Below are 57,671 nucleotides of genomic sequence, written 5' to 3'. Positions count from 1 at the left end.
GGAGTCTGTGGTGTTTATCCTTGAGGATGATGCCCAAAATGGCCCTGACCATGTGGATGCGCACCGCTCACCAGCTTATGTGGTGGGACCTTATGTGAAGCGAAATACAGCTATCCATACCATGTATTCAACTTCAGGTTTCCTGCGTACCATGGAACTCATTTTAGGGCTGCCACCAATGAGCCAATACGATGCAGCAGCGATGCCCCTTTACGAATGTTTTACCAGCCAACCGGATCTAACACCTTATACTGTGATTCAACCTTTAATTAACCTGGATACCCGGAACGTGGCCAACAATGAAAGTAGCAGGCGCTCTGAGCTCTTTAATTTTGCCAAAGAAGATTCTGCACCAGATTTAGATCTGAACGAGGTGGTCTGGAAGTCGGTAAAAGGAGAAAATTCCATCATGCCTGCCCCAAAAAGGAGCGCTTTTGTAATCTTGGAAAAGAAAAAGAAGGATGATGACGACTATTGACCGAATTATAGGAGTTAAAGAAATGGATTTGTGATGATTTTCAGCTTCGATCAATGGCTGGTCGACCCCCTTACAACAAGTGTAGAAGGAATAATAAAATCTTCCTTTATTAAACTAAAGTTTCTATTTTCCAAAGCTCTAAATAAGAGCGTAGCAGCCGTTTTTCCCATTTCGAAAGCAGGCTGTGTAATCGTAGTGAGTGATGGATTAAGAATAGCCGCTGTTTCCAGGTTAGAGAAACAAACAATTTTTACATCTTTGGGTACTTTCAGTTTTAATGCTTCACAGGCCATGTAGACAGGCGTTGTTAGTTTTTCAACCGACGCGATGATGCCGTTTGGCTTATTTTTTTGTTGCAGTAACTTTTTAATTAACAGGTAATTTTGTTCTGCATCATTACTGCAATGAATGATATATTTTTGATCTACTTTTATTTGATAATCGCTCAATGCCTGTAGGTATCCCTCCAATCTTTTATTACTAATGGATAAACTTTTTGAAATACTTAAAAAAGCAATTTGATCACAATTTTGTTGGATCAGATGTGCGGTGGCTTTATAGGCACTTTCAAAATCGTCGGTAGTAATCTTTGCTGTTTCTACATTGTCGCAAGCGCGATCAAAAAAAACTAGAGGTAGACCATTTGCAATTAAATCGCTGATATGATTGCATTGTGTGGTTTCCCTCGAAACTGATAATAGCACGCCATCTACTCTTCCCCCTTGAAATTCTTTTAGAATAGTTCTTTCATTTTCAAAACTTTCATGCGTTAAACAGATCAATACATGATAACCTTTTTCTTTGGCTACGGATTCGATGCCATTAATGGCCAAAGAAAAAAAACTATCGGCTACTTCGGGTATCACCACGCCAATATTTTTACTTTTCCTGCCCCGTAAGCTGCTGGCATAAGGATTGGGGACATAGTTGAGTCTTGCTGCTGTTTCCAGTACGCGCCGCTTGGTTTCTTCACTTATCTCATAGCTGTCATTTAAAGCCTTTGAAACAGTAGAAACTGAAAGGTTTAGCTCAAGCGCAAGTTCTCTAATATTGATATTCTTCATTGAATGGACATTGTGAATACAACCTACAAAATTTCTTTGATAATTGATGATTTATAGCGAATACGGTTTCGTAAATAAAGCTAATCCGTTATGCAATAAGTGAGTTAAAAAAACTCCAAATTAGAATAACCAAATATGATGTAGTGATGGGAACAAATCAAAACAACCTCAGCTCAAAGGAAGCTAATCCTTTAGCCAATCTCGATGAATGGGAAGACGATTTATTGAGACGGTATCCTGAACCGGATAGTATCGCCACTGCGAAAACAACAGAGGAGTATCGTAATTACGATGAGCCTGCCAGAGATACGGTTAAAGAATTTTATAGGATAAACCATACCTATCAAACCTATGAGTTTGTAAAGGGAAAACGAGACAACTATTTAAAATTTGATAAAAAGGAAATGCCCATTTGGGATGCTTTCCAATTTTTAAATCAATTGGTAGATGATTCAGATCCCGATACGGACTTAGATCAGTTTCAGCATTTACTGCAAACATCTGAAGCCATTCGTCGCGATGGCCATCCCGACTGGATGGTGCTGGTAGGGCTAATGCACGACATGGGGAAAGTACTTTGTTTATTTGACGAACCACAATGGGCTGTAGTTGGTGATACGTTCCCAGTAGGCTGCGCCTTTTCAGATAAAATTGTATATCCCGAATTTTTCAAAAACAATCCTGACTATTCCAATCCCGAATACCAAACCCAATATGGGATCTATAAAAAAGGCTGTGGTTTGCGTAATGTAACCATGTCATGGGGGCATGATGAATACGTTTACCAGATGCTTAAAGATTATATCCCCGAAGGTGGCCTTTACATGCTCCGTTATCACTCCTTTTATTCATGGCATCGTGAGGGCCAATATGAATACTTACTTGATGATAAGGATAGAGAGATGTTAAAATGGGTGCAACTGTTTAACCCTTATGACCTGTATTCAAAAAATCCTGTACCACCAGACTGGAACCAGCTAAAACCCTATTACGAAGACCTTGTTGCAAAATACTTACCTGCAACTTTAAAATTTTAGAATATATCTTCCTTTAACAAATTGGTGTGATTCTAATAACAGAGAGTTAACCTGTTTGCTCTAACTTGTCAATAAGTAATTTCAAAACAATCTAAATTATTTCATATGAGGAAAATTTACTTTTATTATTTACCGCGGTGTCTAAAATTATTTTCTGCTGCGCTAATTATCTGTTTTTGTGTTTTCACACCAGGAAATACTTTCGCAAAAATAGATATTTTAAGTGTTATGAGGCAAAAAACGGTTTCTGGAAAAATCGTAGATGCTGAGGACGGGAAAGCCCTGCCAGGAGCAAGTATCGCAGTTAAAGGGGGGACCCAGGTTACAAGCGCCGATGCAAATGGAGCTTTTACCATTACTGTTCCCGATGACAATTCAATTCTGATCATTAAGTATATTGGCTATGCTACCCAAGAAATTATCGTTGGCAACAGAACCCGAATACAAGTATCCCTAAAAGCTAGTACATCCGATTTATCTCAGGTAGTGGTTGTAGGGTATGGCTCCCAAAACAAAAAAGATGTAACGGGAGCTATAAAATCATTAAAGAGTGACGAATTTAATAAGGGTATCATTAATTCTCCACAGCAATTGCTACAGGGCAAAGTATCAGGTGTAAATGTAACTTCTGCCAGTGGCGAACCTGGCGGTCCTACCGGGATTAGTGTTAGGGGACCGGGTGGAATAAGATCGGGTAATTCACCTCTTTTTGTAGTAGATGGTTTGCCTTTGGACAATTCAAATACGGGCAGTGGTGATCCGCTGAGCTTTATTAATCCGCAGGATATAGAATCGATCGACGTGCTAAAGGATGCATCTGCAACCGCTATTTATGGTTCTCGTGGGGCAAATGGGGTAATCATCATTACCACTAAAAAGGGCAAAGGAGGTGCCTCAACGCTTGCAGCTTCTGCGAGTCTGGGAATTTCAACATTGGCAAGAGCTTTACCAGTTTTAACGGCAGACGAATTCCGTATTGAAGTACCAAAAGCAGGGGGTGTTCTTGATGACAAAGGCGGTTCTACCGACTGGCAAAAAGAAATAACCAGAGTTGCCAAAACTCAGAACTATAATATTACCATGAGTGGAGGAGGAGATAAACTGGCCTATTTTTCTTCGGTAGGGGTACAAAAACAAGAAGGTATTATTAAGAAAAATGACCTTAATCGGTATTCAGGAAGGTTTAATGCGACTCAGAAATTTTTAGAAGACAGATTAGTGGTAGATATCAATCTGAATGCTAGCAATACCAAACAGCAACGCCCGCCTATTACGAACATATTAGGCGATGCGCTCATTAATAACCCAACTTACCCAGCTAAGGATGCGAACGGAATGCCTATTCTCTATCAGAATATCAACAATCCATCCTTATTTTTTGACTTAGATAAAGAAACCACCACCACAAACCGGGTAATTGGTAACATTTCTCCTTCTATGAAAATTATTAAGGGGCTTGTTTATAAAGTGAATTTAGGTGTTGATAATTCTACTGCAACACGCGATGTGTTGAACTTACCAAATGCAGTTCCCTTACGTGATGGAAGATTAGAGACTTTTTATAACACCAACACAAATACGTTAATTGAAAATTACCTTACTTATAATTGGAGTAACACCAAGCATAATTTATCAGCACTAGGGGGACATTCCTACCAAAGAATCTTTGTACAGCAAAGAAATAATAGCATCAACAAATTTCTAGTGGGTGGGGTAGATCCAATTTATAACCCCGGTGTAGGACAGGAATTAACCTTAGGTAGCAATAGGCCCGGAGGATTTGCATTAATCAATGAGCTGCAATCATTTTTTGGAAGAGTCACTTACCAGTACAACGAAAAGTATTTGTTTACCGCTAATTTTAGAGCAGATGGTTCTACTAAATTTGGAGCCAACAATAAATACGGATATTTCCCATCTTTCTCTTTAGGATGGAAGATTTCGGAAGAGGATTTTATGAAGAATTCGATTTTTAGTAATTTGAAATTAAGAGCTGGTTATGGTATAACGGGTAATCAGGAAATTCCACCTAAAATTACACAGGCCTTATTTGTATCTAATGCAACTGGAAGCTATCCGCTTTATCCAACTGGGGCTTATCCGGCCGGAACAACTTATGCTCGATTTGCAAACCCAGATATCCAATGGGAAACTTCAAAACAGACAGATATAGGCTTAGACTTTGGTTTGTTTAAAGGAGCGCTAACAGGAACAATAGATGTGTTTAACAAAGTTTCGAAGAATATTTTGCTACTGGTAATTCCAGCAGATCCAGTTCAGCCGGCACAAGAAGTATGGTCTAATGTAAAAGATATGACCATCACCAATAAGGGTATAGAATTTGAATTGGATTATCGACATAAATCGGAGTATGGCATAACTTATAATATTGGTGGTAACATTACTTACATCAAAAACAAGGTGCAACATTCTCCATATTCTGTGATTCCTGCCGGGTCTGTTTCTGGTGCTGGTATTACCTCATCAACCATCAATGGATATGTAAATGATCAGCCTTTGGGAACGTTCTTTTTAAAGGAATTTACAGGCTTTGATGCTGCGGGCTTAAGTACTTACCGCGATACAGACGGGGATGGTCTTGTTACTGATAAAGACAGGATTTCGGCTGGTACAGCTTTACCTAACACGATGTATAATTTTTATGCCAGTGCTGCATTCAAAGGATTCGATCTCAGTATCAATTTTAATGGTGTGTCTGGAAATAAAATCTATGATTATACACAGAATGTAAGTTTTTCTAAATTAAGGCTCGCAAAAAATGCGAATGCGACCAGAGAAGCTATTGCTAATCCGACAGAGTCGTTAAACAATCCAACTCCTGTATCTACGAGATACCTTAAAAATGGCGCCTACCTAAGACTGAACAATGTTTCGCTGGGCTATAGTTTCAATACCAAAGATTTAGGGGTAAATAAATGGTTTTCTAACATCCATCTATCTGTAACAGGTCAAAATCTTTTTGTAATCACTGATTATACTGGTTATGACCCTGAGGTAAACAGCGACAGAGCAATCGATGGCGTTTCTTCTTATGGAATTGACTTTTTAAGTTACCCGAAAGCTAGATCCATTGTTTTTGGTTTAAACTTCTCATTTTAATAATTATACAGATGAAAAAGAAAATATTAATGCTGTTACTTGCTTTTATAAGTATGACAGTAATTTACAGCTGTTCCAAGCTAGATGAAAATGTACTCGACGAAAAATCTGTTGCCGGACTTACTAATAAACAACAGGCTGAAGGCATAATAGCACCCGTATATGCAAAATTGGAAGATATCTTTATCCATACCAATTATTTTGCGCTTCAGGAAATTTCAACAGATGAGGCCATTTTACCATTCCGTGGTGGAACCGATTGGGGTGATAATGGTATTTATCTTCAATTACATCAACACCAAAACATAAGTTCAGATGCGAATGTGAGAAATACCTGGAATCATATACTCATAGGGTTATCTAGAAGTGTAACCGCCATTATTGCGCTTTCGACCAATCCAGATCCGAGTGCCAAGCTGTTTTTGGCTGAAGCAAGGGGGATGAGAGCTTATTATTCATTACTTACACTTGATCTTTTTGGATTGGTATTCGTTAAAAATGATGTCAATGAAACCTCGAAAATTTTAAGGGGCGAAGCCGCGATTGAATACATCAAATCAGAATTACTAGCGATAGAGCCTATAGTGGAGAATACCACGGGGCCTGGTAGGATCACAAAAGGAGCGGTGTGGGGCTTGCTCGCCCGTCTATATTTAAATGCAGCAGTTTATAGAGATGTTTATGCGCCAAGCTTTACCTTTAAAACCGAAGATATGGACAAAGCGATAGAGTATTGCACTAAGATTATTGGTTCGGGTCAATACAATTTAGCCGCCGATTATTTTTCGCTTTTCAATGACAATAACCACACGAATAAAGAATTGATTTTCGCAGTAGATCAGCGTGCCGATTTGAACGGGCATAATCGAATGGCCTATTTCTCTATATCTGGAGATCAATTTCCATTGCCTGCTTATCCGGGTGCTAACGGAACTGATGGTCCGGGTATTACGTCTGATTTTTATCGTACTTGGGTAAATGCGTATGCTCCTGTAGATCCTGCAGTTGCAGATCCTCGCTTTTATAAGCAGAATTTGCCTCCGGCTGCAGCCTGCATTGATGCGGCTAGTTTCAACATCAATCGGGGCATATTGCGTGGACAACAATATGGCTTAATTAGAACAAATGGAGTGTTTGAAAAATGTCAGGATGGAAAAATGAGGGTAGATAAACTTTTTTATAACACGCGTAGTAAGCCTACTTTAGCTGTGGATTTTACTGAAAATATTGACTATACTATTGCTGGAAGTAATTACAATACTGGTTTCAGAGTGGAAAAATATGAGTTCAGTAAAACTTCGGTAAGTGGAAGGAATTTTGGAGAACATGACATTATAATCCTGCGTCTTGCAGATATTTATTTAATGCGTGCAGAAGCAAAACTTAGAAAAAACGATGCAACTGCCTTGGCTGATGTAAACATCGTTAGAGCTTCCAGAACAGCTACCACTCCGGCTGCACCACTTCCTGCTATCACGCTTGATCTTTTGTTTCGTGAAAGAGGGTTTGAATTTTATTGGGAAATGGTTAGACGTACGGATATGATCCGTTTTGGAAAATATGAAGGTACATGGACTGAAAAAACGAATACTGACGTGCGAAAAAGAATTTTCCCTATTCCTCAAACGGCAATAGATGGAGCTTCTAATTTTCCTGGATATTTAATACAGAATTTAGGGTATTAAAGAAATGGTTGTGTTAATGGCTGAATAATTTAATTTGCGATGCAGATAATTATTCAGCCATTTTTTTTGCAACAATGATTATCTTAACTATTCTATTGCTACCTTTTAATTAAGCCAAATACACCAAAATAAAAAACCAAATAATGAACCAATTACAAACCGCAGACTATATCGTCTTTTTTATTTATTTTATCGCCGTATCCTCATATGGCTATTATATCTATCATAAAAAGAAGTCGAAAAATATAAGTTCTAAAGATTTTTTCTTAGCAGAAGGATCGCTTACCTGGTGGGCAATTGGCGCTTCATTAATTGCTTCTAACATTTCTGCTGAGCACTTTATTGGCATGTCTGGCTCGGGTTTCGCCCTAGGCTTAGCCATTGCTTCATATGAATGGATGGCAGCTGCTACGCTCATTATTGTGGCTATTTTCATTATCCCGGTATATCTTAAAAATAAGATTTTTACCATGCCGCAGTTCCTTGCCAAGCGATATAATGATAAGGTTAGTACAATTATGGCGGTTTTTTGGCTATTGGTGTATGTATTTGTAAACCTTACCTCTATCATTTATCTCGGTGCATTAGCCATCTCATCCATCTCTAACATTAGTTTCGAGTGGAGTATTGTTGGCCTAAGCATTTTTTCGATGATTGTAACCTTAGGCGGGATGAAAGTAATTGGTTATACTGATGTTATTCAAGTTTTGGTATTGATTATTGGCGGTCTAATTACTACTTATTTAGCACTTTCGTTGCTTTCTAATGAATATGGTTTTGGAAATGATATTTTTAAAGGTCTTTCTGTGCTACGTAAAGAAGCACCGAGCCACTTCCACATGATTTTTAATTCGTCTGATAAATATTATAAAGAATTACCAGGCCTATCCGTACTTTTTGGTGGTATGTTAATTAACAACCTGGCCTATTGGGGATGTAACCAGTATATCGTACAACGTGCTTTGGGGGCCGATCTAAATACGGCGCGTAAAGGGATTTTATTCGCCGCATTTTTAAAGTTACTCGTACCTGTTATTGCCGTGCTTCCGGGTATTGTAATGTATGTATTGCACCGCAAAGGTTTGTTCCAGGCAGAAATGGTAGACAATGGGGTACTTAAACCAGATCATGCTTACCCCACTTTAATGAATTTATTGCCTCCAGGATTAAAAGGAATTGCCTTCGCTGCACTTACTGCAGCCATTGTGGCGTCTTTAGCGGGTAAGGCAAATAGTATCGCAACTATTTTTTCATTGGATATTTATAGGAAAATTTTCAACAAAGAAGCCTCAGACCGTAAAATGGTTATGGTCGGTCGTTGGGCAGTAGCCATTTCATTGACCATTGCGGCTATTGTAACTCCTGCATTAAAATCATTAGATCAGGCTTATCAATTTATTCAAGAATATGTGGGCTTTATTTCCCCCGGGGTACTTGCTATTTTCTTGCTAGGTTTTTATTGGAAACGTACAACCGCGGCCGCTGCAATGACAGGTGCATTGATTACCATTCCGCTCTCCACCGTGTTAAAATTTTTACCCGTGTGGACAAATGGTGCATTCCCAGATTATCCTTTCTTAGATCGAATGGCAATTGATTTTGTAGTAATTGTGCTGTTAATGATTGGTATTAGTTTAAGCAAACCGCAAACCTTGGCGAATGAACAGGCGATAGAGGTTGATACGTCGATGTTTAAGATCAGCACCAGTTTTGCTATCGGCTCTCTTTTAATTATGGGTATCCTTACCGCTTTGTATACTATTTTTTGGTAAATTGCAATAAACCTTTCAACCAAATGCTCAAAAAAGCCATTCCTGTACTAGTAATCTTATTAGGTATCCTATTTCAATGTTATGCTCAGGAACATACCAAGAAATTCAAACTGCTTGTGCCTGAACAAAAAGCATTACAGAGCTATTATAGCAGCATCAGGTTTATAGATTCCAGATCAGATACGTCGGCAATGGGCTTTGTACAAACAGGGATGTTCAATGCAAGGGCTGCAGTTGTTGCCGAACCTGCATTTTCTACCCAGTTGAAAGATGTTTTTATTACTTTAACGGATTCTAATGCGGTCAAAAAGGAATTGCTTTTTCAATTGAGGGAACTACGGTTTTCTGAATTAACCCAGTCCATGAGTGAGAAAGGTACCTTTTCATTTAGGGCTTCGCTCTATGCTGTTGAAAATAATAATTATAGGTGTATTGCCACGATTGATACAATCTGTATTTTGAAATCTGGTATTGATGTGACCAATCGGTTGTTAAAAAAGTCTAGCAATGTCATAATTGATTTTTTATCAGCTAACCTCTCTGTTAAGCCTTTAGATTCTTTGCTATATACAATGTCTGATATAGTTAAGATAGATAGTATAGAGAAACAAAGTCTAAAGCTGTATAATGCTTCTGATTTTGTGCCAGGCTTGTATACTACCTATCAATTTTTTGTTAAACAATCTCCGGATGCCCAAATCTCTGTAAAAGAGAAAGATGGAGGTGTTAATGAAGTTCATTCTTTAAACTCAGATGGTAAGCAGCAGAAGATCAAATTAAAAAATGTTTATGCTATTGTTCATAATGGAAAGCCATATGTAGCTACAGAGTACGGCTATTACCCATTAAATAAAAGAAATGATGATTTCTTTTATACCGGAAAAATAAAAGTAACTGCTAGCTTCGGAGATATATTAGCAGCGAGTATGTTTGGTGTTTTAGGGACAATTTTAGCTGGTGATGCCAATTCCGTGTACGAAATTAAAATGGATCATGTTAATGGTAATTTAATTCCTGTTAAACTCATTGAAAAGTAGAATTTAGAAATCCATCACAGTATTCTCAATCTACCCGCAGTGGATGGCAGGATCAAAAGAAATAAAATCTTTTCTCACCGTAATAAGGCAATTAATCTATAAGTTCGCTTATAATTCATACCGATCCGGTAAACATTGATGAAAGTGGACTATAAATTATTTACAGATGTGCAACTCGCTGATATGCTTAATCAGGGGGACAATATCGCATTTGAAGAAATTTATAGACGCTATTGGGTAGTCCTATATAATTTTGCCCGAAAAATGCTTCAGGATAATGAGCAGGCAAAAGACATAGTTCAGGATACATTCACAAAGTTGTATGCTCAAATCGGTGTGCTGGATTTTAAACAGGTCAAACTGGCCCCTTATTTATATGCGCTGGTTAGAAATGCTGTAATTACATTGATTAACCGTAATAAATTGAAGCTAAACTATATTGTAAGCTTCCAGGATTACGTAAATGCAGGGGAGTATGTTACGGATAACCAGGTGCTGGAAAATGAAATGCAGCGACAAATAGACAAGGAAATAGCAAGCCTGCCACCTAAGATGCGTGAGATATTTGAGCTAAGTCGTAAAGCAAATCTTAGTCGTAAAGAAATCGCCGAAACTACCCAATTGTCAGAAGAGACTGTAAAAAAGCAAATTTATAACGCGCTCAAAATACTACGCAGTAAGCTTAGGGCATATTTTTTTTAAAAAAAATAATTTTCTTCTACCCCTTTTTGTGAAGCTATTAGTTATACCATTATAACGAATGTTATTTTTTAATAACCAATGCATCATGACTAAACAGGAAGCTGAAGTATTATTGATTAAATATGAGAAAAATGAATGTACCCCAGCCGAAAGGACTTTGGTAGAGGGATGGTATATGCATACACTTGATGTTAAAGAGTTGCCTGCGGGGAAAGTAGATTTTGATACTGTAGAAACTGAGATGTGGCGTAATATTGATGTCGTGGGCTTAGGTACAAGTACAACGCATAAAACAATTAAATTATGGCCTCGGCTTTCAATCGCAGCAGCAGTAGCCATTTTGGTGCTGGGGGTAACTGCTTATTTCTTCAATGCGCGTAATTCAAATCATCAATTTAAAATTGCCAGTGGAAATGATATAGCTCCAGGAAGAAATAAAGCAACACTTACACTTGATGATGGTAAAACGATTCTTTTAAGTGAAGTTCAAAAAAGTGTAATTATTGATGCAAACAAACTTGCCTATAACGACGGTACAGAAATTACCTCGATACTTCGTACCGATGCCGTAGTCAGTACGCCCCGTGGCGGCACTTATCAGGTTACTTTATCTGATGGCACCAAAGTATGGCTGAATGCCGAAAGCACGCTTAAATTCCCATCTAGCTTTGATGGTAAAGAGCAACGTAAAGTTACATTGAAGGGCGAAGCTTATTTTGAAGTGGCTAAGAATAAAAAGCAACCTTTTGTAGTGACTACAGATAAACAGGAAGTGCAGGTATTGGGTACTCATTTCAATATCAATTCTTATCCTGATGAGGTAAGTACTAAAACTACCTTGCTGGAAGGATCTGTGCGGGTAAATCAAACGATTTTAACACCCGGTCATGAATCTGTCCTTACAAATGGAATAATTAAAGTAAACAAAGTAAATCCAAATGAAGCCATAGATTGGAAAAATGGGGAGTTTGTTTGCAACAATGAACCTTTAAATAGCATCATGAAGAAAATCTCCCGCTGGTATGATGTTGAGGTCGTTTACGGTCATCCTGAACTTAAAAACAAAACCTTTAGTGGATCACTTTCTCGTTATGATCATGTTTCTGGTGTTTTAAATGCGCTGGAACAGGCGGGAACAATAAAGTTTAAACTGGAAGGCCGACAAATTCAAGTATTATAAATTAAAACCTAAACCAAGCCAAATGATGATAAATTTACCATAACCGACAATAGGTTGGCTTAAAAAAAAGCCGGAAAGTGGTGGAACACAATCCGGCGGAAGCTTGAGCAAACCTTTCCCTACGGGTGAGTACCCATAGGAGATAAAAAATAGACCAACTATTCACGATCAACTCAAACCATTCAAAAGTATGAATAAAAATGCTTTTAATTCGGGTATGCCTAAATTTGGGCTACTTGCTAAACTATTCTTAATTATGAGGCTGACCACTGTCATAATAATTCTGACCCTCACGCAAGCCAGTGCGTCCAGTTTTGCGCAGCGACTCAATTACAGCCGTAAATCCGCCACTTTAAAGGAGGTTTTTACCGAAATCAAAAAACAAACCGGATATCATGTGTTTTATGCAGATGAAAAAGTAGATGTAAACCGTAAACTCGATGTTGACTTCAAAAATGTAGTCTTAAAAACGGTACTGGATCAGCTAGTGAAAGGACAGGCGTTGGAATATGCTATTGATGCCCGGAACATCATCATTAAGCCTAAAGAAGCTTCATTGATAGATAAGGTTGTGGAGATTTTTAAAAAAATCGACGTAAGGGGGCAGGTTATAGATGAAGAAGGGAAGCCGCTTTCGGGAGCAACAATTTTAATTTTGGAGGAGGGACAAGGCCTCAATATTGTTCAAGTTGAGGGACCTAATCTGGTAGCCAAAAAAATTAAATCGGCTGCGGTTACGAATGCCAGCGGAGAGTTTCTGATAAGAAACGTAGACGAAGATGCTTTTATTCTGGTCACTTATATTGGTTATATGCCACAACGTATCAAAGTGGCTAAAGATATGGGGCTGATAAAAATGAGCCTTCAGTCGGGGAAACTGATCGAGGTAAATGTAACTGTAAACACAGGGTATCAGACCATTTCAAAAGAAAGAAGCGCGGGAGCATTTGCTAAACCTGATATGAAAATTGTTGAAAGTCGTACGGGGAGTATGAATGTTTTACAACGGCTGGATGGACTTGTTGCGGGATTAACTGTTAACAATGCCCCAAGCGCTGGTCAAAGTCCTTTTCTGGTACGTGGCTTATCTACAATAGGTATTCCTGCACCCCAATCCGCAGGTATCGAAGCTTATGGAACCTTTGTTGGTACCAATAGAAACCCATTATTTGTGGTGGATGGGATTCCTATCGATGATGTTTCATCCATCAATCCACAGGATGTAGCAGATATAACGGTACTGAAGGATGCTACTGCCGCTTCTATATGGGGAGCGAGGGCATCTAATGGGGTAATTGTTATTGCTACCAAAAAGGGGAATCAAGGAGAAAAGTTAAAAGTAAATTATGATGCCTTTATAAATTTTCAGGGCAAGCCTGATTTGGATTATATGCCTACTTTAAATAGCAAACAGTTTATACAGGCGGCAACAGAACTTTTTGATCCGGCATTAAATCCATGGGCTAGTGCTTCAGGGTTTACAGGCTTGGCATCTACTGGTGTAGCACCTCACGAAAGAATACTTTATGATCAGTCCCGTGGGTTGTTAACCGACGCTCAGGCTAAGACCAGTCTGGATAGTTTGGCTAACCTAAATAACAGGCAGCAAATTAAAGATCTTTGGTATCGGAATGCCTCTTTGATGAATCATACCGTATCCTTATCTGGAGGTGGTAATAAGTATGCGTTTTATGGGTCAGGAGCTTATACCAATACGGTTAGTAATCGCCCTGGAGAAAATAGCAAGGATTATAAAATTAATTTAAGACAAGACTTTTCATTAGGAGCGCGTGTTCAGTTAAATTTGATTACTGACGTAACCAATAGCACGAACAACAAGAAGCGGAATATAGCTATCGATAATAACTTTTATCCTTATCAGCTATTCAAAGATGCAGCAGGTAACAGTCTTTCTATACCTTATATGCAATACCTGAGCGATGAAAATAGAATTGATTATCAAAATCTGAGTCGCATTAATTTGGATTATAATCCCCTTGATGAAGTGAATTATGGCTACACTAAAAACAATAATTTTATCAGTCGCAATATTTTAGGGCTTAACGTTAAACTCTTGAAGGGCTTGAAATTTGAGGGGACTTATGGGTTTATTAAGAGGAGTGGTAAGACAGACATTTACGACGACACAAAGAGTTATAAAGTAAGAAGTGAATTGGTTCAGTTTACGATTGCACCAAATTTAACGTCAACTCCTGTTTACCGTTTGCCAAAAACAGGTGGAACATATACTTTGGCTAACGTTAGTCAGCAAAACTGGACCATAAGGAATCAGTTTAGCTATAATAATGGATGGAAGGATGATTTGCATCAATTGAGTATGCTGGTTGGCCAGGAGGTGCAGGAACAGCTTGAAATGACAAACCGTAGCACTGTAAGAGGATATAATGAAATGTTACAGACTTTTGCTTCGGTAGATTATGCAACTCTTGGTGTAACCGGGGCATTAGCACCTGTGATGCCGAATAACTTTGGACGAAGTTTGTTGTCCGACGATAGCTTTAATCAGTTCGAACGTCAAACCAGATTTACTTCTTATTATTCCAACCTTGCTTACACCTACGATAAAAAATATTCAGTAAATGGTAGTTTTCGTATAGACAAGAGTAATTTGTTTGGATTGGATAAATCTGCCCAAAACAAACCGGTATGGAGTGTGGGCGGGAAATGGCTATTAAGTTCAGAAGCCTTTATGAATAAGGCAGATTGGCTAAACAGTTTAGCCTTAAGAGCTACTTATGGTTTGATGGGTAATTCGCCTGATCCCGGAACTGCTGCTTCGTACGACATTCTACAGACTCAGCGTAGTAACTTTCTACCAGGTGGATCTGGATTAAGAATTGCTACACCATCCAATCCTAAGTTGACTTGGGAGAGTACCAAATCAATCAATTTAGGGTTAGACTTTGCCTTGTTTAATTACCGTTTAAGCGGGGGGATCGATATATATCAAAAGAAAACAAGTAATTTATTAGGCAATTTACCTACCAACGGTTTTACGGGATACTCGAGTATAGTAGGTAACCTCGGAGATCTGGAAAATAAAGGGATAGAGCTGAGCTTAAATACTTTGAATATTAGCAAAGGTAGTTTTAGGTGGAACACAACTTTTAATATCGCTTATAATAAAAACACCATTACAAAGCTAAATCTAGGAACACCTGTTACGTTGGCTTCTGATCGTGTTAGGGAACGGTATGTAGCTAATTATCCGGCTTTTGCTGTATTTGCCTATCAATATGCTGGGTTGGATCAGATTGGTGATCCACAAATTAAACTGGCAGATGGCACCGTAACCAAAGTACCTAATATAGCTAAACCTGAGGACGTCAAGTTTATGGGGACTTATCAACCAGTTTGGAACGGGGGGGTATCAAACATGTTTAATTATGCTGGTTTTGGCTTAAGTGCAAACGTGATATTTAACCTGGGGCATGTGATGCGGAAAGACGTAAATGGTGCTTACTCCGGGCGACTTGATCATGAAAACGCTCAACTTTATAATGGCTTTCGTACTGGAAACCTGCATGCTGATTTTGCCAACCGATGGAAGCAGTCAGGAGATGAGTTGATCACCAATATCCCAGCATTTGTGACGGATAGATCTTTAAGTGATACCCGTAGGGATTTTGAACATTATACGCTCGCAGATATCAATGTGGTAAGCGCATCCTACATAAAACTGCGTGATATTACTTTGTCTTATAGCTTGTCCTCATTATTGGTTAAAAAACTAAAAGCTGATCAGGTTACCTTACGTGCACAAATTTCTAATCTGATGTTATGGAAGGCCAATAAAGATGGAATTGATCCAGAATTTCAGGAGGCAACGAATGCTTACAGAAGCATGTTAGTTAATCAAGGATCAGTATCGTTCGGTTTGAATGTGAAATTTTAATTAAAGCTTTGGAATGAAACAGATATATAAAAATATAAGGGTTGTAATGGTCCTTGCTTTACTGGTTACCGGGATGGTATCTTGTAAAAAAGAATTTCTAGAAGTTAGCCCTAAGGGAAAACTGATTGCTCAAAAGGTGTCAGACTATAACTTATTACTCAGTAATCTTGATTTGGTTAATATAGGTGGAGATGCTCAGGTGCCTATGGGTGATGAGGTTGCTGCAGTTGAGCCTTATTTTAGTGGAACATCTTTAAAAGCGGGACGTCTTTTCCGTTGGAATGATGTCACCTACGAACCTGATGAGGATGCTTCGGAATTGGTTGTCCCATTGCAAAATATTTATTTGTTCAATAAAATCATTAATGAGGTGCCGGATGCTACAGATGGGACTGAGCAGGAAAAGCTTTCTATCAAAGCTGAAGCTATGGCGGGAAGGGCTTGGACTTATTTCTTATTGATCAATTATTTTGGTAAACCCTATAATGAAACTAGCTCTGCTACAGATTTAGGCTTTCCTATCGTTGTAAAGGCTGATGTAACGGAAACAAAGTTTACAAGGGCTACAGTTAAGGAAGTATATGATTTTATTGTCACTGATCTGGTTGCTGCTATTCCTCACTTACCAAAACAAACAACGCATCGCTTAAGAATGTCTAAAGCAGCAGGGGAAGGCATTCTAGGGAAAGTGTATATGTTCATGGGAAAGTTTAATGAAGCCTTACCTCATTTAAATGCGGCCTTGACAGACATTACAAATGCTGCAATACCAGTTCGTCTTTATGATTATAACCAAACTTTTGCACCTGGTGGAGCCTTTATGCCAATTGGTCTTTTTGGCCCTTCGTACCCAAGTGTTCCTAATAATGAGGAGAATGTGCTTGGAAAGCAGGTGTTTAATTACTGGACATTTTCAGATAATGAATTTGTGATTAATGAAAAAACGGTTGATTTGTATGACCCTTTTGATTTACGTTTAAATTTTTACTCGCCAACTGCTTTTTTTGGTCCGGCTTACCAACCTGGCCTGTTAAGGAAAATTGGACCAGGCAGCATTCAATATGGCGTGGTTGTGCCAGACTTATACTTGCTTCGCGCAGAATGTAAAGCAAGAACAAATGATCTTAGTGGGGCTAAAGAAGATGTGGAAACTTTACGTAAAAATAGATTGCCAGAAAATAACTGGAATGTTCCATCGGTAATTGTTGGGCAAAAAGTACCATTAGTCAAATTTATAATTGAAGAGCGTATCCGCGAATTTGCAGTTTGTGGTTACCGTTGGTTTGATATGCGGAGGCTTTCTGTTGACCCACTATTTGTAGGGACTACTTATACCCATACTTTGTATTCGGAAACGGGTATCACCACTACATTTACCTTGAAGCCAGAAAGATTTGTATTGCGTTTTCCTCAAAAACTCATCAATGACAATCCTGGTATGCAAAACAATCCTTAATCAAGGAAACCATAAATATTATTCATAAATAATTGTAAAGAGATATGTTAAAGACACTAGTTATTACAGCAATTGGTCTGTTGGCCTTTTCTGCAAATGCACAACAAGGTTTTACTATAAAAGGTAAGCTTACTGGAGTGAAAAACGGACAAAAAGTAATGCTTAGTTATCGTACTGGCGAGAAAGAGGTGAATGATTCTGCTATTGTTAGGAATGGAAGTTTTCTGTTAAAAGGTAAGGTGAAAGATGTGACAAAAGCTAAAATTACCTTAAAAGATCCGAAAGCGGATAAAGAGCCTATGACCATGGAAAAAATGATGGCTATGGATGAACAGGACTTTTTTCTGGAAAATAAAGCATTTAGCGTTGCCGGTTCAAATATGAAAACTGCGTTAATTAAAGGTGGAGCAGCACAAGCCGATTATTTAGTGTTGAAGTCACAATTGAAACCACTTGAGGATAAGATGAAGCCACTTAGTGAAAAAATGGGGCAGTATTTTAAAGAGAACAATGAAAAGGCAAAAGATGAGCTCTTTCCTAAATTGCGTGCTATACGAGTAGATATGACTAAAGTAGAAGATGGATTTATCTATCAGCATCCTGATTCGTATGTAAGTCTTGATTTGGTTGAGAGCAAAAGTGGAGTTATTGATCCGAAAAGATTCGAGCCTTTCTTTAAAGCACTTAGTCCGCGCATACAAAATTCCGTAAAAGGAAAGGACTTGGCTGCACGATTAAAGACTGCGAAAAAGATAGATATAGGTCAGCCAGCAATGGATTTTGTGCAGAACAATACCAAGGGTGTTCCGGTATCCTTGTCTTCCTTAAAAGGTAAATACGTCCTGATCGATTTCTGGGCAAGTTGGTGTGGTCCTTGCAGGCAGGAAAATCCGAATGTGCTAAAAGTCTATCAAAAGTTTAAAGATAAAAACTTCGAGATCATTGCAGTTTCTTTAGATAATAAAAAAGAGGCTTGGTTAAAAGCCATTGCAGCTGATGGTTTACCGTGGATTCATGTGAGTGATTTAAAAGGTTGGAAAAATGCTGTAGCGGCAGACTATGATGTGAAAGCCGTCCCTCAGAACTTTCTTGTTGGTCCGGATGGAAAGATTCTTGCTAAAAACCTTATCGGTAAAGAGTTAGAGGAAGAGCTTGGTAGGCTAATTAAATAAACACAATCACATTTTTAAATCAATCAAAAAGTAATGAAACGATATTTTCTAATACTGTGCTTCGTATTTGGCCTGCTAAGTAGTTATGCCCAGGATGGATACACGCTAAAAGTTAAAATAAGCAATTTTAAAAATTACACCCCATACCTCGCTTACGCTGCTGGTGGTAAATATGTGATAGATACCAACTATACTAAGGAGAACGGTTGGATGCTGTTTAAAGGTAAGGTTCCCGAACCTGCGCTGGCTAGTTTTGGCCTACGTCGGAACCCCGCCACAGTTATTATGAGCAATCAGGGAATTATACCGGGGCCATCTCTTAATCTCTTTCTAACCAATGAGGAGATAGTGGTAAATGGAGATGCAAATATGCTGTATATGGCGAAAGTAGAGGGTGGAACCGCAAATAAGGAGTGGGATGCTATTAAGCCTAAGCTTAATGAACTGACTCATCAAAGCTGGATAACCTTAAAAAAAGCATTTGATAATTTTAAGCCAGGGGATGATTCGGTAGTTTTTAAACAGGCTTACAAACTAAGTGAGGACAATGCTGCTCAGTCAGAAAAACTGGAACTTGATTTTATTAATCAATATCCCAACTCTTTAGTCAGTATGTATTTTCTTTCAGGAATGCAGAATTCCTTAAGCTTTGAAGCATTGAAAGCAGCTTACACCAAGTTGGGAAATGGACCTAAAAATAGCTCCTTTGCTAAGGAAATAGCTGGGAAGATTGGAAGTATGGAAGCCACTGCAATAGGAAAGCAGGCCATTCCACTTCAGAAAAAAGACATCAATGGAAACGATGTTAATCTAGAAACCTTAAAAGGTAAGTATGTATTGCTTGATTTCTGGGGAACATGGTGTGGACCTTGCCGGGCATCGCATCCGCATTTGAAAAAATTATATGATAAATACAAAGCTGATGGGTTTGAAATCTTAGGTATTGCGCATGAACAAGGAGAGAAGCTTGAACAGAATCGTAAAGTTTGGAAAGACGCAATTCAACAGGATGGAATTTCCTGGATACAGGTATTGAACAATGAAGGGATAGCAACCTTTGATGCCGTTAAGGCTTATGGAGTAACCGCTTTTCCTACCAAGATTTTATTGGACAAAGAAGGTAAAGTCATTGCCCGTTACGTAGGGGATGGTGAGGAGATTGATGAAAAGCTGAAAACGCTTCTTGGTAAATAATTTTGCACAAATTTTTAAAGAAACACAATGAAAAGATATTTTTTATTAAGCTACCTGTTGTTGTTAACGGGTGCTTTATTTGCTCAGGGAATTAATTTTGATCATGGTACATGGAAGGAAGTATTGGCAAAAGCCAAAGCTGAGGATAAACTGGTATTTGTTGACGTTTATACCAGTTGGTGTGGTCCATGTAAAAAAATGGTAGCCGAAGTTTTTCCACTTAAGGAAGTTGGTGATGTTTTTAATCCAAACTTCGTCAATTATAAAATAGATGCAGAAAAAGGAGAAGGAATAGCTATTGCAAAGCAATTCGGCGTAAAATCCTTTCCTACCTATTTGTTTGTAAATGGTGATGGTGTATTGATTTATCGTTCTAGCGGATATAACCCTGCGAAAATATTCTTAAATGAAGCAGGCATAGCCATTAAAGAAAAACATGATCCAAAGCCTTTAGCAGCCTGGGAGGATGAGTATAGCGCCGGCAAAAGAGATAAAGACTTTTTGATCGGATACTTGAAAAAGAGAGCAGTTGTTAAAATGCCTAATGGTGATATATTGGAACAGGTATTTCCGTTGTTGGCTAAGGAGGATCTTCTGAATAAGGACTTTTTGACTTCAGTATTGGATTTTGATCCAAACATGACTTTTGTGCCTGGAGGTAAGTTTTATAATTATGTGGTTGGAAATCATAAAGAAATCGATGGGATTATAGAGAAAAAGGATGATTATGCTTTGAGCTTAATGGATGCAGGTATGCATCAGTATTTTAATACCGAAATCATTAAAAACCATAAGGAACAAATGTTGCCTGTGATGCTAGCATCTAAAAAGAAGGTAATGGAATTGATGAAGCAAGATGAAATAGAAGCAACCTTAAAAGGGCTTAGCATGAATTATTATAAAGGGACTAAAAATGCAGAGAAGCTAGTTCCTGCTGCACTGGATTATGTAAATAATGGACTGTTGAAATTGGATATTCCCGCTAAAATAACCGCTGATAAAGAAGCTTATCTGAAATGGAGGGCTCCTTTTGTTAGCGGAAAAGAAGACTCTACAAAAGTGGAAAGTTGGGCTTCGATGCAAAGAATCATGGCAAATTCAAATATGGTCGATTTTTCTTATAAGCTACGTGATGCTGCGCAAGCTATTTATTCAACAGTAGACGATCCTAAAATGTTGGAGCAAGCTATTGTATGGGCGAAGTTGTCAGAAGGATATTTCCCTCATTTTTCTACTGAAGCAGTATATGCAGGTTTGCTTTTTAAAATCGGTCGGAAACAGGAAGCCATAGAGATGATGAAGAAAGCTAGTGAAGATAGTTTTATAAAAGGGGGAGACAAACAAAAAATGTTGTTAACTAATGCCGCACAAATTCAAAAGGGTGAAGCCCCAGAACAGCTGTGGTAAATTGTTGATAATAGTCAATATACCTTATTTAATTCTTGCCATAGTTTTGTTTTTTCTAATTATATGCGCAAAGGCATTGATTATCAGTCTAGCTGTCCTAGTGCTGTGTTTTCTTTAGGATAACTTAATTCACGGACTATTAACGGATATTACCCGGACACTACTCGGCTCAACCCGAGTAACGTCCGGGTAACGTCCGGGTATATGCAGGTTGCAAACCGCTTTCATATAGTTAACTGAAAGGAAAATTATAGGAGGGAATCAGGACCTTTTCAGGTAAAGGAGTAGCGTGTTGAAGAAAAGGATTGTAACTTTTTTTATTTTGTTAGCTCTAATCTTAAATCAGATAAAAAAATATACGATATGGGATTATTTTCAGCCTTAATGGGCAATGCAGGTGCGGTAAGTCAAGATGATTTAAGGAAAAGCTACGGGACACTACTTGTTGATAATGAAGAGATTGAATTGGGGTTTAAATTGATTAGAGATACTTTTATTTTCACTAACAAGCGGCTGATCATTGTTGATGTTCAGGGATTGACAGGCAGTAAGACTGAGTATGTTTCTATTGCTTATAAGGCGATTTCCAGATTTAGTGTAGAAACAGCAGGCACTTTTGATTTGGATGCGGAATTAAAGATCTGGGTCTCTAGTGAAACTATTCCAAGTATTCGGAAAAAGTTCAATAAATCGGTAAATGTATTTGAGGTGCAGAAAGTCCTTGCACACCATGTGCTTGGATAGTATATATTAAAGTAGAAAGGCCGACCATTTGGTCGGCTTAAATATCGTTTTATTACTTATTGCGAAGTTTAAATCTTCGGTAGGAGATGAAGGCTAATACAAAAATCAGTCCTACTGTTGCATACACCCATGATGGGATGGGAACAGGATCACCCTGTGCATAAGAATGCAATCCGGTTAAGTAATAATTCACTCCAAAATACGTCATAATAATCGTTGAGAAACTCAACAGGGACAGTAAGTTAAATAGGTATTTAGTTCTTAAACCTGGGATCAAACGAACGTGTAAAACGAAGGCATAAACGATCACAGAAATAAATGCCCAGGTTTCTTTAGGGTCCCAGCTCCAGTAGCGTCCCCAGCTTTCATTGGCCCAGATCCCACCTAAGAAAGTACCTACGGTTAGTAAGAACAGTCCCACAGTTAAGGACATTTCATTCACAATCGTTAATTCTGTGATAGAAGACTTTACTTTAGCACTGATCTTATTGTTGTCAATAATGTATAAAATTAAAACTACAGTTCCCAGCAAGGCACTTAGTCCGAAGAAACCATAACTAGAAGTGATAATAGCTACGTGAATCATCAGCCAGTAAGATTTAAGTACAGGAACCAATGGCGTAATCTGCGGGTTCATCTGAGATCCACCATGTGCAAATCCCATTAAAATCACAGCGATTAAACAACCAGCGGCAGGGATAAAAGCATTACTGTTTCTATACATACCAAGGCCAGATAATACCCCGATCCAGCTGATAAACAATACGGCCTCATAACCATTACTCCATGGCTCATGACCAGAAATGTACCATCTTGTCGCTAAACCAAAACCTTGAAGGAAGGCGGCAATGCTGATTAAAATCAAGACAAAAGTCACCAGTTTATCCAACATTTTGGAATTTTTAAACAATTTAAAGAATGCCAATCCAAGAATTACTGCTCCTAACAATGCATAAGTAATCATCAGATTTAGGAAAATATTCCATGAGTTATAACTCACTTCCCAGAACACTTTTGTGTCTGAAGGCATCACGTCTTTACCAAATTTTAACTGAATATCTTTGATCTTATCTAAAGCGGCATTCGCTGCATCCCAATTTCCAGACTGCTGGCCATCTTTAATGCTTTTCGCATAGCGATCAATTGGATTTAACTCTCCAACTAAAGCCGATCCCGGAACAGCAGAAGGCATAGCGATCCAGGTATTGTTTGCATCACCAGCAACTGGAAATATGCGCAAATATTGCCCGTTGATCAAAGCCTGCATCGCCTGCAACTTGTCATTCAGGTCGATGATTTCTTTATCGTAGTTGTTTTGTTCAGCTGGTTTTTTAGCAAAAGCTTTTGAGTAATCGTCTTTTAAGATAAATTGCAGGGTTCCATCATCACCTACTTTTAACAGATTGATCATGGAAGTATAACCTCCTTCATTTGCTTTAACCACTTTTAATAAATCCGGACCACCTTTAGCTCCAATTTTTATCAAGGGAACATTTACCCAAAGGAAAGGAGTTGTGGAAACAGAAAGGAAAAACTGGTTGGCGTTTAAACCATGGAAGCGATCTTTACGGTGCAATTTTCTTAGAATTTCCAAGGCCATTGTATTGATTGGCTCTACTCTTCCGTCGATATTTTGCACAGGCAAATGACCGAATTTATCTGCATGTGCCAGGTCGATTTTTATAGTGGAAGCAAACTGTACAGGATCTACCGATTTTGCAGAAAGCAACATTTGCATTTCTGCCTTTGTCGGTTGGGCATGATTGTGTGCCTGAGTGGTTGCAGCATTTTGATCTCCGGAATGATCGTGACCATCGCCAGGAGCATGGTTATGCCCATCATCAGCTGAGTGATCATGTCCATCGCCCGGCGCATGATTATGACCATCATCTACAGGCATCGATGCCTGAGGTTTGACAAGTCCCGGGATCGCAGTCGAGCCATTTTTACCGTGCATGTCGATCTTTTGACTAAATGCAGCTCCTAAAGGCAGGAATAGCAGGGCTAGCAAAAGAGATTTTGATTTTGCAGATTTAGAAATGGTTCTCAATTGTTCGTTTAGTTTAGAGAAATGTGTGCCTTTCCAGAATAAAGTAACAAACATGCCCAGGAATAATAAAGTATAACCGATATAAGTCACGTTTGTACCTAGCTCATCATGATTTACAGAAAGGACTGTTCCTTTTTCATCGTCATCAAAACTGGCCTGGAATAAACGGTAACCTGCTTTATCCAACACGTGGTTCATGTATATTTTGTATGGGGTATCTTGTCCACCGTCCTGAATTAACACGTCAGAGGAGTAAGATGCAGGGCTGTTACTACCAGGATATTTCTCCATTTTGAAGTCTGTCAGTTTAATTGAGAATGGAGTTTTGTAAATTTTAGAGCCGTAGGCCATAGAAATTCTAAGTCCACCAATTTCACTTTGATGTTGGAAATTAGTGATTCCTTTTCCTCCATAGAAAGAAACGGTATCCACTGAATTTGCCGTAGTTACTTGTACTTTAACCAGGTCAAGATCGTGTTCATTCTTAGTTTTATCGCCTTCGAAATACATGATATCACCAGGAATAGCTGGCTCAGGAATTACAAAAGCTAAGTTTCCAAAGGTATATAAGCTTCTTAAATTAAAAGGTTGTGCCGGACTGTCAGCTAGTACTGGTTTCTTTTCCTGAGTAGCCATAATCATATAATCACCAGTAAATGGAGTGGCAATTTGTAAAGCATCATTCGCTGCATCTGAGATATTAATCGCTCCAGGTGTTTCCTTATTATAGCTGACCAACATATTTGACATCAACTCCACTTTGCCGGACGGTACATACTTATTTACTCGCTTTCCATTTTCTAAAACCACCAAATGTAAGGTCGGTTTACCCGTTGGGGTACGCACTAGAGAGTCCTGAGCTCTGGCATAAAAGTCGATTACTTTTACCTTCACTCTTTGTCCCTGGTAGTCATACTCACCTTTAAAAGTCTTTTTGAAAGGCTTTAAATAGCTTGGAATGCGGTTAGAGATTAAAATTGCCGGTTGATCATCATAAGCTAATGCCTGATCATCTTTCCCAATCTGCATTTTAAAGAATGTAGCATCAGAAATAATTTCATCGCTAGATTCCCCTTCTCTAATGTGCATAGAACCTTCGAAGCTTACATATCTGGTAATGTAACCACCAATAAAGATGATCACAAAGGCAAGGTGAAACACCAATAGTGGCCATTTTTTACGTTGTGTAAGCTGGTACCTACCAATATTACCAATAAAGTTGAGCACCAGGATCACCATCACTAGTTCAAACCACCAGCAGTTGTATATCAATGCTTTCGCAACTGCAGTTCCATAGTCATTTTCAACAAAGGTGGCCATGGCCATGGAGAAAGCGTATAATAGTAACATAGCACCCATCGTTCGGGTGGAAAAGAGGATTTTGCCTAACCTTGTAATCATTCGTGTGTTGTTCTTTTTCTTTTGTACCAGTTTATTCACCGGCATAAGTACCTTTCTTATCAATCGTGGCAAAGATGACCCGAGAAAATCAGAAAACTGACACTTAATAATTTTATGGCAGAAAAAAGACGAAAGGAGATAGGACCTGAATGTCTTTAGATTCATTGCACTTTAAGGTAATATAATTCACCATTTATTAACGAGTGTTACGCGGATGTTAAGCGGACACTACTCGGCTCCACCCGGGTAATGTCCGGGTAAATAGAGGTTGCAGACTAGCTTTATGTGGTTAACTGAAACGAAAATTTGGTAATAGGTAAAGTATCAATCATCTCAGTTATATTTGCAAATTATGCGCATACAATCATATGATATTATCCCTGTTTTGCAGCCGTATGTAAAACTGATATGCACCATGGAGTGTGACGATGGTGCCGACACCAGTTATATTCGGGTGCTGCCTGATGCTTGTGTAGAATTGTTTTTTAACTATACAAGTACACCCCTTGCTATCATTAGTGATGAATTACATAAACGCAGTATCGCCACTTTTCGGATGAGCCGACCAATGGATGTCCAAATGCGGAAAGGGGCAGGGGTTGTTGCCATTTGTTTCCACCCCGGTATGGCGCATAAGTTTATTCAAGTCCCAATGCATGCGTTATCCGACAGAAGTATCGCCCTTACTGATGTATGGGGCTGTACGGCGACAGAGATAGAAGATGAAATGGCAGGATGTAGCAATAACGAAGATCGTGTAAGGCTGGTACAAAAGTACCTGTTAAAGGAACTGGGCCATAGTAAAGATGATTTGCAGATAGCATATTGTCTAAAGCAGGCACAGTTGTCAGGGGGACTGATTCCTGTTGGAAGACTAGTCAGTAATACTGGGCTCAGCCAACGTCATCTTTCCAGAAAGTTTCAGGATTATGTAGGTTTGTCTCCTAAAGAATATCTGCGTGTTTCCAGATTCATATTTTCATTGGACCATCTAAAAAGATATCCTGTATTTTCCCTTACTGAAGTTGCCTACAAAAGTGGTTATTACGACCAAGCTCACTTTATCCGGGATTACAAGGATTATACGGGCTGCACTCCGCGTGAGGTAGTACGGGCCAGGCATATTTTATATTGATGTCCGTTTTGTACAATTAATCGTAATTGAGCCTAGGTATTTTTACAATATAAATATGAACAGTATGCGAAAACTAATATTGGGATTGGCTATCACATTGGATGGATACATTGAAGGGCCTAATGGTGAGTACGACTGGTGTTTTACAGACCAGGACTACGGATTAAACGAATTTTTTGAGCGGATTGATGCGATCTTTATTGGCCGTAAGAGTTACGAAATGATGCAAAAGCAGAGCGACAGTAGTAACGGAGAGGCTATACCAGGGATGCCTGCGTTGACAGAATACGTGTTTTCTAAAACGTTGACATCGGTCAAAGAAGGTGCTGTACTGATATCGGGAGATAGTATGGCTGAAGCACGAAGAATAAAAAATCTGCCTGGCAAAGATATCTGGCTATTTGGCGGTGCTTCACTATATGATGCCCTGATGAAGGAAGGGTTAGTGGATGAATTGTGGATGTCGGTGCACCCGATACTTTTAGGTACTGGTAAACGGTTATTTCAGGAGCAAAGCAGTCGCAGGCAGCTTACCCTTCTGGATAGTAAAATTTATGAAACAGGTTTGGTGTCGGTCCGTTACACCATAGTTTAACTGTGGTATCTTCTTGATATAAATTCATATTCAATGCCATTGTCGTCCAAATCTGCAATTTTAAAGAAGTTCAGGCGCTCAAGAACCTTTATTGCACCCTCATTGTCTTGAGTTGTTTCGGCCCAAATACGCTTTAGTCCGATATTATTTATTCCAAATTCTATCGCTAAGGCGATTGCGGTCGTCATAAAACCTTGTCCACGATATTGCTGTAATAAAACGAAGCCAAGTTCTCCAGCTCCTTTATCTAATCCACGATAGTAACCGCAAGTCCCAACAATTTTATCCGTTAGATTATCTATAATGCCCCAATGAATTGAATTACCATCTGTATAATCCTTGTTAATCTTACCTTGCATTTCTATAGCCTGTTCCACTGCCGTTGCCTGAATAGCATTATAATATGATATTTCAACAATGCCATTGACCTCAGTAGGTTGAATTTGTCGCAAAGAGACTTTGTCGCCAATAATATTTGGAAAAATGCTGTAGGGCGGTAAATTCATTTTTGTTATCCTGTTGTGTGCCATTAAATAAAACAATGATACTATTTAAATTTTAAGTTATGTGCTCTCTGCGACAGCCTAGTTCTAATAGGGCTTAATGATCTGCCCTGTGTTGGCGCCAAAAACGCTTTTTCGAAAGCCATATTCCAGCTGCAGCATGGTAACTGGGATGTCGCCCTGAAAGTAGGGGAAGTACTGTGGAGAATTCTCTATCACCGTTGGGCTGACCGCATTGATACGGATTCCATGCTCAAGTTCGATAGCAGCTGCCCTAACAAATCCTTCTATAGCGCCGTTCGCAGCCGATGCATTGGCGAACATAGGCACGGGTTCATTGCTAAGTGCCCCGGTAATAAGGGTAAAAGATCCTTTAGGATTGATGTAATGCTGACCGATGAGTACCAGGTTTACCTGTCCCATAAGTTTGCCTTCCAGTCCGGTACGGAAATCATTTGGTGTCATTTTGTTCCAAGGTCCCACATGGGTAGGCCCCGCGGTGCAGATCAATGCATCAAATGGCCCTGCCTTTTTGAACATTGCCTCAACTGATTCCACGGAAGTGATGTCTACCTGAAGGTCACCGCCTTTGGAACCTGTGGCTCTGATGATTTCATTCTCTTTTTCAAATGCGTTTGACAGGTGTTTGCCCATGGTGCCGCTAGCACCGACTATGATGATTTTCATTATATGTGTGTGTTAATGTGTCTATAAGTGTTTTAATTGTCTATTAGCTTTCTCTTTGTTTTTCCTTCTCTAAAACTATTTTGATCAGCGCATCCACAAAAGGGACACCGATGAACACCATCCAGGGTACCAGAACCAGCGTGAGTAAAAACGTTTTGAGGTAGAGCGGAATTTCCATACTCGATTTGCTGAGCAGGTGAAGGGCAAAGGTAATTGAGGGATAGATGACCACCCATATTTTTAGGGATGCGATCAGTTTCATTTTGGTTTTCATGCCATTTTTCTTTTTTGAATAATCATTCATCAAAGATAATTTCGTTTTAAGCCAGAGGATAGGACACAAATGAAATTGAATGGGACTTATTTGAAGTTCTGTCTGAAACTATCAGGTGTATGGCCAGTGTGCTTTTTGAAAAACCGAATAAAATAGGAAACATCCTCATATCCGAGACGATAGGCGGTCTGGTTGATCTGGATCGATGTGGCCAGTATGCATCGTTTTGCCTCCAGGATAATTTGTTCGTTTATAACCGCAGAACAAGTCTTACCAAGGGCTGCCTTCACTATGGAGTTGAGCTGGTAAACGGATAGGTTCAGCATGTCGGCATATTGGGATACCTGTTTGTGCTTGAAGATGTTTTTTTCCAGCAGTCCCATGAAAACTTCAAGTTTTTCCTGGGTATGTAGATTGACTTTTTCTGGCGCTGATGTCTGATTCCTTATTAGTTCGATTAACAGTAAGTCCATATTGGACTTGATGACCACGTTGTAGGCCTCTTTTTTTGAGGAAAACTCCTGTTGTATGCTTTCCAATGTCGATGTGATTTTTCCAAAGCTTTCCTTGTTGAGCTGATAATGGTTGATCGTGCTTGCTTTGCGCAAAAGACTTAATCCCCCTTTGTCCTGCGGGAAATAGAATTCAGTGCTGAACTGCATCAGGTAACCGGTACTTTTCGATTTGAGCTGCAGTTCGTGTACTTGCCCAGGACGCATGAAGAAAACACTATATCTGCCTACGTGGTGTGGGATAAAATCAATAGCGTGATGCCCATTTCCTCTTTCCAATGCCAGGAGATAAAAAAAATCGTGGCGGTGGAGATCCTGTACCATATCTTTTCCTGCAAGTAGATTTTGGAGGTCACGGATGCTGAAATTGCCTAGCAGGTCAGGTTCCTTCTGTGTTGAGGCAATATGTCTAATGGTTATCTTTTCCAATCGATAGATCCCTTTTTCGTGCAATGTTGTTGTTGGGTTCAAATGTATACAATTGCTGATAGAAATAGTATTTTTACGATGATGGCTTATTGGTTTTCCTGAAATTGGCGGGTGAAGTACCGACTTTTTTGCCGAACAACCTGATGAAGTATTTATAATCTTCATACCCCAGCTCAAAGGCTATTTCTTTGATACTTTTATCGGTATAAAACAATAGCCTTTGAGCTTCTGTGAATAGCTCATTTTGTATGAACCAGGTAGAGGAAAATCCTGTAACTAACTTTAGCGTATCGTTCAGGTAACTTACAGTGATGCTCATCATTGAAGCATAATCAGCGGGTTTCTTAAGCAACAGAAAGTGTGCTTTTACCAACTGGCGAAATTGCTTTGTAATCTCAATGCCCCGTAAAGAATATGCTTTGATGCGTTCATTTTCCTGTGCTTGAAAAAGGATTGCAGCTTTGTAAAAAAAGGCGTTAATTAAAGTTTTTATGATTTCAGTATGCAGGTTGGAAGGCTGTTTTTCACTTGCTGCAGCATACATCAATTCAATGAGACCAACGATCCATTTTTTTTCATCCTCATCTAACCGTAACAATACTAAATTTGAAAGTGATTGTTCAATGAGCATACGGGCATTTTGATCTATAATGCTTGTATCGAAGGCCAGAAACCATCCTTTGATATCTTTGGTAAAGCCTAATTGATGTACTTGTCCCGGACGGGATATCACAAGCGAAGAACGCTGTATGTCAAAATTCTGGAAATCGAAATTGAAGTTAACATGTCCGCTTTCTAAAAAGAAACAGGTATAGTGATCGTGACGATGCGGAGAGAACACTTTTTCTCTCCTATCTCCTAATGTGGTATGATCAGATGTAGGAATAATTTCAATCCCGATCTGATTTTTCGTCAATTGAACGATTTCTATATCTGTCTTCTTCATACAATAATTTTAGGACCAAAAACCATGGGTATAAATTTTAGCTTGTATCCCGGAATGAACTTTAAGCTTTTTCCGCAAAGCTGTAACCATGGGGATGTTTCCCGCAATATAAATAGAAGTATAGATACTTAGATCTTTTGTACTGCACCATTCCGCTAGTGTAGCGAAGCGATCTGCACCAGATTTCATGGTAAATGTGTATTCTGAATGGTTTTCAGTGAGGATAGAGGGTAACTGATAATGATCATGTAATAGAATGGCGGCATCCATTGGATAGCTGCCATTTTTCGTGAGTTGCTTAAGGGCTAAAAAATGTCCCAATGCGCTACCGTCCCCCATACACAATATCCTGCCTTCTTTAGCTGGTAATTGTGCGACATGTGCATCTCCGAAAAGGACTTCATCGCCAACTTTCAGTTGTCTTGCCCAGCGGCTTCCTGCTCCGTCATGTCCGGCTTCTATATAAATTGTGCAGACTCTTTTTTCTGCATCCCAGAGTGCCGGGGTATAATCCCTGTATTCAAGTTCCCCCACTTTGCATTTTAGACGTTTTATAGTATTCCATTTTTCCATATTTACATTTGGTAGATGTAAATCTATCTCATACATACTAGAAGACGGGGATGATCTTAGGCACAAAACTTTCGACGGATTTAGGACCTGGTCTAACAATCCACCTATTGCTTTTTTTAAAATATTTGACATTTTTCAGCTTTATTTCTTATCACAAAGGTAGATAGGAAGAAGCTGCTGTTTGTCCTACAAATGGCAGGGATGAGTGGACAAATCACATATGTTTTAACTAGAGTCCTGCTTTAATTTTTCCGATAACTTCTGCGTATTCAGCATCAGAAAGCGAAACTTTTTGCGGGTTCATTTCAAAAACACTACCAAATCCATATCCATCTTCATATTTAGGAACAATGTGCATATGTAAATGAGATAAGGTATCGGCATATGCTCCATAGTTGATTTTATCCGGATTAAAAGCAGCAGCAATAGCTTTTCCTACTTTAGCCACATCTCTCATAAATGCATTACGTTGCTCCTCGCTCAATTCATGAAACTCAATTCCATGGTCTTTATAAACAACATTGCAGCGACCTGGATGTGACTGTTCTTTAAATAAAAACAGTTGAGAGACTTCTAAATCTCCGATTTTAATCATTAAACGATGTAAGGTCTCATTGTTTTGGCAATACAAGCATTCTGAAATAGGTGTAGGCATAATATGATTTTAAATAAATAACTAATTTTAGTTTAGGTGATTACCAAATTTAGAAATACTAAGGATAGTTAGCGTAGATAAAAATATATTTCTTCTCAATGCAGTATCATTAAAATGTACTCCTTCTGATCAGATTAAATTCACAGTGGATTTGCTTGAAGTTTTTATCCAATATCATTTGCGCTGCTAAATGCCCCATTTGCTTGAAATTAGTAGAAAAAACGGTCAACCCATTCAATATAATTTCATTTATTGGAGATTCATTGTAAGAAATAACTCCGATATCGGTTCCGATTTTGTAATTTTTCTCTTTTGCAATGCCAGCCAACTCAATCAGTTCTAAATCAAGCTGGCTATTTAAAATTAAAAAGACTTCGCCCGATTTTATTTTGGCTCTGTCAATCGTATGGTGTATTTCATAATTTACACCATTTTCAATACAAAATGTTTCTATACCTTTTTTTATCAAGGGAGCATACAAACTGCCTGGCATTGAAATAACATTAAGTTTTTTAAAACTACTTAGAATGTCAATTCCCGATGAAAGACCATTATAAATATCCTTTTCAAAGTCCTGATAGACAGCCCCAAATTTACCATTTAAACCCTCGATATTTCTATCAACCAGCAAAAGCTTTCTGTTTGGTATTTTGCTGAGAATTTTTACAACTTTCTTTTGAATGGTTTGCTGCAAAGGGAAGTGGGGCGCTACGATATAATAATCGTAATTATCCAGATTCCCCTCAACAAAATGTTGAAAAAGCGCTATGTCTTGATTATGCAGCAGGATGGTGATTTCTGATAAATCACCCAAGGCAGATACAAACGAGTTGTATAAAACCTGCTTATAGGTACTGAGCTTGTCAAAGATCAACAGGATTTTTATTTTGTGCGCTGTATTGGTTTTTACATAGAATCCTTTTCCGTGTGACGAATCTATAAGTCCTTTTTCCCGGAGGATGGAATAAGTTTTTTTTACTGTTTCTTTTGAGATTTGTAATTCGTCTGACAACCCATTCATAGAAGGCAAAAATGCTCCTTCAGCCAACTCACCGGATGCAATCAAATTTTGAATCGCTGCGATAAGCTGTTTGTAAACAGGTGTTTTGGAGGAAGAATCAACCTTTATTTTCGATTCCATAGAGCTTATTTGGCTGCCATATATTTTTGCACTGAGTTGTAGTGTGGTGCAAAAGTAATACATTTTTAGGTATAGTCCATTATATATGAATATAGTCTTGAATTTATTTGGATAATTCATTTTAATAGTTAGATTTGCACCACACTACACCACACCACTATTCGTTAAAGTGTTGTGATATTGAACAGTATCAATACTTTATTAACCAGATAAAACCAAATATGAACATGAAAAAAGTAACTCTTAAGCATTTAGTATGCTCGTTTATGCTACTTGGAAGCATCAGTGCAAGTGCACAGCATATCACAGAAGGCGCAAAATTAACAGGCGAATTCCCTAGTAGTAATCCCGTTGAAAATGTTTCAAAGCTGGTTGATAATAATTTATCCACTAAATTCTGCATACGTAATGTTTCGGCGATGTGGTTTAAATATGAACTCGCAGCTCCTGTTATGGTGACAAAGTATACAATTTCTTCGGCCAATGACATCCCAGACAGGGATCCAAAAGCCTGGGTATTGCAGGGCTCTAATGATGAATTGAAGTGGAAAGATCTTGATGTTAAAAAAGAAGAGAAATTTAGTAGCAGGAGAGTTACCAATACTTATGAGTTTCCGAATACTGTAGCTTATAAATTTTACAGATTAAATGTAACTGAATCTAATGGCGCTTCCTTTCTCCAGTTCTCTGAGTGGAACTTAATCAAATAGCTAACCTCCTTAACCAATTATTGTGATGACTTCAATAAACAGATCGCTTACAATACTAAAATATGCACTACTTGTGCTGTTGATTAATATTTTAACCTCACTTTGTTTAAAAGCGCAAAATGAAATGGCTTTTGCAGCCGGAAAAACATACGAAGCGCCTAAGGATGAGAAGGTAAAGAAAAAGATTGCAGAATGGCAGGACCTTAAGTTTGGTTTGTTTATGCACTGGGGTACTTATAGTATCTGGGGAATAGTAGAATCATGGTCTCTGTGTCCTGAAGACCGTAGTTTTACGCAACGTACCGGTCCTTATGCCGATAGCTACTATGGTTATAAGAATGCATACGAAAATTTGCAAACCCAGTTTAATCCAACCTTGTTTAATCCCGAAAAATGGGCGCTGGCAGCAAAGAATGCTGGTATGAAATATATGGTGTTTACAACTAAACATCATGATGGATTTTGCATGTTTGATACAAAATATACCGACTACAAAGTCACTAGCGCTAAAACTCCATTTTCATCCAATCCTAGAAGTAACATTACGAAAGAGGTCTTTGATTCCTTTCGTAAGCAGGATTTCATGCTGGGGGCCTATTTCTCTAAACCGGATTGGCATAGTGAAGATTTTTGGTGGTCTTATTTCCCTGTAAAAGACAGGGGCGTAAATTATGACATTACAAAATACCCAGACCGCTGGAAAAGATTTAACGATTATACTTATAATCAGGTTGAAGAGTTGATGATTGGTTATGGAAAACTAGATGTGCTTTGGTTTGATGGTCAACCAAAAATGGAAATGTCGTCAATCGTTGAAATGGCCCGTAAAGATCAGCCAGGGATTATTGTGGTAAACAGATATGGAAAACCGGAATACATAAATTACCTGACGCCTGAACAAACTATACCTGAGAAATACATCCCTTATCCATGGGAAACCTGCATGACTATGGGGCGTGCCTGGTCTTATAATAGGCAAGAAAAATTTAAGCCGACACGAAAACTCATACAAATGCTGGTTGACATCGTTGCAAAAAACGGCAATCTGCTACTTAATATAGGACCAGGACCTGATGGCGAATGGCACAAAGAGGCATATGAAAGACTAGAGGAAATCGGTAAGTGGATAAAAGTGAATGGCGAATCTATATATGGTACTAAGCCTGTATTGCCATATAGGCAAGATAAATGGGCCTTTACCGGTAAAGATAAAGCACAATATGTATCCTATCTGCCTGATGAAGACGAACGTGACTTATCGGCAAAAATGACGATCCCCATGTCTTCAATAAACAAAAACGCAAAAATCAGCTTGCTAGGGTCTGATAAATTGCTGAAATGGACAAAATCAGACAATCAAATACTTGTCGATGTGCCAAAAGAAACGATAACCCGACTTTCAGGGCAGCCTGTGTGGGTATTCAAAATTATTTAAAAATGCTTTATCCAATACAATAGGAATAACCAGCCTGGAAAAACAAAAGCTAATCGAATAACCAAATATTAACCTAATATTCTAATGTGTAAGATTTCTACTGTATGTATATACCGGTCTTATTTCTGCATTCCGGCTAAATTTCTGCTCTCAGCGAAATTGATCTTCATGATTTGGATAGTGGCTTTCATTCAAGTCGCTGCTTCTGATCATGCACAAGCTATGAAACGAACTGCCGATGTCGTAATTATAGGAAAAGTAACTGATGAGAAGAACGTACCGTTAAGGGATGTTAATGTCAAAGTTAAAAATACAAATGTATCGACCAGGACTAATGATGAAGGGCAATATAAAATTTCAGTAGCTGAGGATAACGCCATTTTGGTATTCTCATCTATTGGCTACGGAACCAGGGAAATTACCGTTACAAAACGAACGGTAATCAATATGGTTTTAAAACAACAGAACACCGGACTAAATGAAATTGTAGTGATTGGCTACGGTAGCATAAACCGAAAAGATATTACCGGATCGATTGGCTCTGTAAATTTAAATGAGGTGCAAAAAGCTCCGGTTACAAACATTATTGATGCCCTTGCCGGACGTGTTGCAGGTGTTCAGGTAAATAGTTCAGACGGGCAACCTGGTATTGTGGCTAATATTGTTATCCGCGGCGCCAATTCCCTAAGCCAAAGCAATGCCCCCTTATATGTGGTGGATGGTTTTCCACTGGAAGACGCTTCAGTAAACTCCATTAATCCAGCCGATATTGAATCAATGGATATCTTAAAGGATGCCTCAGCAACGGCTATTTACGGCGCAAGGGGCTCAAATGGTGTAATTGTGATTACAACAAAAAAAGGTAAAATTGGGCCGCCTGTTGTTTCATTTAATGCCTATTATGGTCTGCAGAAGAATACAAAACGCATGGCGATGCTCGACGCTTACAATTTTGTTAAGCTTCAACTGGAAACAAATCCGGGTACCACTACACCGATTTTTATTTACCCAGGACATCCTGATCTGGAATCTTACAGGAATGAACCAACTGTGGATTTACAAAACAGACTTTATCAAAATGGACGCATTGGAAACTATGATCTGGCAGTAAGAGGGGGGACCGACAAAACCCGTTATTCTATTTCAGGAAACTATATAGATCAAAAAGGAATTATCATCACTTCAGCTTTCAAACGTTATCAAGTGCGTATTACCCTCGATCAGACGATAACCGATAAAATTAAAGTAGGTATTACTGCGAATTACGCGTATTCCAATGCTTCTGGATCGCCGATAGCGAAGCAGGGGGTAGCGACGGGCCTGACCAGTTCAAATGGTTCTGCGGGAATATTATATGGTGTATGGTCTTGGCCTGCAACACCCGGAAACTATATTGGATTGCAGGATCAGGGTGATGACGGTTACGATCAGCAATTACCGAATGATACGAGGCTGAATCCTATTATTGATCTTCAAAATCAATTGAGGCAAAGTCCTACTACTAATTTATTCGCAAATGCCTATCTCGAATATAAAATTGCGAAAAAATTGACTTTTAAGACTACCGGTGGCTATACCACCAATAACACCGAGGCAGATGCATTTTATAACTCTAAAACTTATTATGGCCGGGACACGATACCAGGCAGGGCTACTGTGGGTAATGGTGTTAGTGGTTCGATTAATTATGGAAATTCAACTGTCCTCTCAAATGAGAATACACTGGTTTATGATACCAGGATTAACACCAACCACCGTCTAACCATTTTGGGTGGTGCCACGTTTTTGCAGACAAAAACTAGTATTCGTGGTTTTGCGACAACGCACATTCCTACAGACTATGAGGGACTGGGTTTAAACTCGTTGAATCTGGCCCCAACTTTATGGTCCAGCACAGGAGCGAGTTATAGTGTTACGGCAGCCAGTTCTTCCATCTCTACCCAGGCCTCTTTTTTGAGTAGAGTAAATTATGCTTATCAGGACAGATATCTTTTAACGGGGTCTTTTCGTGCGGACGGTTCTTCTAAATTCTCTCCCGGCAACAAATGGGGATATTTCTCATCAGGGGCATTTGCCTGGCGGATCATAAATGAGAATTTTATGAAAAATATCAAGACCATTTCAGATGCTAAAATCAGAATTGGTTATGGTGAGACGGGAAATAACCGGGTTGGCGATTTCGATTATCTGCCGCGTTTGGGCTTCGCCTCAGCAACTAGTTTTACAGGTTATACCTACAACAATCAGGCTGGCGGATCGGGCGCAACGATTGCGAACATCGGTAATCCGGATTTAAAATGGGAAACTACTGCTATGTCGAATGTTGGGATAGACTTAGGCCTATTTGAACAGCGCATTCAGGTTACTGCAGATTGGTATAAAAAAACAACGAGTAATTTATTATTGAACGCTAACGTACCGCTTACACTTGGTGTTTCCAATGCCATTCAAAATGTTGGAAAAATGCAGAATACCGGCGTAGAGTTTACCGTTACCACTGCAAATATTAACGGGCCTAAATTCTCCTGGTCTAGTTCGTTCAACATTAGCTTTAACCGTAATAAATTATTAGCGCTTACCCAGGGAGCTTCTTATTTAACGCTTCCATCCCAAACCATTGTAGGTTTGGGCCAGCTCAATACTTACAATAGTTTGTCGCCATATATTTCTGTAGTGGGGCAGCCTGTTGGACAAATGTATGGTGTAGTATTCGATGGTTTATATCAGTATGCTGATTTTGATAAAATGCCAAATGGAACTTATAAGCTAAAGCCTGGAATACCTTACTATACATCGGCAGCAACACCACAACCTGGTTGGGGGAAGTATAAAGATTTGAATAATGATGGGGTGATTGACCCTAAGGATTATACGATTATCGGGCGTGGACTACCTATTCATACAGGCGGTTTTACGAACAATTTCAAATATCAAAATTTTGATTTAAATGTGTTCCTGCAATGGTCATATGGTAATGATCTGATCAATGCGAACCGGATCGTTTTTGAAGCGCCAGCAGATGGTACTTATAAGTTGATTAATCTAATGGCCTCCATGGCGAACCGCTGGTCGCCGACAAATCAGCATACCGATATCCCTGTAGGGATAGGCACTAACTATGCCGGCTACAATTCAAGAGTAATTGAAGATGGTTCGTATTTACGACTAAAAACAGTATCGATGGGCTATAATCTGTCTGCTAATTGGTTGAAAAGTATAAAAATATCGGCGTTCAGGTTATATGTTACCGCTCAAAACTTATATACATGGACAAAATACAGCGGTGCTGATCCTGATGTATCAGTAAGAAATACTGTTCAATCGCCTGGGTTTGACTATATGGCTTACCCAATGCCAAAAACTGTTGTATTTGGATTTAACGCGACCTTTTAACTACTAAAATTGATTATTATGAAACTAAAATATGTAATTCTCATTCTGGTTATGGCGGGGTTAACATCTTGCAAGGATTTTTTAGATACCAAACCAACCAGCTTTATTACTCCTGGAAATTATTATTCAACAGGTACCCAATTACAAACGGCCCTTAACAGCGTTTATGATGTGATTACAAATGGCGGAGCACTGTATGGTTTTAATGCTGATATGCTTTTTAGGTGGGCATATACTTGCGATGAAAGTACAGCCCGCCTTTATCCTGAAAATACATTTTCCTATGACGCTGGCTCCAATAGTGCCAGATTGGCCTGGCAGGCATTGTACGCCGGAATTGAAAGGGCCAATTTGTTGCTTGCAAATTTAGATAATGCTAGTGTAGACCAAGGGCAAAAGAACATCATAAAAGGGCAAGCCCTGTTTTTACGTGGTTACTTTTATTATTTGTTGGTGGTTTGTTATGGCGATGTGCCCTTAATTATCGATCCAACACAGTCTGTAACAGGTGATGTAAGCGTGGCCAGAACTCCTGTTAAGGCAGTTTATGCACAAATATTAAGTGACATGGCTAAAGCAGAGGACTTACTTGGCAAGGCGAATTTTACAGCCAAATCATTGGGATATGCTGAAAAAGTTACTGTAGATGCTGTACAGGGATTTTTAGCAAAAGTTTGTTTGACTATGGCAAGTCCTGGTGCATCAGGAATATCTGTAGATGTTTCAAAATATGAAGACGCGATAACCTGGGCCGACAAACTCATCACATCACCTGATCATACACTTATTACGGATTACAAACAGGTATTTATCAATTTAATGCAGGATAAATACGATGTAAGAGAATCGATCTGGGAGGCCGGTTTATATGGTACAAGCAGTACTGAAGGAAGTAACTATACCATGCTTATTGGCATAACGAATAGTCCTGGTGGCGGACAAGCAGCCTACGTCACAAAAAAACTTGTAGACTCCTATGCGGTATGGGATTCTGTTAGGTCAAATTGGAATTGCCCGAAGTTCTTTTACAAAGCCGTTCCGGTCAATTTTTCACCAGTAACTACCCCTGTAACTAGTCCTTGGTACATTCAAGCTGGAAAGTTCCGCAGAATGTACGAAAGCACTTTTGTGGGATTAGGTGGAAGTGGTCAAAGTGCTTACAATTCTACTAATATCCCGTTATTAAGACTCGCAGATGTTTACTTAATGAAAGCGGAAGCCGAAAATCAGGTAAACGGAGCAACGAAAGCTGCTTATGATGCGATCAATGCCGTAAGAAGAAGGGCATTTAAAGTACCTATAAATCTACCGAATGCGGTCTGTGATCTGAGCCCCAACTTAGATAAAAATGCATTTATGGACTCCTTAAAAGTAGAAAGAATGAGGGAACTCTGTTTTGAAGGCATCAGAAAATGGGACCAGGTACGCTGGGGCAGCTTTGTAACGGATATGCAAAATCTATTGGTGCAGGCAAACGCAACCTTTCCTTCTGGTACACCGAAATCCAAATATGATCAGGACTATACTTCCTGCAGTAAGTCAAAAACACTTTTTACTACCGATACCCAGTCTTGAATTGCAGTTAAATAATAAACTAATACAGAATCCCGGTTGGTAAGCAACACATTTAATAAATAAAAGAGATGAAATATATTTTTTATGCACTCCTGTGCTGCTTGCTTTTGAATGCCTGCAGCAAAAAGATAGAAGTAGATAATCCTGAAAGTTTGACCATTTCCGTAGATCCTGCGTATTTAAAGAACGATACGCTTTATTATAAGGTTGGTGATACGGCTAAGTTCTTCATGAGCGGAAACTCCGGACATATTTTATTTTACAGTGGTGAGATTGGACGTAATTATCTGTATGCTAATCGCACAGTTGCTCAAGGCGTTCCACAACTCGTATTTACGTCAAATGCGCAGACTGGTACACAAGCAAACACCCTCCAGGTTTTGGCGACAAATAAATTGGCCAAGCTTGACGCTGAAAATATTGTTGCTGCCAACTGGACGAATATTACGAGCCGGGCCACACTTTCAATTGGCAGTGGGGCAGTTGCGAGCGGAACCATCAATATGGCCGATTTAATTACCGGTACATCCGATTCACTATTTATTGCTTTTAAATATACTGGGCTTACGGGAACCGCTCAAAGAACATGGACCATCACTAATTTAACGGTGAATAATGTTTTGCCTGATGGCAATATTGTACCACAAGTTACGCTTGCTGCAGATTTAAACTACTGGACAAAACTTAAAATAGGTAGCTCTACGGCAAATTGGGTGTCCACAGCAACACAATTGCAAGTTGTTGGTGGTACTGCCACTGCACCTAATAATATATCCTGGGTAGTCAGCAAGCCTATATATGTAAGCAGAATTAATCCCGATGTGCCGGTAGTTGTAAAACCATTGGCTGGTGAAATTCCTGTATACACCATCGCCGGTAAAACTTATAGTGGCTATAATTATCAATACAATACCAAAGGGACATATACCGCTACGATAGTTGTGTACAACAATTCTATTGATGAACAAAAGACGATGATCAAACAGTTTATCATTAAAGTGCTTTAGGGCCTGTTTTTTAAGAATTTAATTACTCAACTCATGAAGTACATATTTTATACCTTATTTATGCTGTTCTCCTTACTAGGATCTGCAGTTGCCCAGTCGGGTAAAATCCCTTCAAAGGCGGCACCTTTCGGGATCAATCTGGCAGGTGCTGAATTTGGAAAATCTAATGGGGTCTATAATAATGATTATGCCTATCCTACAACAAAAAGCATGGACCAGGTAAAGTCTCAAGGGTTCAAATTGATCCGGATTCCGTTTGTATGGGAGAGAATACAGCCTGTTTTAGCTGGAGATCTAGATCTTCAGGAAGTAGAGAAAATCAAGAAAGTTATAGTTGAAGCACAGGAAAGAGGTTTACTTGTGATCCTGGATATGCACAACTATTGTCGCAGAAATATAAAAGGAGAATTGAAACTGATCAATTCTCCGGGATTCCCCATTGAAAATATTGCAGATGCCTGGATGAAAATCGCTGAAAAATTTAAACAACAGCGAAATATATGGGGGTATGGAATCATGAATGAACCTCATGATATGCTTTCAAAAACAGATTGGTTTGATATCGCCCAAGCTGTGATCACTAAGATTAGGAAGGTGGATGTTAAAACGCCTATTTTAATCGGTGGTGATAGCTGGAGCTCGGCCGAGCGATGGGTTCAATACAGTGATAACTTAAAGAAATTAATAGATCCTGCTCAACGTATTATTTATGAGGCGCATGTGTATTTTGACCGGGATGCATCAGGTAAATATAAAGGTACTTATGATGAGGAAAAGGCTAGCCCGGAGACTGGTGTTTTACGTGTTGCTCCATTTGTAAAATGGTTAAAGGAAAATAAGCTCAGGGGTTTTTTAGGTGAATATGGTGTGCCGGATGACGATCCAAGATGGTTGGTGACGCTGGATAATTTTTTAGGCTACCTGAAACAAAATCGTATCAACGGCACCTATTGGGCCGCCGGTGCAAGATGGGGGACCTATAGATTATCCGTAGCACCCCGGAATGGTATAGAAAGGCCTCAGATGAAGGTTTTGTCGAAGTACTTGTTTGCTGATAAATAGAATATACTTATGAAGATGATTAGGTTAACGTTTTTTAATATCATTGCTTTTGTATGGATTTTGACAACAGGTCAGGTTCAAGCGGCCATCGTATTGCCCCAGCTGGTGGGCGATAATATGATCATTCAAAGAGACATTAAAATACCCATTTGGGGTTGGGCTGCTGCAGGCGAGAAGATCTCCGTAAATTTTAAAAATGAAAGTTACAGTGCTGTAGCGGGAGCCGATGGTAAATGGGCTGTAACGTTAAAGGAGAGCCTACATGGAGGACCTTATCTGATGACTATTGAAGGTGCTGCCGAGGTACTTAAGATCAAGAATATCTTGATTGGGGATGTTTGGATCTGCTCGGGACAATCCAATATGGCTTTCAACTTTAACGCCCTTAAATCGTTGTACCCTGATGATGCAGCGATTAGAAATAGTTATGATCAGGAAATAGCAGCGTCTGCAAATGACAATATTCGCCAGATTATAGTGAATCGCAACTATAGTGCTGCGCCCCAAAGTACAGTAAAAATGACAGGATGGAAGATTGCAGGGCCAAATACTATCATGTCATTTAGTTCCGTAGCTTATTTCTTTGCAAAGCATTTGTATGAAAAATATAATGTCCCAATCGGATTGATCAACGCTAGTTATGGTGGAACTCCTGCAGAAGCGTGGATGAGTGCAGATGCATTGAAAAAGTTTCCTCAATTTTCGAAAACAATCCGTTTTTTGAAGGATACGGCTGCCCTAACAAGTAAAGTGATTTTATATAAGGAGCGGATGGCGGCCTGGGACAGTAAAACAGACAAAAAAGAGAATGAGGTAAGACCCAGAGCATATGAGGCAGCTGTGTTACCGACCGTATTGTTCAATGCGATGATCAATCCGATTATCTCTTATGGAATTAAGGGTGTTGTATGGTACCAGGGCGAAAATAATCAACTTCGGGGGTATGAATATCGCGATCTTTTTCCTGCATTAATCAACGATTGGCGATCGAGATGGGGACAAGGTAACTTCCCTTTTGTTTATCAACAACTGGTTAATTTTAAAGAGGTATCAAAAGTACCAGCGGAGGCTTATTGGGCTGAGTTAAGGGAAGCCCAATTGATGAGTTTGTCGAAACAGGCTAATACTGCCATGGCTGTAGGTATCGACCTGGGGATTGCCAATAATATTCATCCGCCAAATAAAAAGGATGTAGGCGAACGTTTGGCGCTTGCTGCAATGAAAATTGCCTATAAAGAAACCGATTTGGTGACTTCTGGTCCTTTGTATCGATCGATGCGCGTCGATAACGATAAAATCATCATTAGTTTCAGCAATATTGGTCAGGGCTTAGCTGCCAAGGGGGGAGGTGCTTTAAAGTACTTTTCGATAGCCGGTGCGGATAAGAAATTTGTTTGGGCTTCAGCAGTAATCAAGGGTAACCAGGTGATTGTATCCAGCGAGCAGATACCTGATCCGGTAGCGGTAAGATATGCCTGGGCAAACAATCCTGAGGGCTGTAACCTGACTAATATAGAAGGTTTACCGGCATCGCCATTTCGTACAGATAACTGGCCAGGACTTTCGGCCAAAACAGTATATGTAAATAATGATATTCCATAATTTTTCAATTGAAAACACACATAAAATTACCAGAATAGAGCATGTCAAAGCAAAATATTAAATATAAAGGTTGGGATGTTATTGCCTTGAAAAACAAATGGATGACTGTTTGTGTGGCGCCTAATTTGGGCGGAAGGATTATCCAATTGGGATTGATGGAAGAGGAATTGCTTTTCAATAATGTAAATCTTCATGGAGTCGATATTGCTTCGGCTGGGTTTAAAGAAAAAACCAATTGGCTAAACTTTGGCGGAGAAAAAATATGGCCGGCTCCCCAGGGATGGGATTCCGAGCAACAGTGGCCAGGGCCACCTGATGTTATTTTGGATGGCGGTTTTTATAGTGTTTCTACAGATAGTTCCGATTCTACAGCAGGAGATCAAGTGAGTTTAAAGAGTGACGTTGACCCTTATACCGGTTTGCAAATCCTTAAAGATATTACGCTTTCCGAGGATTCTTCCAAAATTTTGGTTAAAGCAACTTTTATTAATAAAAGCAATAAAGCTAAAGTATGGTCTATATGGCCGGTTATTCAATTGGATACTCCTGATATCACTACCATAGATAGATATAAGATCATCTGCCCGTTAAATCCAAAAAGTAAGTTCAAAGATGGATTTCAGGTCATGCATGGATTGGTGAACAACCCACAATACAAGGTTAACAGTTCGGGTAATTTTCAAGTAACTAATCAGTATTTGGTTGGGAAAGTAGGTTTGGACACTGATGCAAACTGGGTTGCATTTTGTGATAAGAAAAGGGGCAATGTGTTGATTGCAACATTTGAATATGATAAGAAAGCTATTTATCCTGAGGATACTTCTGTTCAGATATGGGTACAGGGTAAAGGACTGGTGTACTCCAGAAATAGGGTTAATGAATATTTCGAAGATCCCAGTAAGAATTTTCCATATATGGAAATAGAATTATTGTCTCCACTATTTGAAATGCAACCTGATAGTCAGATGACGTTCGAATATCAAATGCTCTTGTGCAAGATTCCGGAAGAAACTGAGGTCGTCACAAAGAACGATGTCGGAGTAATCAGCTCATTTATGACGATCGATGTAAGTGGCAGTTGCATTCAGATTAAAGGTAAATATGGAGTTTTTAAGGAAGGTGTTTTGAAATTGTTTTTAAATAATGATAATGCAGATACCATGTTGGGGAGGGAACCATTGATAGAACTAAAGGTGTCTCCAGCAAACGGTATCCACTTAGCTGTCGAACTTTCTGAAGCGCTTGGTTTTGATGGAAATGAAGCGAGTTTGTCATTGCAGTTTTTTGATTTAAATAACACCTATTGTGGCGATTTAGATCAATGTACGCTGTTGAGCAGGAATAAAGAAATCAAAAACAATAAGGAAAAGACATATGAAAAGTAACACAAATTTTTATAAATGGGAATTGCTGATCTGGTTGTGGCTGGCTTTTTTCTTTAATCAGGCAGATCGGCAGATCTTTAATATCTTATTGCCATTGATTAAAATTGATCTACAGTTAACTGACGTTCAATTAGGGCTGATCAGTTCACTCTTCATACTGGTGATTGGTATTTTTATTCCAATAGCAGGCGTAGTGGGGGATATGTTTAGTAAGAAAAGGATTATCTGGATCAGTGTGCTATTCTGGAGTATCGCCACCTTATTGACCGGGGCAAGTACTGGTTTGATTCATTTGATCTTATTCAGGAGCATTGCAGTAGGCGGGGGTGAAGCTTTTTATGCGCCCTCAGCAAATGCATTAATTGGGGAATATCATAAAAAAACAAGGGCATTGGCCATGTCCGTTCATCAGACTTCATTGTATGCTGGTGTTATTTTGAGCGGTACCCTGGGTGGTTTGATTGCGCAATGGTATGGTTGGAAATTTGCATTTTATATTTTTGGTGGGACGGGAATTGTATTGGCTGCCTTACTGGCCTGGAGAATAAAATCAGTCCAGCTTATCAACACCGTTTCCACAAATCATGTCGGTGCTGGTTTTATAAAAGAAGCGGTTTTAGCATTGTTCAAAAAACCGACAGCTATATTATTGGGGATCGCATTCGCTTGTCTTGTATTTGTAAATGTTGCTTACTTAACCTGGATGCCTACCTTTTTACACGAGAAATTTAAGCTATCTATTGTGGAAGCCGGTTTTTCCTCCATGTTTTACCATCATATATTTGCCTTTGCAGGTGTTATTTTTGGCGGATGGTGCTCTGATAAATTCGCACTAAAATCAAGTGGTAACCGGTTAATTATTCAATCAGTTGGTCTGCTACTGGGAGCGCCTTTTATATTCGCAATGGGGCAAGCCCAAAGTGCATCTTATACCTACGTCATGCTTGCTGCTTTTGGCTTTTGCAGAGGTATTTATGAAGCCAATACTTACACCACCTTATTTTCAGTAATTGAGCCTCAATATAGATCAACATCTGTTGGCATCATATCTATGTTCGCTTTTATTACTGGCGCAATTGCCCCGGTACTTTTAGGTTATTTAAAACCGGGCATGGGACTCTCCAATGGGTTGTCTTCTTTATCTACTGCCTATTTAATTGGTGGAGTACTGATTTTAGTTGCCTTGATTAAGTTTTATAAACGAGATGTAATCTCAACTAATCCTCAGGAATTATGAAAGTAATATATAATGAAATTTATAAACAAGAAAATAACAATATGAATATGTTTAAGATTAAAATAATTGCACTTGTATTAATGAGCTTTTCCTTCGTTTTTGAGGGGTACACGCAAGACAATAAACCATTTAAAGGCACTGGCGAAGGTGAAAGCCAACTTCCTTCAGGTAAAAACTGGAAACTGGTCTGGAGTGATGAGTTTGATGGAAAAAAACTGGATCGGAGTAAATGGGATTTCCGTTTACATATTATGCAAACGCGACATGAAACCTGGACCGATGATGCGGTGGAGCTTGACGGAAAAGGACATTTGATGATGAAATTGTATGAAAAGAATGGTCAGTACTTTTCATCTCAGATACAAACTGGACGCAACTTTATGGATGTGCCGGGTAATCAATATGGAAAAACGAAACTGGCCTGGCCCATTGCTGAGCTGGAACCTGCTAAGTTTTTACACAAATACGGATACTATGAAGTCCGTTGTAAGTTGCCTACTCAGGAAGGTTGGTGGGCAGCCTTTTGGTTACAATCACCCGTTATAGGCAGTACATTGGATCCTGCTGATTCTGGAGTTGAAGTTGACATTATGGAGAACTTTACGCGGGATGGAATTATTAGTCAAAACGTTCATTGGAATGGCTACGGTAAAAACCATAAGCACAAGGGAACCGGCAAATTGAAAATGAAACCTAGTGATAACGAGTTTCATACATTTGGGGTCCACTGGAGTCCAGAAGGTTATATATTTTATATGGATGGTAAAGAATCATGGAGAGTTTCAGATCCAGTTTCACACCGTGAACAGTTTATTTTGCTATCAACAGAATGTAATGGATACCGTGAAGGTGCACCTGCTGATATACTTAAAAAGGCGCTGCTTCCAGATTATTTTATTGTGGATTATGTTAGGGTTTATGACGAAGTAAAATAAAGAAATGGATGCTATGTATTGGCACTGAATTAATAGCTAATGGTGTTTGGTGAGTTTTATTTGATTATTGATACAGTATTCCCAAAGGTGAAAATTCGTAACTTTAATTATGATGAAACCACTGATCACCTCGTTATTTTTTCTTTTGATCTTTATCACTTGTTCTGCTAATGCCCAGCACTTAAAAATACCTCAACGCCCTGTAAATGCTTTAAGGGGTTCTGCATTTGTCGCTACAATCCGTGACTCCATGCTTTCTCCTGTCGAGCGCGAAAGGTTGATGCTAAAAGAGGTGGGACAGGGAAATGTGCCAGATTTTTACCGTAACTTTTTGCCTGTCATAGCTACCGCTACTATTGAAGGAAAGCTGTTTACCATTAAATATTTTGTAGCCCCAGATTACCTGGTTATTGGTTCCGATGATGATTATTTTTATTCGCCATTAACAGCGGCAGCAGCACAAAAGATAGCGGACAAGCTGGACTGTAGTCTTCCAACCCGAAAAATGTCTAACCGGATTTACCAGTCTGCCATTTTTAAATTAACACCCGAGCCTATTCCACCTTCAATGCGTATGATCACTGTTCCAGTGTTCGAAGATCACAATGGGCTGGTACATCAACAGCTGGATAGGATAGGAGCAAAGCCAGGTAGTCTTGTTGCTGGAAATAAAAAGGACGTAGTCATATCGAATAAAATTACAGCTGCGGATGGGAGCTTAAGCGTAGTTATTTACGGCTGGCATAAGCCAGACGGTAAGGCTATTCAGCCTCTGTATAACGGCCATAAATATGATTGGGTGGATTACAGCCATGGCATCAGATTAGTACAGAATCAGGTTTACTTGAATGGACGTAAAACCACCATCAAAAAAATATTGAAGTCAAAAACGCTTCATGTGCTGCTATCTGATGAAGGTGTTATTCGTATGCCAAAGTATCCGGTTAACTAACCATAATTGTTAATTCCACTCCGGTTAAGCAGTAAAAAAGATTTTGAAGTTGGTGAACGTATTCTAACTTATAATCTAACATGGCAATTTCGCCGTCCATAGGTTGAAAATCTTCACTTAATACAAACTGATGCCCATTTTTCTTCTCCAGAACATAAGTAGTCTCCGTACCTTCATCGTATTCAAACTCAAATTTCTCAAAGCCAAATTTAGTTAGCCATTCTTCAGATAAGCGTATTGGTTCCATTAATCCAGAAGAATCAATGTCAGATCCATAAGGTATTTGCTCTGGGTGTCCATGGTCTAATGTATAATTCCCTATTCGTAGTTCGCTCGAGTCCATATTCAATTATTTCTGCGCAAAAATAGGATAATATTCCTTATGGCCAGCGATAAAGCGAGCCGGCTCGAAAAACCCATTCTGGGGTCTTCAATTCAGTTCCGAATTTATGACTATACCAAGGGCTGATGGATAGCGGATTTTTGAGTATATGAATGTTTTGAGCAGGCATATAGCTCTGTGCTAAAAGGAAACGCTTCTCTCCAGCAGCATTTATAGCTAGATCCATTACGATCACCGCATGACCAGGAGAACCTCCTTGCAGAAACACATCACCAGCAACAATATCATCCGGATGTGTTACCGGCTTCAATTGTTTGCTTAAGGATAAAGTGCCGGCAAAGCTAAATACAGTTTGTAGATAGTTGTCAAAAGCAGCTCGATCATCAGAAACGCCTGTAGATTTCAGCCTCTGCAATTTTTGTTGTCGCAGTACAAAACGGTAACCTTGTCGCCAGGAAGTATAATCCATAGGCGTACCATCTGTTGCCAGGAAAACAATCTTTGCATATTGCTTTTTAGCATATAGCCATTCCGCGTAAAGGCGCATAACAGCATCAGCACATTGCTGTAAATCCCTTTTTCCAATACTAATGTCTAACACGGCGTATTGTGCTTGCTGATTCCGCTTTTTCTCGCCATTAAAAAGGTACACTGTATTGTCTTTTTTAAGCTTCGTATGCCGCAACCAGTAAGAAAATGAACCAGCTGTTGCATTCACCCGCTTAAAATGTGCCGGACTGGCGATATTCCCGATCTGCTGAGCAAAGCCTTGCAGAAACAGAAAAGTTAGCATATAGCTGAGGGATAGTGCTTTCATATTATTACCGAAAGTTAAGATTTTATTCTGTTAAAACTTATATTCGCTAAACATGATGAAACCTATTTTTTTAGCCTTTTTATTTACACTCGCCGCAAGCTTTTTTAACAATGTCGAAGCTCAATCTGATGTGGTATTCCATACAATATTACAACGGGTTCACCAGGAGCAAATAGATGAAGTGAAAGATGTCAAGCAACTAGATCAACAAGTCAAGGATAACCTTTCAGATTTGAATTTAGAGACTGGAAAATACGAATCATTAGATTATACTGATCATAAACGAATCAATCCAAGTTGGGTACCTGTATTGGAAAAAATAAGAACCATGACCTTGGCCTACTCACATGTTAAAAGCGGCTATTATGGAGATAAAAAGGTTTGGGAAGCCATCAATAAAAGCCTGAACTATTTTACAAGCCATAAACCCTTGCCGTATTGTGACAATTGGTATCAACAAGGCATTACACGTCCACAATCTTTAGCGCTGAGCCTAATCAATATGAAGTTTGCTGCGTTGCCTTTAGATAGTCTGGTCGAAAAAAAAACAATTGCAGTGATCTGTAAGGATACTGCGATCACGAGCAATGGCCGAAATAATCCCATGCACAAATTTAACTTTGGAGCCAATAAAACGCAGATCGCCATGGGCTGGATCTTTATGGGCGCGCTATCAGGGAATGAAAAAATGGTGGAGTTAGGCGCTAAGGAAGCCTATTTGCCTATTCAGTATACAACCGGAGAGGGGATTCAATATGATCTTTCCTATGATATGCATTATGGGTATTTATATAATGGCGGTTATGGGACAGAGTTTATGACTTGTGTGACTAAGTCAGCTGCTTATACTTTGGGAACAAAGTATGCACTACAAGGAGAAAAACTAGATTTGTTTCGAAAGTTTATACTAGAATCGATATTCGGTGTTATTCGAGGCCAATGGATGGATTGGAATGTACTGGGAAGAGGTATTTCCCGAATTGGGGCGACGCAAAAAGACTACTCGTCCTATCTCGAAAGACTGGAAAAAATTGACCCTCAAGGAAAAGAACAATACAGCAACATACGGAAGAGAATGAAAGGAGAAAAACCTGCGTCCTTTAACCTAAAACCCTTTCACAAGCATTATTGGAATACCGATTACACCGTGCATAGCCGACCTTCATACTTTATGTCTATACATGCGGTATCTAACCGAAAGTATTCTCAGGAAATTGGTAATCTAGAAAATATGAAAGGCTTTTGGGGATCGGAAGGAACGCTGAACCTCCAATTGAAAGGCAATGAATATCACAATATATTTCCTTTGTGGAATTGGGCAAAACTACCGGGCACAACCTTGCCGGATACACTACCCATTATAAAAGATAAAGCGCCAGGTGTAGGAGACAGGAGAGGTACCCATCCATTTTCGGGTGGTGTATCGGATGGGCGCTACGGTGTCACAGCTTATATAATGAATAATGACTTGCAAACATCAGCAAAAAAATCATGGTTTATGTTTGATGATGAAATTGTATGTTTAGGAGCTGGTATTACCTCTACACTACCTAATCGGGTCAGTACGACTTTAAATCAGGCGATTCTTTCAGAAAATGGGCTGACCTTAAGTACCGGTAGTCGCGTTGTACCTTATAAAAAAGACCTCCATCTAACTTTTAATGATCAGGTGGACTGGGTACTACATGATCACGTGGGGTACCTCTTTCCTCAAAAAGGCAAAGTATATTTATCTGTCGAAAAAAGGGTTAGTGATTGGAGTGAGATTAGTATGGGTGGTGAAGAAGCCAATAAAAAAATAGAAGATAAATCTGTTTTCCAATTAAGCTTGCAGCACGGCATTCGACCTGAAAATGGAAAGTATGTCTATATTTTGTTGCCGGGTATCGAAAGTCCAACAGCGATGAAACAGTACTTGAAAAAGAAAAATGTGATAATCAAATCCAATACAGAAAACCTTCAAGCAGTATATCATCACGGATTGAAACTATGGCAAATGGTGTTTTATGTTGATGGTGCTCAGTTTGATGATGAACAAGTCAAAATATCAACAGATGTTCCAGCAGTATTGATGCTCAGGAAATCACAAACGGGGAAATATCAACTCCATGCTGCAGATCCTTCCCATCTTCATAAGACCCTAAATGTTAAGATCAAGATAAAAGGATTGGCCGATACCAAAATGATTACTTTAGTACTTCCCCAAAAGGAATATGCCGGCCAAACGGTATCTACTATTGTAAATTAGTAAGGGTTTCGTTTTCAATTACATTTCAGCGTGTGGTTTTATATTTTGATTCACCCTAAACAAATTATTAAGATCGTACTTGTTCTTAATCTTTACTAACCTTTCATAATTTTCACGGTAAGTAGCTTTCACGCGCTCTTCTCCTTCGTCCATCATAAAATTCACATAAGCACCACCTGCTGAATAAGGATGAACTGCTTCCCAGTACTGTTTAGTCCATGTCGTAATTTTTTCTTTGTTTGCCGGGTCTGGGTCAACACCTACAATTACCATTGCCCATGTAGCATCGCGGTAAGCCCAAGGGGTATCTGTATTGCTAACCCGTGATGCCGCACCATTAATAGGATACAAGTGCATGGTCGAATGCATGGTGGGCAGCTCATTGCCAAACTTGATATGTGCGGTAATTGCTTCATCACTTAATTCTTTCACAAAATCAGCACGCCAATACCATTGCAATCCCGTAGGATATAAACCATCAAACATACTTTGCAAAGCAGGTTGAGGTATGGGACCAACAAAGTCAAGTGCAGGAGTCTTGAAAGCCCTAATGGGTTTAAAGGTTTCTTCTGCGTTTTCCATAGGCCCGGTATAAGCCCATACAATACCGCACATTTTTTTAAGATGAAGATGTTCTGGAAAAGGAGCTACAGGAGGAACGGTGAGGAATGCAAAAAAACCGTTCAAGTCATCTGGAGCATCTTTTATCAGTTCACGATACCATTTCATCACCGCTTCTGCTTCGGTTAATTCGTATAATATAGGCCCACCATATACCATCGATACAGGGTTCAATTTAAATGTAAAAGAAGTCACTACGCCAAAATTTCCACCACCACCTCTCACCGCCCAAAATAAGTCTTGATTTTGATTTTTATTTGCGACAACAAAACTTCCATCAGCCAATACCATATCTACTGAGCGCAGATTATCAATACTCAGACCATATTTACGGGTAAGATAACCAATGCCTCCTCCGGTAGTTAAACCGCCTACACCCGTTGTAGAAATAATCCCGCTAGGTGTTGCCATTCCAAATGCATGCGTGGCATGGTCGACATCTCCCCAAGTGCATCCTCCACCTACCACGACAGTTTTTTCCTGTAGATCAATACGAGTATATTTCATCAAAGAAAGATCAATCACCAATCCATTTTCACAAATACCTAAACCGCCGGCATTGTGTCCGCCACTGCGAATGGAAAGCAGTATATTATTTTCTCTGGCAAAATTCACTGATTGTATCACATCCGCCACATCCATACAACGGGCAATCATCTGTGGATGCTTGCTGATCATTGCATTATACACCTTGCGGGCCTCATCATATTCCTTATCTTGAGGTTCTATTAAACCGCCTCTCAAACTTTCCCTAAATTCCTTAATAGTTACCATACCATATTCTTTAAATAATCCTAGGACTATTAAATTTAGGTTTTTTTTGTGTGAAACCCTGTTTACATTTTTACAACAGAGCCATAGGTTTTTTTATTGAAATTCGGCCCCTGTTAATCATTTATTAAACATTTATTAAGGCTCGGATTATAAGTTTGGAGAATGATAACAACCAAATAGAAACTAGATGAAAAAAATAGCATTAGGAGTAGACATAGGCGGATCTCACATTACAGCGGCATTGATAGATCTGGAACAAAAGGTGGAAATCGAGGATACCTGGTCAAGGAGTAGAATTCAGTCGGATGGAAGTGCCGAAGAGATCATTAACGCCTGGGCAGAGACACTTAACCAAGCAAGCAATGGATATGATCTTAAATCGTTGAAGATTAATATCGCGATGCCGGGACCTATGAATTATAAAAACGGCATTTGTAAGATTAAAGATCAGGATAAATATAAAACATTGTACGGTTTGAATCTTAAGCAGTTGTTGGCCAGTCGACTGGGTATATCGCCTTCAGCTATTCATTTTATGAATGATGCGGCATGTTTTCTAAAAGGAGAGGTATTTAGTGGAAGTTTGAAAGGTTATGACCATGCTATTGGTTTGACATTGGGAACTGGCTTGGGGACATCTTATATGCTAGATGGAAAGGTAAAGGACTCCGGATTATGGAACATGCCATTTTTAAAAGGAATCGCAGAAGATTATATTTCTACAAGGTGGTTCGTTAAACGATTTGCTGAGCTCAATGGAACGGCTATAAAAGACGTAAAAGACCTGGTTGATAATCATGTTGGCACAGCTCATTTTGAAACTATTTTTGCAGAATTTAGCCTCAATCTAGCTAATTTTATCCATAAATTTATTCGAAAAGATATGCCTTTAGCTGTAGTGCTGGGTGGGAATATAGTCAATGCTGAGCCCTATTTTGTACAAGATACACGAAAACACCTTGCCGAAATAATGGGCTATAGTTTTCCTGTAAAAAGATCGGCGCTAGGAGAGAAGGCTGCGCTATTAGGAGCCGCATCTTGGCAATAAAAACAAAAAAAGACTGTCCATAAAGGTATGCTCAACGTCACATTACCTTTTTGGACAGCCTGCGGTTAATTGAAAAACTGTTCTGTAACCCTTACAGTGTTGGTTTTGTCGGACGGGTTGCTGTCAGTGAAATCTCGCCCCTGAACATTTTCGCCCCATCACCTGAAAGTCTTAAATAGTAATCAGAAGAGCAAGGAGTGCCATCTTCATCTAGCGTTACAAAATTGGAGCCTGCAGGAATGTAAGCTGAGGTTTCCGCAGTCTTAGCAATCTGGTTTCCTTCATTATATTCGTCAAACATAGAGATATAAAGGCCATTCACGCTTATACTTTTCATGTTGTAAAACTGCCTCCACATAAAGTCGCCGTGCAGACGTTGGTGCTCCTGTAAATCACCCGGCAATACACAAGGTTGATAATCGATCCCATTGGCCTTGCAATAAGCCATATCTGGCATATTAATAGTCCTGAACTTATTGTCAATTTCATTGATGGTGCCGATTCTTCCGATCATCCAGGGGGATATCATATCCAAGGTTTTATAGGTATTGAGAAAGGCAGGCCTGGAATCGCTGTTTTGTGTCCGCCAGTTTGTAGGCACCCCACCGATTACATAACATCCTTTACTTTTAAACCAGTTGATCACATCCAGACAAGCGGCGGCAGTAAAAGGGTGGTTGTTATCACTAAAACCAAATCCCCAGATACAGATAACAGGTTTGCCGTTTTGTTTTGCGTAGGCTGAAGAGGAAGTATAGGCAGACATTTTATTGGTCCAGTCTGTTTTTATTTCCGATTGCATGTTCATCCAGCCACTGATGTCGTACATGATGTAAAACTTTCTTCCGTGTAGCTCTGCTGCTGTTTTTACTTTTACAGTTATGGCATCGCGAATAGGTCCTTCAATTCCGTTTGGATTAAAACGCTGAAGAGCAGCAACATCAAGTCCATTCTGTTTCATCCATAAAAACTGTGTATTTACGGTCTGGTCATTATAGGATGAAAATAGTTTTGCAGGCTGACCATTGCCAAGGTTTGCGAAAGATGTGGCATAAGTACTGGTATATTCACGGACATCAGGCCATGACTTTATTCCTGAGTTGTTTGTTCCAGGTGATTTAGCCCAGTCCTGTGTCCAATGCCACCAGGCATTGATCGGAGAACCATCCCCGTTTGCCGCAAACCAGCCCTGGTAACCAACAGTTACCTTACCCACTACATCGCCAGGAGGCGAAGGCGTGATGTCTATTTCCTCTCCCGGTTTATCCGGCGTTTCCGGCGAATTACTTTTACTTTTAGAACAGCTGCTCATTACCGTAAATATGGCAATGAAGGCTAGTATGTTAAGTTTTTGCGTGTTCATTATTCAGGTGTTTAGATTATTCATGATACTTGCAAGTATTTATTTTGTAATTCCGGTTGTTGGAACTACTTTTTTTATCGTGCCATCGGCATTGTAATAAAGCTTATCTACACAGATTGACCTTAACCAATCGTGATTGGAAAGTGAGCTGTTATGATAAAATGAATACCACTGGCCTTTGTATTTTACAATAGAGCCATGATTGGTATAGCTGTCTGTTGGATCCATATAGATTCCCTCACTTTTCCATGGGCCTAAAGGACTTTTGCTGGTCGCATAACGCATCCTGTTGTCTCCGCTAACCCCATCCTTCATATTGTCATCATGGTTATCAGAGTAGGATAGGTAATAGATGCCATCTTTTTTATGTATCCATGAGGCTTCATGGAAATCCGTTAAGCCTTCCATCTTTATCATCTCTCCATCTATTTCCATCATGTTGTCTTTTAGTTTTCCTGCTTCGCAGGTACCGCCGCCGCCATAATAGAAATACGCCTGCCCATCGTCATCCACAAATACACAAGGATCAATCATTGGTTTAAGACCGTCAATGTATCCTTTAACCTCAAACCCACTGGCCGGATTTTTACTGGTAGCTACACCGATTTTCCAGGTGGCGTTCCATTCTGTTCCTGAGGGATGAGGAAAGTAGAAATAGTAAGTGCCGTTTTTATAAGCACAATCAGGTGCCCACATAAAACCACCTTCCTTTCTTCCCCATGGTACCTGACTTGAATTTAAAATTTCTCCATGATCTTTCCAGTTCTCCATATCATCAGTCGAAAAAACATGGTATCTGTCCATTAGATCACATCCCTGAGGCGGAGCAATGTCATGCGAAGCATAAATGTATAGCCTACCATCTGCCCAAACGTGTGCGGAAGGGTCGGCCGTATACATCTGCGTAATGAAGGGATTTCTAAGCTTTGCGTTTGAAATCTTTTTCTGAGCGTTGCAAACCGTTGTAAATAAGATGAATATTGTTGCTAATATAATGGCTGGTAAATATGTTTTTAACAATTTAAGCATATCATTTGTGGTATTAAAAAGGCAGAGAAACATCGTTCTCTGCCTTTAATGGTTTAAAAAAAATGGTACTAAGGTTTCATCACAAATTTAAGGTCATCTATTCCGGTAAGGACATCTTCATGGGTTTTATCTTTTGTGAAGAAGAAGATACGGAAGTGGTTTATGGCTTTATAATCTGCTCCGCCATCTCCTGACTTATTAGATTTATCCAAATCGAGTGTAATCTCATTCCATCCATTCTTTAACGATGGCAGTAATGGCGTAATGTCCCAGGCGGATTCTTTTTCATCAGATTTGCCTGAGCTTGTGATCTCAATTGAGCCATCTGCTTTAAGTGCCGATACATCAGAAATGTACCACCAGAATTTGAATTGCCCGTTAGCTTCAGTAACACCTGAATTTACTGGTACAGTTGTATCCTTGATGAACTGCATAAAGTCATCACCTTTTTTGATCGTATTTTTTAAGAATCCGGCACCTTCCTTAGGTTTAGGATTAGTGGCCTCAATCACAGGTTCTCCAACAGTCTGCCAACCATCTTTTAAGTCTGCGTTATCGAGAAAAACAGCATCAGGAAGAGGAATTCCGTTAAATTTAATACCATCTATACCAATATCAATCCCATCTTCTCCTGTTTGTAAAAACATGCGGAAATAATTAATCGCAGCAAGGTTTACAGGCCCATTAGTTATTGCAGCATCCCTGATATTTAATTTTACTTCATTCCATGCTCCAGGTTTTAAGTTTTTAATAGATACAGGGTCCCAATTGTATTCTTGTTGATCTGCATCTCCTGAACTGGAAATTTCTATTTGGCCATTAAGCGTGGCTGCTTTACTGATATACAACCAGAAAGATAACTGCCCCGTTAGCTTTGTTAATTTAGTATCCACTGGTGTGTTGAATTTCTTTTTAAAGTGTAGATATCCAGCATCAGGATGTGTTTTACCAAAGATTGAACCCGTTCCTTCTTTTTTCTTTGTGACATCTATAACTCCTGTCCCTCCGGAAACTTCCCATCCGGTTAGGTTATCGCAATTGTCAAGATATAAAGATGGGCCTTCAGGTGGAGCTTCGGATAATCTAACATAGTCAATAATAACCTTGTTTTCTTCAGTTGCTTTGGCAGTTGTGATGATGTACATCCGGAACCACTTGATCGTACTCAAATCGGCTCCACCGCCATCTGCAGTGGCATTACTAATTTTTAGTTTTACCTCATTCCATCCTGGTTTAAGCCCTAGTCCTGGTACATCCCAATGAAATTCCT

At 39.2% G+C, this 57,671-nt stretch carries 45 protein-coding genes (2 of these 45 only partly in view); 29 read left to right on the top strand and 16 right to left on the bottom strand.

The window, feature by feature from the left end; translation table 11 throughout:
- Positions 1-478: the 3' end of a bifunctional YncE family protein/alkaline phosphatase family protein gene (locus EZ444_RS02890; RefSeq protein ID WP_131607027.1), read on the top strand. The gene continues 1,964 nt to the left of window position 1, outside the view; only the last 478 of its 2,442 coding nucleotides appear in the window; the start codon falls outside the window, past its left edge; its stop codon occupies positions 476-478.
- Between the two features lie 50 nt (positions 479-528).
- Here EZ444_RS02890 and EZ444_RS02885 read toward each other — a convergent pair whose 3' ends face one another.
- Positions 529-1,542 carry a LacI family DNA-binding transcriptional regulator gene (locus EZ444_RS02885; RefSeq protein ID WP_131607025.1) on the bottom strand — a complete coding sequence of 338 codons (1,014 nt, stop codon included), beginning with the start codon at positions 1,540-1,542 and terminating at the stop codon, positions 529-531.
- 146 nt (positions 1,543-1,688) lie between these two features.
- Here EZ444_RS02885 and EZ444_RS02880 point away from each other — a divergent pair, with 146 nt between their 5' ends.
- The 13 genes from EZ444_RS02880 to EZ444_RS02820 all read left to right on the top strand — a co-directional run bounded on the left by EZ444_RS02880 (position 1,689) and on the right by EZ444_RS02820 (position 21,964).
- A complete protein-coding gene (locus tag EZ444_RS02880) occupies positions 1,689-2,579 on the top strand; it encodes an inositol oxygenase family protein (protein ID WP_131607023.1) in 891 nt (296 codons plus the stop codon).
- A gap of 228 nt (positions 2,580-2,807) precedes the next feature.
- The gene (locus EZ444_RS02875) at positions 2,808-5,699 is read left to right on the top strand and encodes a SusC/RagA family TonB-linked outer membrane protein (protein WP_205945197.1); all 2,892 of its coding nucleotides are present in this window, start codon (positions 2,808-2,810) and stop codon (positions 5,697-5,699) included.
- An 11-nt stretch (positions 5,700-5,710) separates the two neighbouring features.
- A complete protein-coding gene (locus EZ444_RS02870) occupies positions 5,711-7,384 on the top strand; it encodes a RagB/SusD family nutrient uptake outer membrane protein (RefSeq protein WP_131607019.1) in 1,674 nt (557 codons plus the stop codon).
- A 143-nt stretch (positions 7,385-7,527) separates the two neighbouring features.
- Positions 7,528-9,156, top strand: coding sequence for a sodium:solute symporter family transporter (locus EZ444_RS02865; RefSeq protein WP_131607017.1), 1,629 nt, complete (start codon positions 7,528-7,530; stop codon positions 9,154-9,156).
- Between the two features lie 23 nt (positions 9,157-9,179).
- On the top strand, positions 9,180-10,193 hold the full coding sequence (locus tag EZ444_RS02860) for a hypothetical protein (RefSeq protein WP_131607015.1): 1,014 nt from the start codon (positions 9,180-9,182) through the stop codon (positions 10,191-10,193).
- Between the two features lie 144 nt (positions 10,194-10,337).
- Positions 10,338-10,895 carry an RNA polymerase sigma factor gene (locus EZ444_RS02855; RefSeq protein WP_225874611.1) on the top strand — a complete coding sequence of 186 codons (558 nt, stop codon included), beginning with the start codon at positions 10,338-10,340 and terminating at the stop codon, positions 10,893-10,895.
- A gap of 85 nt (positions 10,896-10,980) precedes the next feature.
- On the top strand, positions 10,981-12,075 hold the full coding sequence (locus EZ444_RS02850; RefSeq protein WP_165503504.1) for a FecR family protein: 1,095 nt from the start codon (positions 10,981-10,983) through the stop codon (positions 12,073-12,075).
- A 190-nt stretch (positions 12,076-12,265) separates the two neighbouring features.
- The gene (locus EZ444_RS02845) at positions 12,266-15,991 is read left to right on the top strand and encodes a SusC/RagA family TonB-linked outer membrane protein (RefSeq protein WP_131607011.1); all 3,726 of its coding nucleotides are present in this window, start codon (positions 12,266-12,268) and stop codon (positions 15,989-15,991) included.
- A gap of 13 nt (positions 15,992-16,004) precedes the next feature.
- Positions 16,005-17,447 (top strand): RagB/SusD family nutrient uptake outer membrane protein, encoded by a 1,443-nt coding sequence (locus tag EZ444_RS02840; RefSeq protein WP_131607009.1) that lies wholly within the window; start codon positions 16,005-16,007, stop codon positions 17,445-17,447.
- Between the two features lie 44 nt (positions 17,448-17,491).
- The gene (locus EZ444_RS02835; protein ID WP_131607007.1) at positions 17,492-18,619 is read left to right on the top strand and encodes a TlpA disulfide reductase family protein; all 1,128 of its coding nucleotides are present in this window, start codon (positions 17,492-17,494) and stop codon (positions 18,617-18,619) included.
- Between the two features lie 33 nt (positions 18,620-18,652).
- Entirely contained in the window at positions 18,653-19,813 is a 1,161-nt protein-coding gene (locus EZ444_RS02830) for a TlpA disulfide reductase family protein (protein ID WP_131607005.1), read from the top strand.
- A 27-nt stretch (positions 19,814-19,840) separates the two neighbouring features.
- Positions 19,841-21,220 (top strand): thioredoxin family protein, encoded by a 1,380-nt coding sequence (locus EZ444_RS02825; RefSeq protein ID WP_131607003.1) that lies wholly within the window; start codon positions 19,841-19,843, stop codon positions 21,218-21,220.
- A gap of 363 nt (positions 21,221-21,583) precedes the next feature.
- Complete coding sequence (locus EZ444_RS02820) at positions 21,584-21,964, top strand: PH domain-containing protein (protein WP_131607001.1); 381 nt, start codon at positions 21,584-21,586, stop codon at positions 21,962-21,964.
- Positions 21,965-22,016: 52 nt separating this feature from the next.
- Here EZ444_RS02820 and ccsA read toward each other — a convergent pair whose 3' ends face one another.
- Positions 22,017-25,364: a cytochrome c biogenesis protein CcsA gene (gene ccsA, locus EZ444_RS02815; RefSeq protein ID WP_225874610.1), complete on the bottom strand. Its 3,348-nt coding sequence runs from the start codon at positions 25,362-25,364 to the stop codon at positions 22,017-22,019.
- A 403-nt stretch (positions 25,365-25,767) separates the two neighbouring features.
- On the opposite strand from ccsA, the gene EZ444_RS02810 reads away from it, so the two are divergent.
- Positions 25,768-26,550 (top strand): AraC family transcriptional regulator, encoded by a 783-nt coding sequence (locus tag EZ444_RS02810; protein WP_131606999.1) that lies wholly within the window; start codon positions 25,768-25,770, stop codon positions 26,548-26,550.
- A gap of 64 nt (positions 26,551-26,614) precedes the next feature.
- Positions 26,615-27,145, top strand: coding sequence for a dihydrofolate reductase family protein (locus EZ444_RS02805; RefSeq protein WP_131606997.1), 531 nt, complete (start codon positions 26,615-26,617; stop codon positions 27,143-27,145).
- Here EZ444_RS02805 and EZ444_RS02800 read toward each other — a convergent pair.
- From EZ444_RS02800 to EZ444_RS02765, 8 genes are all read right to left on the bottom strand, one after another.
- Entirely contained in the window at positions 27,142-27,675 is a 534-nt protein-coding gene (locus tag EZ444_RS02800) for a GNAT family N-acetyltransferase (protein ID WP_205945196.1), read from the bottom strand. The two genes, EZ444_RS02805 and EZ444_RS02800, sit on opposite strands and share 4 nt — an antisense overlap.
- Positions 27,676-27,735: 60 nt before the next feature.
- Entirely contained in the window at positions 27,736-28,335 is a 600-nt protein-coding gene (locus EZ444_RS02795) for a short chain dehydrogenase (protein WP_131606995.1), read from the bottom strand.
- 43 nt (positions 28,336-28,378) lie between these two features.
- A complete protein-coding gene (locus tag EZ444_RS02790; protein WP_205945195.1) occupies positions 28,379-28,639 on the bottom strand; it encodes a hypothetical protein in 261 nt (86 codons plus the stop codon).
- 56 nt (positions 28,640-28,695) lie between these two features.
- The gene (locus EZ444_RS02785; protein WP_131606993.1) at positions 28,696-29,715 is read right to left on the bottom strand and encodes a helix-turn-helix domain-containing protein; all 1,020 of its coding nucleotides are present in this window, start codon (positions 29,713-29,715) and stop codon (positions 28,696-28,698) included.
- Complete coding sequence (locus EZ444_RS02780; protein ID WP_131606991.1) at positions 29,624-30,496, bottom strand: helix-turn-helix domain-containing protein; 873 nt, start codon at positions 30,494-30,496, stop codon at positions 29,624-29,626. Before EZ444_RS02780 ends, EZ444_RS02785 begins: the two co-directional genes overlap by 92 nt.
- Positions 30,497-30,505: 9 nt before the next feature.
- Positions 30,506-31,069 (bottom strand): SIP domain-containing protein, encoded by a 564-nt coding sequence (locus tag EZ444_RS02775; RefSeq protein ID WP_205945194.1) that lies wholly within the window; start codon positions 31,067-31,069, stop codon positions 30,506-30,508.
- A gap of 229 nt (positions 31,070-31,298) precedes the next feature.
- On the bottom strand, positions 31,299-31,724 hold the full coding sequence (locus tag EZ444_RS02770) for an HIT family protein (RefSeq protein ID WP_131606987.1): 426 nt from the start codon (positions 31,722-31,724) through the stop codon (positions 31,299-31,301).
- Positions 31,725-31,833: 109 nt separating this feature from the next.
- On the bottom strand, positions 31,834-32,985 hold the full coding sequence (locus EZ444_RS02765) for a GntR family transcriptional regulator (protein WP_205945193.1): 1,152 nt from the start codon (positions 32,983-32,985) through the stop codon (positions 31,834-31,836).
- A 107-nt stretch (positions 32,986-33,092) separates the two neighbouring features.
- Here EZ444_RS02765 and EZ444_RS02760 point away from each other — a divergent pair, with 107 nt between their 5' ends.
- From EZ444_RS02760 to EZ444_RS02705, 11 genes are all read left to right on the top strand, one after another.
- A complete protein-coding gene (locus tag EZ444_RS02760) occupies positions 33,093-33,575 on the top strand; it encodes a discoidin domain-containing protein (protein WP_165503503.1) in 483 nt (160 codons plus the stop codon).
- A 25-nt stretch (positions 33,576-33,600) separates the two neighbouring features.
- Positions 33,601-35,010 (top strand): alpha-L-fucosidase, encoded by a 1,410-nt coding sequence (locus EZ444_RS02755; RefSeq protein WP_165503502.1) that lies wholly within the window; start codon positions 33,601-33,603, stop codon positions 35,008-35,010.
- 168 nt (positions 35,011-35,178) lie between these two features.
- On the top strand, positions 35,179-38,403 hold the full coding sequence (locus EZ444_RS02750; RefSeq protein ID WP_225874609.1) for a SusC/RagA family TonB-linked outer membrane protein: 3,225 nt from the start codon (positions 35,179-35,181) through the stop codon (positions 38,401-38,403).
- An 18-nt stretch (positions 38,404-38,421) separates the two neighbouring features.
- Positions 38,422-39,978: a RagB/SusD family nutrient uptake outer membrane protein gene (locus EZ444_RS02745; RefSeq protein WP_131606983.1), complete on the top strand. Its 1,557-nt coding sequence runs from the start codon at positions 38,422-38,424 to the stop codon at positions 39,976-39,978.
- A gap of 68 nt (positions 39,979-40,046) precedes the next feature.
- Positions 40,047-40,985, top strand: coding sequence for a DUF5017 domain-containing protein (locus EZ444_RS02735; RefSeq protein ID WP_131606979.1), 939 nt, complete (start codon positions 40,047-40,049; stop codon positions 40,983-40,985).
- 33 nt (positions 40,986-41,018) lie between these two features.
- A complete protein-coding gene (locus EZ444_RS02730) occupies positions 41,019-42,047 on the top strand; it encodes a glycoside hydrolase family 5 protein (protein ID WP_131606977.1) in 1,029 nt (342 codons plus the stop codon).
- A gap of 9 nt (positions 42,048-42,056) precedes the next feature.
- Positions 42,057-43,649, top strand: a complete 1,593-nt coding sequence (locus EZ444_RS02725; RefSeq protein ID WP_131606975.1) for a sialate O-acetylesterase — start codon at positions 42,057-42,059, stop codon at positions 43,647-43,649.
- A gap of 41 nt (positions 43,650-43,690) precedes the next feature.
- A complete protein-coding gene (locus EZ444_RS02720; protein ID WP_131606973.1) occupies positions 43,691-45,034 on the top strand; it encodes a DUF4380 domain-containing protein in 1,344 nt (447 codons plus the stop codon).
- On the top strand, positions 45,024-46,271 hold the full coding sequence (locus tag EZ444_RS02715; RefSeq protein WP_131606971.1) for an MFS transporter: 1,248 nt from the start codon (positions 45,024-45,026) through the stop codon (positions 46,269-46,271). The genes EZ444_RS02720 and EZ444_RS02715 overlap by 11 nt, the downstream gene beginning before the upstream one ends.
- Positions 46,268-47,206, top strand: coding sequence for a glycoside hydrolase family 16 protein (locus EZ444_RS02710; RefSeq protein ID WP_131606969.1), 939 nt, complete (start codon positions 46,268-46,270; stop codon positions 47,204-47,206). The genes EZ444_RS02715 and EZ444_RS02710 overlap by 4 nt, the downstream gene beginning before the upstream one ends.
- A 109-nt stretch (positions 47,207-47,315) precedes the next feature.
- Complete coding sequence (locus EZ444_RS02705) at positions 47,316-48,158, top strand: hypothetical protein (RefSeq protein ID WP_131606967.1); 843 nt, start codon at positions 47,316-47,318, stop codon at positions 48,156-48,158.
- Here the strand turns inward: EZ444_RS02705 and EZ444_RS02700 are convergent.
- Both EZ444_RS02700 and EZ444_RS02695 read right to left on the bottom strand, forming a co-directional pair.
- A complete protein-coding gene (locus EZ444_RS02700) occupies positions 48,151-48,501 on the bottom strand; it encodes a hypothetical protein (RefSeq protein WP_131606966.1) in 351 nt (116 codons plus the stop codon). The two genes, EZ444_RS02705 and EZ444_RS02700, sit on opposite strands and share 8 nt — an antisense overlap.
- A 37-nt stretch (positions 48,502-48,538) precedes the next feature.
- Positions 48,539-49,318: a DUF4846 domain-containing protein gene (locus EZ444_RS02695; protein ID WP_131606964.1), complete on the bottom strand. Its 780-nt coding sequence runs from the start codon at positions 49,316-49,318 to the stop codon at positions 48,539-48,541.
- A gap of 52 nt (positions 49,319-49,370) precedes the next feature.
- Here EZ444_RS02695 and EZ444_RS02690 point away from each other — a divergent pair, with 52 nt between their 5' ends.
- A complete protein-coding gene (locus EZ444_RS02690; protein ID WP_225874608.1) occupies positions 49,371-51,566 on the top strand; it encodes a polysaccharide lyase family 8 super-sandwich domain-containing protein in 2,196 nt (731 codons plus the stop codon).
- Positions 51,567-51,584: 18 nt separating this feature from the next.
- Here the strand turns inward: EZ444_RS02690 and EZ444_RS02685 are convergent, their stop codons facing one another.
- A complete protein-coding gene (locus EZ444_RS02685; protein WP_131606962.1) occupies positions 51,585-52,961 on the bottom strand; it encodes an FAD-binding oxidoreductase in 1,377 nt (458 codons plus the stop codon).
- 187 nt (positions 52,962-53,148) lie between these two features.
- On the opposite strand from EZ444_RS02685, the gene EZ444_RS02680 reads away from it, so the two are divergent.
- Positions 53,149-54,009 (top strand): ROK family protein, encoded by an 861-nt coding sequence (locus tag EZ444_RS02680; protein WP_131606960.1) that lies wholly within the window; start codon positions 53,149-53,151, stop codon positions 54,007-54,009.
- A 91-nt stretch (positions 54,010-54,100) separates the two neighbouring features.
- Here the strand turns inward: EZ444_RS02680 and EZ444_RS02675 are convergent, their stop codons facing one another.
- The 3 genes from EZ444_RS02675 to EZ444_RS02665 all read right to left on the bottom strand — a co-directional run.
- Positions 54,101-55,372 carry a glycoside hydrolase family 71/99-like protein gene (locus EZ444_RS02675; protein ID WP_205945192.1) on the bottom strand — a complete coding sequence of 424 codons (1,272 nt, stop codon included), beginning with the start codon at positions 55,370-55,372 and terminating at the stop codon, positions 54,101-54,103.
- Positions 55,373-55,411: 39 nt separating this feature from the next.
- On the bottom strand, positions 55,412-56,401 hold the full coding sequence (locus EZ444_RS02670) for a family 43 glycosylhydrolase (RefSeq protein WP_131606958.1): 990 nt from the start codon (positions 56,399-56,401) through the stop codon (positions 55,412-55,414).
- A gap of 68 nt (positions 56,402-56,469) precedes the next feature.
- Positions 56,470-57,671, bottom strand: the 3' portion of a protein-coding gene (locus tag EZ444_RS02665) for a hypothetical protein (protein WP_131606956.1). 424 nt of this gene lie beyond the right edge of the window; the window shows 1,202 of its 1,626 coding nt (coding positions 425-1,626); its start codon lies off the right edge, out of view — the gene reads right to left on this strand; the stop codon is at positions 56,470-56,472.

The organism is Pedobacter hiemivivus, from assembly GCF_004331685.1.
GTDB lineage: Bacteria > Bacteroidota > Bacteroidia > Sphingobacteriales > Sphingobacteriaceae > Pedobacter > Pedobacter hiemivivus.
The sequence above is the reverse complement of the archived record's forward strand: the minus strand, read 5'-3'. Positions and strand labels throughout refer to the sequence as shown.

What these genes read in the sequence shown, in the direction of transcription:
- EZ444_RS02840 (WP_131607009.1), top strand. Translation starts at nt 16,005, where the DNA reads ATGAAACAGATATATAAAAATATAAGGGTTGTAATGGTCCTTGCTTTA.
- EZ444_RS02830 (WP_131607005.1), top strand. Translation starts at nt 18,653, where the DNA reads ATGAAACGATATTTTCTAATACTGTGCTTCGTATTTGGCCTGCTAAGT.
- EZ444_RS02805 (WP_131606997.1), top strand. Translation starts at nt 26,615, where the DNA reads ATGCGAAAACTAATATTGGGATTGGCTATCACATTGGATGGATACATT.
- EZ444_RS02795 (WP_131606995.1), bottom strand. Translation starts at nt 28,335, where the DNA reads ATGAAAATCATCATAGTCGGTGCTAGCGGCACCATGGGCAAACACCTG.
- EZ444_RS02810 (WP_131606999.1), top strand. Translation starts at nt 25,768, where the DNA reads ATGCGCATACAATCATATGATATTATCCCTGTTTTGCAGCCGTATGTA.
- EZ444_RS02865 (WP_131607017.1), top strand. Translation starts at nt 7,528, where the DNA reads ATGAACCAATTACAAACCGCAGACTATATCGTCTTTTTTATTTATTTT.
- EZ444_RS02730 (WP_131606977.1), top strand. Translation starts at nt 41,019, where the DNA reads ATGAAGTACATATTTTATACCTTATTTATGCTGTTCTCCTTACTAGGA.
- EZ444_RS02715 (WP_131606971.1), top strand. Translation starts at nt 45,024, where the DNA reads ATGAAAAGTAACACAAATTTTTATAAATGGGAATTGCTGATCTGGTTG.
- EZ444_RS02780 (WP_131606991.1), bottom strand. Translation starts at nt 30,496, where the DNA reads ATGAAGAAGACAGATATAGAAATCGTTCAATTGACGAAAAATCAGATC.
- EZ444_RS02775 (WP_205945194.1), bottom strand. Translation starts at nt 31,069, where the DNA reads ATGGAAAAATGGAATACTATAAAACGTCTAAAATGCAAAGTGGGGGAA.
- EZ444_RS02870 (WP_131607019.1), top strand. Translation starts at nt 5,711, where the DNA reads ATGAAAAAGAAAATATTAATGCTGTTACTTGCTTTTATAAGTATGACA.
- EZ444_RS02800 (WP_205945196.1), bottom strand. Translation starts at nt 27,675, where the DNA reads ATGGCACACAACAGGATAACAAAAATGAATTTACCGCCCTACAGCATT.
- EZ444_RS02720 (WP_131606973.1), top strand. Translation starts at nt 43,691, where the DNA reads ATGTCAAAGCAAAATATTAAATATAAAGGTTGGGATGTTATTGCCTTG.
- EZ444_RS02670 (WP_131606958.1), bottom strand. Translation starts at nt 56,401, where the DNA reads ATGCTTAAATTGTTAAAAACATATTTACCAGCCATTATATTAGCAACA.
- EZ444_RS02845 (WP_131607011.1), top strand. Translation starts at nt 12,266, where the DNA reads ATGAATAAAAATGCTTTTAATTCGGGTATGCCTAAATTTGGGCTACTT.
- EZ444_RS02860 (WP_131607015.1), top strand. Translation starts at nt 9,180, where the DNA reads ATGCTCAAAAAAGCCATTCCTGTACTAGTAATCTTATTAGGTATCCTA.
- EZ444_RS02820 (WP_131607001.1), top strand. Translation starts at nt 21,584, where the DNA reads ATGGGATTATTTTCAGCCTTAATGGGCAATGCAGGTGCGGTAAGTCAA.
- EZ444_RS02875 (WP_205945197.1), top strand. Translation starts at nt 2,808, where the DNA reads ATGAGGCAAAAAACGGTTTCTGGAAAAATCGTAGATGCTGAGGACGGG.
- ccsA (WP_225874610.1), bottom strand. Translation starts at nt 25,364, where the DNA reads ATGTTACTATTATACGCTTTCTCCATGGCCATGGCCACCTTTGTTGAA.
- EZ444_RS02690 (WP_225874608.1), top strand. Translation starts at nt 49,371, where the DNA reads ATGATGAAACCTATTTTTTTAGCCTTTTTATTTACACTCGCCGCAAGC.
- EZ444_RS02725 (WP_131606975.1), top strand. Translation starts at nt 42,057, where the DNA reads ATGAAGATGATTAGGTTAACGTTTTTTAATATCATTGCTTTTGTATGG.
- EZ444_RS02790 (WP_205945195.1), bottom strand. Translation starts at nt 28,639, where the DNA reads ATGAATGATTATTCAAAAAAGAAAAATGGCATGAAAACCAAAATGAAA.
- EZ444_RS02880 (WP_131607023.1), top strand. Translation starts at nt 1,689, where the DNA reads ATGGGAACAAATCAAAACAACCTCAGCTCAAAGGAAGCTAATCCTTTA.
- EZ444_RS02825 (WP_131607003.1), top strand. Translation starts at nt 19,841, where the DNA reads ATGAAAAGATATTTTTTATTAAGCTACCTGTTGTTGTTAACGGGTGCT.
- EZ444_RS02735 (WP_131606979.1), top strand. Translation starts at nt 40,047, where the DNA reads ATGAAATATATTTTTTATGCACTCCTGTGCTGCTTGCTTTTGAATGCC.
- EZ444_RS02885 (WP_131607025.1), bottom strand. Translation starts at nt 1,542, where the DNA reads ATGAAGAATATCAATATTAGAGAACTTGCGCTTGAGCTAAACCTTTCA.
- EZ444_RS02695 (WP_131606964.1), bottom strand. Translation starts at nt 49,318, where the DNA reads ATGAAAGCACTATCCCTCAGCTATATGCTAACTTTTCTGTTTCTGCAA.
- EZ444_RS02850 (WP_165503504.1), top strand. Translation starts at nt 10,981, where the DNA reads ATGACTAAACAGGAAGCTGAAGTATTATTGATTAAATATGAGAAAAAT.
- EZ444_RS02705 (WP_131606967.1), top strand. Translation starts at nt 47,316, where the DNA reads ATGATGAAACCACTGATCACCTCGTTATTTTTTCTTTTGATCTTTATC.
- EZ444_RS02765 (WP_205945193.1), bottom strand. Translation starts at nt 32,985, where the DNA reads ATGAATTATCCAAATAAATTCAAGACTATATTCATATATAATGGACTA.
- EZ444_RS02710 (WP_131606969.1), top strand. Translation starts at nt 46,268, where the DNA reads ATGAAAGTAATATATAATGAAATTTATAAACAAGAAAATAACAATATG.
- EZ444_RS02755 (WP_165503502.1), top strand. Translation starts at nt 33,601, where the DNA reads ATGACTTCAATAAACAGATCGCTTACAATACTAAAATATGCACTACTT.
- EZ444_RS02760 (WP_165503503.1), top strand. Translation starts at nt 33,093, where the DNA reads ATGAAAAAAGTAACTCTTAAGCATTTAGTATGCTCGTTTATGCTACTT.
- EZ444_RS02700 (WP_131606966.1), bottom strand. Translation starts at nt 48,501, where the DNA reads ATGGACTCGAGCGAACTACGAATAGGGAATTATACATTAGACCATGGA.
- EZ444_RS02745 (WP_131606983.1), top strand. Translation starts at nt 38,422, where the DNA reads ATGAAACTAAAATATGTAATTCTCATTCTGGTTATGGCGGGGTTAACA.
- EZ444_RS02835 (WP_131607007.1), top strand. Translation starts at nt 17,492, where the DNA reads ATGTTAAAGACACTAGTTATTACAGCAATTGGTCTGTTGGCCTTTTCT.
- EZ444_RS02785 (WP_131606993.1), bottom strand. Translation starts at nt 29,715, where the DNA reads ATGAAGATTATAAATACTTCATCAGGTTGTTCGGCAAAAAAGTCGGTA.
- EZ444_RS02685 (WP_131606962.1), bottom strand. Translation starts at nt 52,961, where the DNA reads ATGGTAACTATTAAGGAATTTAGGGAAAGTTTGAGAGGCGGTTTAATA.
- EZ444_RS02750 (WP_225874609.1), top strand. Translation starts at nt 35,179, where the DNA reads ATGATTTGGATAGTGGCTTTCATTCAAGTCGCTGCTTCTGATCATGCA.
- EZ444_RS02770 (WP_131606987.1), bottom strand. Translation starts at nt 31,724, where the DNA reads ATGCCTACACCTATTTCAGAATGCTTGTATTGCCAAAACAATGAGACC.
- EZ444_RS02675 (WP_205945192.1), bottom strand. Translation starts at nt 55,372, where the DNA reads ATGAACACGCAAAAACTTAACATACTAGCCTTCATTGCCATATTTACG.
- EZ444_RS02680 (WP_131606960.1), top strand. Translation starts at nt 53,149, where the DNA reads ATGAAAAAAATAGCATTAGGAGTAGACATAGGCGGATCTCACATTACA.